This is a genomic window from Kocuria sp. UBA5001 (assembly GCF_002398425.1).
Lineage (GTDB): Bacteria > Actinomycetota > Actinomycetes > Actinomycetales > Micrococcaceae > Kocuria > Kocuria salsicia.
In genome coordinates this window covers 176,564-234,234 of the sequence record NZ_DGYR01000021.1, presented here as the reverse complement: position 1 = coordinate 234,234, position 57,671 = coordinate 176,564, and the positions used below count along the sequence as shown (strand labels likewise).

The window sequence follows — 57,671 nt, the reverse complement described above, 5'->3', positions numbered from 1 at the left end:
AACACGATCTCGTACTCCTGGATGTGGATGACCTGGGTGAGCACGATCAGCGCCCCGGGGATCAGCGCGAGCAGCGGCAGCACGCCCACGAGGACCGCGCCGAGGCTGTACATGAGGTAGGACAGTCCCTTGCCCCACGTCTTCAGCCCACCCGTGGACTCCGGGGAGCCTTCAGGCCAGGTCAGCCCGGCGGTGCCGAGGTAGCGCAGCGGGGAGCCGCCCCACAGCTCCCCGTCCGGGATGCTGTGGGTGACGTGCGAGCCGGGCAGCACCTCGGCGCCGTCGCCCACGCGGGTTCCGGGGTCCAGCAGGGTGCGGGTGCCCACACGGGCGTCGTTGCCGACCTCGATGGCCCCCACGTGGAAGACGTCCCCGTCCAGCCAGTAGCCGGAGAGGTCGGACTCGAACTCCACCGTGGAGTTCTCGCCCACGCTCACCAGCCCGGTGACGGGAGGAGTGTTGTACAGGTGGGCGCCCTTGCCGATTCGGTTGCCGAACAGCCGGTGCAGACCGCGCGCCATGGGCGTGCCGGTGAGAACGTCGTACTTGTTGTAGACCACCAGGCGCTCGGCGGCCCACACGCGCACGTGGTTCCAGCTGCCGCGCGGGTAGTGCCCGGGCTTGAGTCCGGCGGTGAGCAGGCGCACCGTGGCCGCGCCGATGAGCACGCGCCCCGGTAGGGAGAACATCACGAGCCACCCGATGATCAGCGGCCACAGGGGCGGCTTGGGCACCCAGCCTGCGTCCGCGACCACGGCGAGGATCCAGACCACGATGACTGAGCCGACCACGTAGCGGAAGCCATTGAGCACGTTGAGCAGCAGCAGGAACGCGCCCTGCAGCCATCCTGCGGAGGCGGGGATGGGCTCGGGGTCCCGCTTGTGGTCGTGGGACTCCCCCAGCGTCGCCAGGTAGCCGGCCATGGACTCGAGCGTGGGGTGCGAGTAGATCTTGGCGATCTCGGTGTCCGGGTGGGTCTTGCGCAGGGCGGAGACCAGGCGGGCGAGTGCCACCGAGCTGCCGCCCATGGCGAAGAAGTCGCTGTCCGCGGTGAAGGGCAGCGGGCCGAGCTGGTCTGCCCACAGTTCCGCGAGCCACGCGAGATCGCCCTGCAGCGGCGCGGAGCCGTCCTCGTTGGAGGCGGGCAGCGGCCAGGGCAGGGCCTTGCGGTCCACTTTGCCGGAGGTCTTCATGGGCAGCTCGTCCATGAGGCACAGGGCCGGGACCATCTGGCCCGGCAGCCGCTCCACGAGCCAGCGCCGCGCCTCGGAGAGGTTCACGGAACCCTCGAACTCGGGGACGAGGTAGCCGGCGATGACGCTTCCGCCACCCGGGGTGGAGTGCACAGCGCACGCGCCGAGCTTCACGCCGGGGACCTGGGTCATCTGGGTATCGATCTCCCCGAGCTCGATGCGCCGCCCGGAGACCTTGACCTGGTCGTCCGCGCGCCCGGCGAAGACGATGCCCTCCTGATCGGCGCGCACCACGTCCCCGGAACGGTAGGCGCGATCCCAGCCGAGTGACTCGAGCGGTGCGTACTTCTCGGCGTCCTTCTCCGGGTCCAGGTAGCGGCCCAGGCCCACGCCGCCGATGATCAGCTCGCCGGTCTCGCCCCAGGCCACGGGCTCGCCCTCGGCGTCGACGACGGCGAGCTCCCACCCGGGCACGGCCAAGCCGATGCGGATGGGCGCTTCACCGGTGAGCAGGGCACCCGTGGCGATGACGGTGGCCTCGGTGGGTCCGTACGTGTTCCAGACCTCACGTCCGGGGCGCACGAGGTGCTTGGTCAGTTCCAGGGGGCACGCCTCCCCGCCGAAGATCAGCAGGCGCACCCGGTCCAGCGCCTCGCTGGGCCACAGGGACGCGAGCGTGGGCACCGTCGAGACGGCAGTGATCTGCTTGTCCACGATCCACTGGCCCAGGTCCGGGCCGGAGCGCACGATCTTGCGGGGCGCGGGCACCAGGGTGGCGCCGTGACGCCACGCGAGCCACATCTCCTCGCACGAGGCGTCGAAGGCCACGGAGAGCCCGGCCATCACGCGGTCACCGGGGCTCAGCGGGCGGCGCTGCAGGTACATCTGGGACTCCGCGTCCACGAGGGCGGCCGCGGAGCGGTGGCTGATGGCCACACCCTTGGGCTTGCCGGTGGAGCCGGAGGTGAAGATGATCCAGGCGTCGTCGCGGGTGCGCGGGGTCTCCGTCTGCTCGCCCGGGGTGACCGCGGGGTTGCGGGTCAGCTCGAGGCCCTGGCCGAAGACGGCGGCGACGCCGGCCTCCTCCCACACCGTGTTGGCGCGCTCGTCCGGGTCGTCCCAGTCCACGGGCACGTAGGCCGCGCCGGCGAAGAGGGTCGCGAGGATGGCCACGTAGAGGTCCACCCCGCCGGACGGGACGCGCACGCCCACGCGGTCTCCGCGGCCGACGCCGAGATCCCACAGCCGCTGCACGTGGGTCTCGATACGGTCCTCGAGCTCGCCATAGGGCACGCTCTCGTTCTCGTCCTCGAGCGCGATCGCGTCCGGGTACTGCTCCACGGTGTCCAGGACGATGTCCACCAGGGTGCGCGGTTCCGGTGGCTGCTCCACCGGGTACACGGCCCGGTCCGGGCCGATGCCCGCACCTGCGGCGTGTGCCCCGCTTGTTGATTCTTGGCTGTCCACTGCGTGTACTCTCCCCCTCGCTAAGGACCGATGGCGCAGGAGGAGACACACGCGTTTCTCCGAACGAGACACATGTGTGTTGTGGATGCTTCTTTGACGTCCCCCAGGTCCCCCGACCTCGACGACAGCGCGGCATCCTTGAACGCGCCGCGGTTTCCAGCGTTGAAAAATCCCCCTGCTGGCCCAGATGGTGGTTCAAGAATACGGTATGTGCCCTGGCCGGGGCAATACTCAGGAGATTCGGGGCATTGTGTCAGAAAACACGCTGGATGTCTTCTCCGTCTGTGGTGTGTGACACCCATGTCGTGCCGTGCGCTCCGCTGGGTCTCCCGTCGAGCACCCAGCAGGGGTCCCGGCGGCCGCGCGGGCTCAGCCGGTCGGCGAGGCAGCCGGGTCCTCGGCCGAGAGCAGCTCGTCCAGGATCGCGGCGTCGGGCATGTCGAAGTGATTGTGCCCGGCGAGCAGCTCCAGCCGGGTCTGCTGGAATCCGCGATTCTCGTAGAAGCGCTGACCCCGGGTGGCGGCCTCCACGGCGTCGAAGTCCGAATTGGGGTCCGTGCCGTCGTCGTCCGCGCCGGTGAACCACCACATCTTCAGGTCCTTCTTCTGCTGCTCGTCCGCCGAGCTCATCAGCGATCCGGGGGACCCGCCACCGCCGACCATTGCCGCACCGCCGGTCACGAGATCCCGGGCGCCGCTGAGCACCCCGTAGCTGAGCATCTCGGCGCCACCGGAGTAGCCGAGCCAGCTCACGCGGTCCTTCTGCACGGGCAGGTCCGTGAGCAGCCGCTGGGTGACCAGGGCCCGCAGCCACCGCAGATTGGGGCGCAGGTCCCGCCACCACGTGCAGTCGCCGGTGCAGTCGGGTGTCAGGGGGACCACCAACAGTGCGTTGTGGGACGCCGCCACCGCGGCCAGGCACGTGGTGCGTCCACCGGGCTCGGTGAACTCCGCGCCCCCGTCCCCGTGCAGGTCCACCACCAGGCCCACGGGGCGGCTCGTGTCCACCCCGCCGTCCACCACGTGGTACCTGCTCGTGGTGCCGTTGGAGGTGAAGGACTGCTGCAGCGCACCCAGCGCACCGGCCTGCGTCTGGTCCTCGTCCGTCTGCTGGGTGGGCAGGGTCACGGTGTGGGGATGGGCCCGGGAGTCGTCGTCGGAGAGACCGTAGCGGGTGCAGTCGGTGGTGGGCGCTTGCGCAGAGGTGAACGGGTCCACGGCGACGAGCACGGCGGCGGCGATCAGGACCAGCAGGAGAACCAGTACCGCAACGATCCGCCACCGGGCTCGCTTCGTGCCCGTCCTCGAAGGACCGGTGGGCATGGCGAAGATCGTACCCCGCAGAGTCACAGCCCCGGCACAGCCGCGCACTCAACCCGGCACAGGGCCCGTTCCTAGCGTGGAGCACGTCAACCACCGATCGTCACGAACGGGAGCCCCGCCATGAAGATCCTCCCCAAGACCGCCGTCTGGTCCGCGACCCTCGCGCTGTCCTCCAGCCTCCTGCTCAGCGGCTGCTCGGCACCGGCCAACGCCGCGTCCTCATCCACCGTGGCCACGGCGAGCACCAAGACCAGCGTGCCGAGCACGGACGCGACCACCGAGGACGCGACGGCAGACGGCTCCACCACCGCGAGCACGATCTCCGAGACGGCCGAGTCCGCGCAGGCGTTCCTGGCCACGTTCTCGGACGAGCAGAAGTAACAGGTGGTCCACGACCGCGACGACGAGGCGGAGACGACCTCCAGGTCCAACGTCCCGGTCTCGTTCGTGGACCGTGCGGGGCTGCACCTCACGGACCTCAGCGACGAGGGGTACCAGATCGAGGCATCCCTGGACGACACGTACGTCAACTGATCCGGTGCCACGGAGTACGACATGGCCCACGGTGACGGCATGTACTTCCCGATCTCCGGCCCGAACCTCTACGTCGAGTTCCCGGACCAGGCCGGTTCCGCCGGCGCGGACAACGCCGCCGTTCCCCCGGGCCCTGCCGCGCCGCGCCCGCTTCGGCGGGCTGGTTACCACCCCGATTCCCCCACCCGGCGGTCGGCCCAGTCACTTCCTTTCAGGTCTCGGGTGAAACTCGAAACATCGCCCCGTGGCGATTTTCAGGTTTCGCTGGAGACTTGCAGTTTTTCGGCCCCGTCCCCCGGCCTCTGCGCCCCACGCAGCGGGACCAGCCGGGGGACGGCCCACACCAGGGCCACCATCACCGGCAGCTCCACGAGCGTCTGGGTGACCACCGCGAGGGGTGCGAGCCCCGAGCCGCCCGGCAGAGCCAGGGCGAGGGGAAGCACCACCAGCGAGTTGCGGGTCACCCCGGTGAAGAGCACCGCCCGGCGCTCGCGAGCCGGTCCCAGGGCGAGCCGCCCGACACCCCAGCCCACCGCCGTCATCACCAGTGCGAACGCGGCGTAGAGGGGAACCAGCGGGGCGAGCTCCGACACCCTTGCACCCACGCCGGCAATCTGCGAGGCCACCACGGTGGCGAGCACAAGCACCATGAGCGGCACCATGGCCGCGGCCACGAAACCCTCCCACGCGCAGGGCAGGCGGGCGGGCGCCGTTGCCCGCCGCGCCGTCGTCCATTGTGCCGTCACCCACTGCGTCGCGGCCGCGAGCGCCAGCGGCACGAGGATCAAGGTGAGCAGCGCCCAGGCGAAGGTGCCCCAGTGCAGAGAGGCGGCGGCTTCGGGCCCGAGAAAGAGCCACAGGAGCAGAGGAAGCACGGGGATCTGGAGCAGCATGAGCACCGGTGCGGCGGCGAGCAGCTTCTCGGCCGCACCACCGGCGAGGCCCGTGAAGACGATGACGTAGTCCACGCACGGCGCCAGCAGAACCAGCAAGGCCCCCGTGAGCAGCGGCCCCTCAATGCCGAACAGGTGCACCAGCCCCAGCACGACCACCGGCACCAGCACGAAGTCCAGGGCGAGCACGGTCCCCAGGAAACTCCAGTCACGCAGGGCCCGGCCCAGGTGGCGCAGCGGGATCCCGAGGAAGGTGGCGTACAGCAGCAGGGCCAGGAGGGGCGTCACGGCGGGGTTGGCCAGGGAGCCCGAGCCCGGCACGAACCACCCGGCCGCCGCGCCCACCAGGATGGCGAGCAGGTAGAGGAGCACCTGGTGGCGCTGCAGCCAGTCGTTCACGCGGTGATCCGCCTCCATCCGTCAGCACCCCGGGCCACAGGCGCTCTCCCGTCCCGCGGCGGCGTCGTCAACCCTGCGCGCCGTCCTTCTCTGACATGGCGGCGATCACCCGGTCCACAAGCGCCGCGATCTCGGCCGCCTGGGCGCCGACGGCGGCCTCCGCGTCGGTGAACGTGCCGTTCTCCCCGTAGTCGTCCCGCGACTGGAAGAGTTTCTCACCCTCGGGGTCCAGCTGCGGACCCACGAGGGAGAGCACCTGGGCGAACTGGTCATAGACCATGCCGCCACCGCGACCGCCGTAGCTGATGATAGCGCCGAGCCTGCCCTGCCACTCGTTGTAGAGCGAGTTGATCGCGGTCTTCGGGCCCGAGGGGTCGCCGTCGTTGTCCTGGGGCGTCACCACGACGACGGCGTCCGCGCCGCTGACCGTGGCGGCCCAGTTGCGGGTGTGCTCACGGGCGTACTGCCCGGTGGCGGGGACCTGGGGCTCGTTGAGCGGTGGCAGGTTCAGCTCGCTCAGATCCACAACCTTCGTGTCCACGCCGCGCTCGCTCCTGATCCGGTCCACGACCCCAGCGATCTGGTCCCCCACCCGGACGGGCCGCGTGCTGCCGATGATGACGATCGCCTTCATGGGAGGTGCTCCCCCGTTCCCGGGCGTCCGTTCCCTAAGAGAGGCGGTGTCCGGGTGGCCCTCGTACGCGCTCACGGGTATGGAGCTGGTGGACGCGCGGACGCTCGAAGGCGAGTGAGGAATGCACGTTATTGCCCACGAGAGTGCCAGCCTCCTCGAGGCAGTCGACGAGTCCGCCACCGCCGACCTCAGACAGAGCATGGGGCTGACGCTGACCTCCACCCTGGAGAGCTGCACGAACGGGGACAGCGCCGAGTGCCAGGGGCAGCGCCACCACCTGTGCCCCTGGTCCACGACAGCCGGGCGCGCGTCACCTCGACACCTGCGAGCCAGGGGCACCAGGGCACGCGAAAAACCCCCTCACCATCTCGGTGAGGGGGTTTCCCTGTTTCGTGGAGCTAAGGGGACTCGAACCCCTGACCCCCTGCATGCCATGCAGGTGCGCTACCAGCTGCGCCATAGCCCCGTGCGACTCGGAAAACTCTACCACGGCCTGCCCGTCCGCGTTCGCCCGGAAGAGTCTTCCGTGCACCCGCTGAGGGGCTTTGCGCTTCCAGTTCCCCGGAACAACTCGACCATCCTAAACAGTCAGGATGGACGGGCGCAAATTGTCGCGGTGGCCGCTCAGACGGCCGGCGAGGCGGCGTCGGCGGCGGCCTCGGGCGCTTCCGGCAGCTGCACGTCGATGGCTGGGGAGTCGCCCCAGAGCCGCTCCAGGGCGTAGAACGCGCGGTCCTCGTCGTGCAGCACGTGGATCACGGCGTCGCCGTAGTCGAGCAGCACCCAGCGGCCCTCGCCCTTGCCCTCGCGGCGCAGGGGGCGGCGGTCGAAGCGCTCAATCAATGTGTCCTCCACGGCGTCCACCACGGCGGCCACCTGGCGCTCGTTGGGCGCGGAGGCCACCAGAAAAGCCTCGGTGATGGCCAGGCTGTCGCTGACGTCGAACGCGATGACGTTCTCCGCCTTCTTCTGGTCCGCGGCCTGAGCGGCGGCGCGGACGAGGTCGATGGATTCGGTGGTTGCAGTCACGGAGGCGTGCTGTCCTTTCGCAAGGGTGTGTGTCTTACAGGATGAACATGATCAGGACCACGGCCAGCGCCGCGACCACCAGGAGCAGCAGCACCAGCAGCCACCGCATCCAGCCGCCGCGGCTCCTGTAGGCGCCAGGCTCCAAAAGCTCGAGCCCTTCGGCGTCCACGGCGCGGACGGGCCGGCCGGGTGGGGCGTGGTGCGAGTCCTCGGTTGACGACGCCGCGGCGTCACCCCCCGCACGCTCCCCCGGCCCGGCTTCGGGGCCGGCGGCCGGTTCAGCCGCGGCCGGCGCAGCAGTCGCCTCGGCCGGCGCAATGTAGATCGGGATCTGAGTGGTGGCCGGGCCCGGCCCGTAGTCCACGGGACTCGCGGGCCACGACGTCGCCGTAGCATCGGGGGCCTGAGCTCTCGGATCATGGGTGCCCGGAGCCGGGATGCCGGCAGTGGTGGTCCGAGGAACCCCGGCGCGCGGCGTGGCCGTCCCGGGAACCATGACACCGGCAGCCGCAGCCCCGGAAGCTTCCGGGGCGGCGGCGTCTCCGCTGCGCGCCAGCGCGCGCTGCGCATCGTGGCGGTCCCGTTCGTTCGCCGCCGCGGCCCGGACCGCGAGGTCCGCGAGCCGCTGCTGCTTGGCGAGCAGGGCGTCGTCGACCCCCGCGCCCCGGTTGGCGCGCTCCGCGTCCTGGATCTCCCGCGCATGCTCGGCCATCTCGCGCTGCAGGCGCGCAAGCCGACGCGGGCCCAGCGGCTTGACCGGCTCGGAGGACACGGGCGAGTCCAGCTCGATCATGGGGGCGGGCGGGGACAGCCGCTCGTGCTCGCCCGTGGCGGGGTGGGTGGCCCAGGGGCAGTTCTGAGGGGTGCCGGGGCCGTCGTTCTTCTCGGGGGGTGTGCTCACGCGGTGCTCCTGTGTGCCGAGTGGGGAGTCTCGGTGGTCTCCGTGGGGGCGGACGTCGGAGAGGAGGCGTCCTCCCCGACCGGGGCCTGCGCGGATCCGGCGGAGGACGCGCCCGCGTCCGCACGCCCGGAGCCCCGGTAGAGCCCGTACTTGTTGATGTACTGCACCACGCCGTCCGGGACGAGGTACCACACGGGCTTGCCGGCGGCCACGCGGGCCCGGCAGTCCGTGGAGGAGATGGCCATGGCGGGCACGTTGAGCAGGGACACGCTCTCCGAGCCCACGGGGGCCGAAAGAACGTGGCCCGGACGGGTGACGCCCACGAACCGCGCGAGACGCCACAGCTCCGCCGCGCCCTTCCAGGTGATGATCTCCGCCATCGCGTCCGCGCCGGTGATGAAGAACAGCTCCGCGTCAGGGCGCAGCCGGTGCAGGTCCCGCAGAGTGTCGACCGTGTAGGTGGGCCCATTGCGGTCGATGTCCACGCGGGACACCGTGAACCGCGGGTTCGACGCTGTGGCCACCACCGTCATGAGGTAGCGGTGCTCGGCGTCGGAGACGTCCTGGCCGGCCTTCTGCCACGGCTCGCCCGTGGGCACGAAGACCACCTCGTCGAGGTCGAAGACGGAGGCCACCTCGGACGCCGCCACCAGGTGACCGTGGTGGATCGGATCGAAGGTGCCTCCCATCACGCCCAGCCGGAGCCTGCCGGGTGTGCGCGGGGGGATCTTCAGGTCGTCAGGGGACGTCGCCGAGGGGCTCGGAGCGTTCACGCGGGCCGATCGGTCGATCAGTGGCGGACGGGTTCGCCGACGTCGGCCAGCATGGCACGCTCGTCCGCGGGAAGCTGGGACGGGTCCTCGTACTCCCCGATCTCCGGGGCGGTGCCGCGGGAGGAGAAGGACATGGCCGCGAGCAGCATGAGGAGGAAGAGCGCGAACGCGATGCCACCGAAGACCGGGGCCAGCTCGTGGAGGCTCTCGTTGACGGAGTGGCCCTCCTCGGCGGCGAGGACGGTGGCGGTGGACAACAGGTGCAGCGAGCTCATGCGTTTCCCTTCTCGTGCCGGCGGGGCCGGTCTGCAGTGGTGACGGACCTCCCGGGGGACGTCCCCTCCATGGTACGTCTCAGGAGCGCACGTGGCCGTCACCCTGGACGACCCACTTGGTGGTGGTCAGCTCCTCCAGGCCCATGGGCCCCCGAGCGTGCATCTTCTGGGTGGAGATCCCGATCTCCGCCCCGAGCCCCAGCTGCCCACCGTCCGTGAAGCGGGTGGACGCGTTGACCAGCGCGGCCGCGGAGTCCACCTCGGCGGTGAAGCACTCGGCATTCGCGAGGTCGTTGGTCACGATGGCCTCGGTGTGACCCGTGGAGTAGCGCCGGATGTGCTCGAGCGCCTCCCCCAGCCCGTCCACGACCTTCACGGCCATGTCCATGTCCAGGTACTCCGTGGCCCAGTCCTCCTCGGTGGCCTTCAGGTGGTCTGAGCCTGGGGGGAGCAGGGCCGCAGCACGGTCGTCCACGTGCAGCGTGACCCCGGCCTTGTCGAGCGCGGCCAGCACCTCGCGGGAAGCCTCCGGAGCACCGCTGTGCAGCAGCAGCGTCTCGGCGGAGTTGCACGTGGAGGTGCGGTGGGTCTTGGAGTTCACCACCACCTTCACGGCCATCTCCGCGGGGGCGGACTCGTCCACGAACACGTGCACGTTGCCCTCGCCCGTCTCGATCACCGGCACGGTGGCGTTGGTGACCACGGACTGGATCAGGCCCCGACCACCACGCGGGATCAGCACGTCCACCTTGCCGCGCGCGCCCATCAGGGCGTTGGCGCCCTCGCGGCCGTAGTCGTCCACGGTCTGCACGCAGTCCGCGGGCAGCTTGGCGTCCGCCAGCGCGTCCCGCAGCACGCCCACGAGCGCCCGGTTGGAGTCGAAGGCCGCGGAGCCGCCACGCAGCAGCACGGCGTTGCCGGACTTCACGGCGATCCCGGCGATGTCCACGGTCACGTTGGGCCGCGCCTCGTAGATCACGCCGACGACGCCCATGGGCACCCGGATCTGCCGCATCCGCAGCCCGTTGGCCAGCGTCTGCCCTCGCACCACCGATCCCACGGGATCCGGCAGTGCCGCGAGCTCGCGCAGGGCGTCCGCGAGCCCCGTGATCCGCTCGGGGTCCAGCTTCAGCCGGTCCAGCATCGCGGCGGATGTGCCGTCCTGGCGCCCGCGCTCCAGGTCGCGCGCGTTGGCCTCCAGAATGCTGTCCCGGCGGGACTCGATCCGGTCGGCCATCAGGTTAAGGGCGCGGTCCTTCCACGCGCGCGGGGCGCGGGCGAGGCTGCGGGCTGCAACGCGGGCGTCGTCGGCCATCAGGCCCACACCCTTCACGGGGTCGTCCCCGAAGGTCTCCTGCGCGGTCAGCACTGACATGTTCTCGGCCACTGTTCCTCCTGCTTGTCGAGGGCTTGCTGGGGAGCGGTACGACGTCGTGTCGCCAGCTCGTCGGGCGTGTCGAACGGGGGCGGTGGGCGCCGCGGCCTACTGCTTGAGCTTCGTGCGGGCGGAGCGGCGGCGCAGGTTCACGAGGTTGTCCACGTGGACGAGCTCGCGGGCGTAGTCCTCGCCGAACTCCTCCCCTAGCTCGTCGGTGCGCTTGCCGAGCATCCCGGGGATCTCGTCCGAACCATAGTTGACGAGCCCGTGGCCCACCTCGCTGCCCTCGGAGTCCACCATGGACACCGGGTCTCCCGCCGTGAACGTGCCGCTCACGGCCGTGACACCCGCCGCGAGCAGGGACCGGCGGCCGCGAATCGCGTCCACGGCGCCGTCGTCCAGGGTCAGGGTGCCCTTGATGTCCGCGAGGTGGGCAAGCCACAGCAACCGCACGTTGCGACGCCCGCCGGTCGTGGCGAACCACGTGCCCACGTCCTCCCCAGCGAGGGCGCGCTCGATGTTCGCCGCGGACGTCACGAGCGCCGGGATGCCCGACGCCGCCGCGATCCGCGCCGCCTCGACCTTGGTGACCATGCCGCCGGAGCCCACTCCGGCGCGGCCGATGGTCCCGATCTCCACGCCCTCGAGATCCGTGATCGGGTCCGTGACCGTTGCGATCCGCTCCCCACCGTCCTGCGGGGGCTTGGTGTAGAGCGCGTCCACGTCCGAGAGCAGCAGCAGGGCGTCCGCCTTGATCAGGTGCGCCACGAGCGCGGCGATCCTGTCGTTGTCGCCGAACTTGATCTCGTGGGTGGCCACGGCATCGTTCTCGTTGACGATCGGCAGGATCCCCAGGTCCAGCAGCCGCTCGATCTGGCGGTGCGCGTTCTTGTACTGCGAGTGGCGCATCAGGTCCTCTGCCGTGAGCAGCACCTGCCCCACGGTCACGTGGTAGCGCGCGAAGTACTCGGTGTAGCGCGAGATCAGCAGCCCCTGGCCCACCGAAGCCGCGGCCTGCTTGGTGGAGAGGTCCTTGGGCCGCCGGGAGAGCCCCAGCGGTTGCAGCCCGGCCGTGATGGCACCAGAGGACACGAAGACGATCTCCACGCCCTGTGCCTTGACCCGCCCGAGGGCGTCCACGATGCCGCGCAGCGCGTTCTCGTCGATCGAGTTCTCGATGGACGTCAGGGAGGACGAGCCCACCTTCACGACGACGCGGCGGGCCTCGGGCAGCTGCTCCCGGCTCGTGATCGCGGAGCGGCGGTTCTTCCCGCGGCTCTCCGTGCTGAGCTGGATCGCGGACTTCGAGGCCTGCTGCTCCACGGCGGACACGTCAATCGTCTCTGCGGGGGTCTTCTCACGGTGCGGCTGCTCACTCACTGTCGTCCGACTCCTTCGTCTCACCGGTGCCGCCCTCCCGGCGACGGGACCTCGCCTCGTCCACGGACTCGGTCCAGATCCCGGCCCGTCGCTCCTCCTCGAGCTCGGCGCGCGCCTCGGACTTGGCGTCCATGCGGTCGTAGAACTGCTCGCGCTTCTCGCGCCGGGTGGGCCGGGAGGTCTCCTCCATGCGCAGGTCCGAGCCGCGGGGCCCGCCCAGCAGCTCGGCGCCGCCCACCATGGTGGGCTCCCAGTCGAAGACCACGCCGTTCTCCTCGGGCCCGATCAGCACGGCGTTGCCCGGCTTGGCCCCGATCCGGAACAGCTCGTCCTCGATGCCGAGCTTGGCGAAGCGGTCCGCGAGGTAGCCCACGGCCTCGTCGTTGTTGAAGTCCGTCTGCAGCACCCACCGCTCGGGCTTCTCGCCCCGTACGTGGTACAGAGGCTCCTCCGCCCGGTCCTCGCGGGTGATCACGAACTCGCGGCGGTCCCGGCCACGACGACGCCGCGCGGGCTCCGGCTGCAGAACCGTCACCGTGCGCTGCTCCTCCGCTCGCCTCTCCTCCTGCTCCCGCGCCTCGGACACGAGCGCCGCCATGGCGAAGCCGAGCTCCCGCAGGCCCTCGTGGGAGGCGGTGGAGACCTCGAAGACGGGGTAGCCGCGCTGCTCGAGCTCCGGGCGGATGAAGTTGGCGAGCTCCCTGGCGTCCGGCACGTCCACCTTGTTCAAGACCACGAGCCGCGGGCGCTCGGTGAGCGGGACCGCGGTGGGGTCCTCGTCCCGCACGGCCTCCGCGTAGTGGGCGAGTTCCTCCTCCAGGGCATCCAGGTCCGTGAGGGGGTCGCGGCCGGGCTCCAGCGTGGCGCAGTCGATCACGTGCACGAGAGCGGCGCAGCGCTCCACGTGGCGCAGGAACTCCAGGCCCAGGCCCTTGCCCTCGGACGCGCCGGGGATTAGGCCGGGAACGTCAGCGACCGTGAAGCGGGTGTCCCCCGCCTGCACCACGCCCAGGTTGGGGACGAGCGTGGTGAAGGGGTAGTCCGCGATCTTGGGGCGGGCGGCGCTCATGGCCGCGATCAGGCTGGACTTGCCGGCGGAGGGGAAGCCCACGAGCGCGATGTCCGCGATGGACTTCAGTTCGAGCTCGACCTCCTGCTCCTCACCGGGGGTGCCGAGCAGTGCGAAGCCCGGTGCCTTGCGCTTGGGTGAGGCCAGCGCCGCGTTGCCCCGGCCGCCCATGCCGCCGGCGGCCAGCACGTACTCGCTGCCTTCTCCCAGCAGGTCCGCGAGCACATTGCCCTCGCGGTCCTTGACAACGGTGCCGTCCGGGACGGAGAGCACCAGGTCCTGGCCCTTGAAGCCGTGGCGCATGTCTCCCTTGCCCGGCTCGCCGTTCGGGGCCTTCTGGTGCGGGGCGTGGTGGAAGCCCAGCAGCGTGGTGGACTGCCCGTCCACGCGCAGGATCACCGACCCGCCGTCGCCCCCGTTGCCGCCGTCCGGTCCGCCCAGGGGCTTGAACTTCTCGCGCTTGACGGACACGCAGCCGTGGCCCCCGTTGCCGCCGGTGGCGTGCACGACGACTCGATCAACAAAACTGGCCACGTGGCTCCTCGGGATCTGGGTGGCCCGCCGTGCGCGGGACCCGTTGGTCTCTGGTGAAAAGAATAGAGGGTGAGCGCGTAGAGCGCCCACCCTCTAGTGGTCGTCACCGCACGAGTCGGCGACGGGTGGACCCTGGGGTCCGGAAGAACTGACTACTCGGCGGTCTGGATGTTGACCACGCGGCGGCCACGGCGGGTGCCGAACTCGACGACACCGGCGGCCAGGGCGAACAGTGTGTCGTCCTTGCCGCGACCCATGTTCAGGCCGGGGTGGAAGTGCGTTCCGCGCTGACGGACGATGATCTCGCCGGCGTTGACGGACTGGCCGCCGAAGCGCTTCACGCCCAGGTACTGGGCGTTGGAGTCACGGCCGTTGCGAGTGGAGCTCGCACCCTTCTTGTGTGCCATGGTGTGTGCCTACCTTCGTTGAAAATGTATCGGGGACCGGGAGGATCAGGCGTTGATGCCGGTGATCTTGACGGTGGTCAGCTCGGCGCGGAAGCCCTGACGCTTCTTGTAACCGGTCTTGTTCTTGTACTTCATGATCGAGATCTTGGGACCGCGCAGGTCCTCGATGATCTCGGCCGTGACCTTGACGTCGGCCAGGGTCTTGGAGTCGGAGGTGACCTTGTCCCCATCGACCAGCAGCAGCGCAGGAAGCTCTACGGTGCTGCCTGCCTCGCCGGCGACGCGGTCAAGGGTCACGAGGTCTCCTACGGAAACCTTCTCCTGGCGGCCGCCTGCGCGGACAATCGCGTACACCACTTGGGAACTCACTTCTCTCGACATCTATGGACTGCGTGTGTGGGTCGGGCGGACTCCTGGATGCTGCGAATGTCGAGTCAGCCCGCTGCGGTGGTCGAGGACCGACCGCGTACCACGTGGCTGTCGCATCAGAACAGGGTGTTCGCCCGAGTGTGCCGCTCCCGCGTGCGGATCATAGATATGACGCACAGCGATGCCCGGCACCGACAGCCCAGACTACCCCATGCGGGGAAGTCACGCCAATCACCCCTCCTTGCTGCTCCCCCGCGCGGTCTGGGCGAAGAATGCCAGTTCGAGTCGGCACGCCCGCAGGAACGCGCGCCGCATCTCGGAGCGGCTCGCCGGGTTGGCGACGGCAGCCGCGCGGTCCACGGCGCGGCGCACCGTATCGGTGGCCGCCTGGAACCCCGGATCGCTGTAGGTGGCCAGCCAGTCCGCGTACGGATGCTCTTCCCACCCCACCGCGCGGGCACGCTCCATGAGCTCGGTCCCCACATGGGCGTAGAGCCAGTAGCAGGGCAGGATGGCCGCCGCTCCCACGGCGAAGCCGTCCTGCCCGGTGCGGGCCAGCAGGAAATCCGCGTAGGCGCTCGTGGTCTCGGACGGCTCGTGGGGTGCCCGCCCGGCCAGGCGGGCCCGGTGCAGGGCGGTCTCCGCGGTGACCACCGATGCCGAGGCAGACGCGAAGTGCTCCCGGGTGTCCTCGTCCGGGGCGGCCGCGGCGAGCAGGGCCAGCGCGCGGGAGTAGTACTCGAGGTACTGCATGTCCTGGTCCAGGTACCACTCGAACGCCTCGGGTCCCAGGGTGCCGTTCCCCAGGCCCCGGATGAAGTCCAGCTGCGCGATCTGCTCCCGGATCTCGGCGCTGTCCACCCACAGCTCGTCGGTGAACCGATCGCCCGGGACCAGGTCGCCGGCGGATGGCTCCCTTGGCGAGACGTCCGAGGCCGCCGGGGCTCCCTGCGTGGCTGCGCCCGCGGGGGCGGCGCCGTCCGGGTCCGCTGCCTCGGTGGCGTCGGCGGCGCAGGCCTCGGCCAGGAACTGCGGGTCCGTGACCAGGGCCTGTACGTGGTGCATGTGGTGCACCGGGCCGTTGCCGTGGCCCACGTGCAGGGTGTCCGCGATGCGCAGTGCGGCCCGCAGCCACTCGCGGGCCGTACCGATGCCCCCGGCCCAGTCCCCCGTGCGAGCCACCACGGTGGCCACGGCGGAGGACAGTGAGCAGCCCGTGCCGTGGGTGTTGCGTGTGACCACGCGCGGTCCGGTGAACTCGGCCACCGGCTCGTGGACGCCCGGGACCACGAGGGCGTCCGGCGTGAGCTCGCCGCCCAGGTGCCCGCCCTTGACGAGCACGCGCGTGCCGAAGGCGTCGGAGACGGCGCGGCCCTGCGCGAGCGCCTCGTCCCACGTGGTGGCCACGGGGCGCTCCGCGAGCACCGCCAACTCGGGAAGGTTCGGGGTGATGAGGTCCGCCGCGGGCAGCAGTCCGCGCAGAGCCTCCTCCGCCTCGCGCTCCAGCAGCCGCCCGCCGGCGGTGGCGACCATCACGGGGTCGACAACGACCACGGGCGCGCGACCGGCCGCGAGCCACTCCCGGACCGTCTCGATGACGTCCACGGAACCGAGCATCCCCACCTTCACGGCGTCGAGCTCGACATCGTCCGAGACCGCGTCCAGCTGCGCGCGCAGAATGTCGACGGGAGGGGTGTGCACGCTGCGCACGCCCTGCGTGTTCTGGGCGACCACCGCGGTGACAACGCTGAGGCCGTAGCCGCCCATCGCGGCGATCGACTTCAGGTCCGCGGCGTGGCCAGCGCCGCCGGTGGGGTCCGTCCCGGCGATCGACAGGACGCGGGGCACGGTGAGGACGGGTGCGGTGTCCACGACATCCCTTCGCTAGTGCGAGCTAGATCAGGTTCGACGGGTGTGTTCTCAGCCGCGTGGCGCGGCACCCCGTGTGTGCTCCACCGATCATGCCACAGGGGCGCCCGGATCCCTCCGGACGCCCCTGCGGCATCGGTTCACCTCTCGCACCAGTGGGGTGCGGCGGCGTTCACTCTCCCTTGCGGGTCATCGTGATGTCCTGGGCCTTCACACCCACGCCCACCACGGTGGGCTGCCCGTCCATGGTCGCGGCCTTCTTCGGGCCGGTGGCCGCCGCGGTGAAGCGGCTGACGGTGGACTTCTGCGCCTCGTACTCCTGGGTGGTCACGCTCGCTGTGCCGGGGGCGGCAGCCGGCGCCACCGCACGGCGCGAGCCACGACGACGCCGCGCCGGTGCCGGCGTCTCGGCCGCTGGCTGGGCAGTGGTGGCGGGAACGCCGGAACGGCTGCCCGCGCCCCCGTTCTGCGCGGGCGCTGCGGTCTTTCCGGTGGATGTCGGGGCGTTCGACTCCGCGTCCTGACGGCCGCCCTGCTCGGCACCACCGTCGCGTCCTGCGCGGCGGCTGCCCTGGCGGGACCCGCCACGGCCGTTGGACGAACGGTTGCGGGAGCTGCCCCCGCGCGAGCCGGAATCAGCGGTCTCGGGGCCCTTGCCCTCGGAGCCGTCGAAGCTCTCGGACTCCGGCGCACCGGATCCGCCACGGTTCTTCCCCGACTGCGCGGAGTCACCGGAGGTCTCCTCTGTGAACGCCGCCGTCAGCGAGTCCAGCGAGAGCGACTCCCCGGGCCCTGCGACGTCACGCGCGCCGGAGCGGTCCTGGCCGGACTGTCCCTGCGGGAGTTCGATGACCTCGCCGTGGATCGTGACGCTGGAGGAGCTGTCCGCACCCTCGGAGGAGTCTCCCGCGTCCGCCGAGCCCTCCTGCTGGGTGCCATTCTCCTCGCCCTGCGGCCCACGGCCCCGGCTGCGCTTGCCGCGGCGCTTCTTGCGGCGGCGGCCGCCGTCGGACTCGCCGTCCGAGGTGCTGCGGTTGTCCAAGTCCCCGTGGGTGCCCGCGGAGCCGTGAGTCTCGGGAGTACCGTCCGTGTCCGAGCCCTGCCGGTTCTGGCCGCCACCCTGCGGGGTGGCCTCGGCACCGGAACCGTGCTGCGCGGCGTCGTCGTCCTCGTGCGTGGAGGCTGAGGCGATGTTCGCGAGCGCAGCGCGGGTGGCCTCGGCGCGGGCCTGGTTCTCCTGCTCCTCCGAGCCCGCGCCCCGGTTCTGGGACTTGGAGTGCCCCTGCTGCTGGTTGCTTTGGGGCTTGCCGGAGCGAGAGCGCTTGCGCTCGTTGCGGTTGCCACGGTGGTCCGTGGGCGCGGCGCTGGAGCGGCCCTGGAGCGGGTGGTCGTGGACGACGACGCCGCGTCCCGCGCACTCCTCGCAGGGCTCCGAGAAGACTTCGAGCAGTCCGGTGCCCATGCGCTTGCGCGTCATCTGCACGAGACCCAGCGAGGTCACCTCGGCCACCTGGTGCTTGGTGCGGTCCCGGCCCAGGCACTCCACGAGCCGGCGCAGCACGAGGTCGCGGTTGGACTCGAGCACCATGTCGATGAAGTCGACCACAATGATCCCGCCGATGTCCCGCAGCCGCAGCTGGCGCACGATCTCCTCGGCAGCCTCCAGGTTGTTCTTGGTGACGGTCTCCTCGAGGTTGCCGCCGGAGCCCGTGAACTTGCCCGTGTTGACGTCCACCACGGTCATGGCCTCGGTGCGGTCGATCACCAGGGAGCCACCGGAGGGCAGGAACACCTTGCGCTCCAGCGCCTTGTGGATCTGCTCCTCCACGCGCATGTGCTCGAAGAGGTCCTCGTCCTCGGTCCAGCGGTGCAGCCGGTCCAGCAGGTCCGGGGCCACGTAGGTCACGTAGGCCTCGATGTTGTCCCACGCCTGCTCGCCCTGGACCACCATGGCGGTGAAGTCCTCGTTGAAGACGTCGCGGACGGTCTTGATGGTCAGGTCCGGCTCCGCGTAGAGCATCTCCGGGGCGAGCGTCTTGGTGGACGCGGCCTTCTCCTGGATCTGCTCCCACTGGGACCGCAGCCGGTTGATGTCGTTGGTCAGCTCCGTCTCGGAGGCACCCTCCGCCGCGGTGCGCACGATCACGCCCGCGCCCTCGGGCAGGCGGTCCTTGAGGATCTTCTTCAGCCGCTGCCGCTCGACGTCCGGCAGCTTGCGGGAGATCCCCGTCATAGAGCCTCCTGGCACGTACACGAGGTAGCGGCCGGGCAGCGAGACCTGGCTCGTCAGGCGTGCACCCTTGTGGCCCACCGGATCCTTGGTGACCTGCACGAGGACGGCGTCCCCTGACTTCAGGGCGTTCTCGATCTTGCGGGGCTTCTTGCCGAGCTCGGCGGCGTCCCAGTCCACCTCACCGGCGTAGAGCACGGCGTTGCGGCCGCGCCCGATGTCCACGAACGCCGCCTCCATGGACGGCAGCACGTTCTGTACCTTGCCCACGTACACGTTGCCGATCAGGGAGTCCTGCTGCGTGTGGGAGACGAAGTGCTCCGCGAGGATTCCGTCCTCCAGCACGCCGATCTGGATCCGGTTCTCCTTCTGGCGCACGAGCATCGTGCGCTCCACGGACTCGCGGCGCGCGAGGAACTCGGCCTCGGTGATCACGTGGCGCTTGCGGCCGAACTGGCGGGACTCACGGCGCCGCTGTCGCTTCGCCTCCAGGCGCGTGGAGCCCTTGACGCCCACCACCTCGTCCGGGCCGGTGCCCTCGGAGCCGCCGCGGGGGGCGCGCACGCGGGTCACGGAGCCGTCGGAGTCGTCCACGAGCTCCATGTCCTCCTCGCCACGGCGCCGACGACGACGCCGCTTGCTGGAGGCGGTGCCCAACTCGTCCTCGTCCTCGTGGTCACCGCGGGCGCCACGCTCGGCCTCCCGCTGCGCCTCGCGCTCCTGGGCGGCCTCGCGGAGGCGAGCGGCCTGCGCCTCGGCGGCCTTGCGGATCTCGTCCGGGTCCGGCGCGTGGAACATCAGGGACGCGCCGGGGCCGAAGGCGCCGAAGTTCTCCTGCGTGGGGGGCTCGGTCTCCTCCTCGGTGACCTCCACGGTCACGTTCTCGACGGCCTCGGCCGTCTCGGCCGCCCCGCTCTGCTGCAGCCCGGACTCCGACGGCGTGACCTCGCCCTGACCCGCACCGGCGTCGGTGGGCTCCGCCGCGGACGGCTGCGCTGAGGCACCGAGTGCGGCGGCGGCCTTGGTGTCCCCCGCGGGGATCTCGCCGACCGTGGCCGAGGTGGTGCCCTCCTCGGCCGCGGCAACCGCAGCGGCGTCGTTCGCCACGGAGGCGGTGGCCGGCTCGGTACTAGCGGCGGCGTCCTGCACGACTGGGGTGGAGGCCGCGGCCTCCAGGGGGGACTGGGAGTTTTCCTGCTCAGGTTCCATGTGTGGTTGTGCTCCTGCTCGGGGCACCGCCCGCACCCGGGCCCGAGGTGTGCTCGGTCGGTCGAGCCGGTGTTCTCCACGCGGCCGCCGGAAGTCGATTTCGTACCCGCGGGCGTGGCGTGTGTCACGCGCGCCGTCCACGGGCCGACGGATGCCCGAGCCGCTGGGTCCTGGGGACCGCGGACTTGACCGGTGCGGACGCGCTCGATCCTCTGAGAGCCGCGGGTCCGCACCGATGCCGATCGGTGCTCCTGCCGGGTCGGGTCCTCATGTGCGGCTGAGGGCCGACCACCTGCAGTATCTCACAGTCGTCCCCCTGTCACCGCGCATTCCGCGTGGTGCAGCGCACACGGTCCTCCTGGAGGTGATCCCGGCGGCGGGCACTCCCCACCCGGGCCCGGCGGTGCACCGAGTGGACGCCCATACAGGTGGTCTACCATCGGGCGCGTGAGCTCAACATCCCCCGCACCAGCCGCACACCCCCACGATCCGGTCCGGGACCACTCTCCCGTTCCCGTTCCCCGGGCGGACCGCTCCTGGGCCTGGCTCGCCGTCGTGTGCTCCGTGGTGGGCTTTGCCGCCTCCGCCGTGCTCGTGGCCGAACGGCTCGCGATCTTCCAGGACGCGGGCCACCGCTCGAGCTGCGACTTCAACTCGTGGCTCTCCTGCGGCACCGTGATGCGCACCCCCCAGGCGGAGCTCTTCGGCTTCCCCAACCCGTTCATCGGCATCGTGGCCTACGCCGTGGTGCTCGCGGTGGCCGTGGGTGTGCTCGCCGGCGCCCGGTACGCGCGCTGGTACTGGGTGCTGCTGTGGCTGGGCACCGCGGCGGGTTCCGTGTTCACCCTGTGGCTGTGGTGGCAGACCACCTTCCACATCAACGCCCTGTGCCTCTACTGCATGATCGTGTGGTGCGCCCAGACCCTGCTGCTCGCGCACACCACCGCCCGGATGCGCCAGGCCGGGATCCTCAGCTCCTCCCCGCGCGGGATGGACTCCGGGCTCTCCGCGTGGGCGTGGTTCAGCGGCATCGCCGCCCTGGTGGTGGTCTTCGGCGTGATCGCCGTGCGCTTCGCCACGGTCATCTTCGGCTGAGTGCCCTCGTCACCTGAGCGCCCTCTCCACCCGGGCACCCTGACCACCTGAGCGCCCCCGCCGGACGCCCGACACCGTACGACGCCGGCGCGCCGCGGGCTCCCGGACCATGTCCAGGGGCCGCGACGCGCCGTCGTCGTCTCTGCGGACCGAGGTCCGCGTCCTGTCGGCGGGTGAGAGCCGGTCAGCCGAACCAGATGCCGATCTCGCGCTCGGCGGACTCGGGCGAGTCGGAGCCGTGCACGAGGTTCTTCTGGACCTTCTCGCCCCAGTCGCGCCCGAGGTCGCCGCGGATGGTGCCCGGGGCGGCCGTGGTGGGCTCGGTGGCGCCGGCGAGGCTGCGGAAGCCCTCGATCACGCGGTCGCCCTCGACGACCGCGGCCACCACGGGCCCGGACATCATGAACTCCACGAGCGGCTCGAAGAACGGCTTGCCCTGGTGCTCGGCGTAGTGCTGCTCCAGGACCTCGCGGGTGGCCGTCACGCGCTTGAGCTCGGCTAGGGTGTAGCCCTTGGCCTCGATGCGGGCCAGGATCTGACCGGTGAGTCCGCGCTGGACACCGTCCGGCTTCACGAGGACGAGGGTGCGCTGCGTCATGAGGATCTCCTTGCTGGTCACGGACTCACGGGGAGTCCACTGCGGTGCACCGCGCTCTGTGCCTCTCAGCTGCAGGGCGCTGCCGGTGCCGGGTTGTCGGGTGCTGTGGCGAGCCTATCCGCCCGGGCCGGGGGTCCGGGAACGCGGCCCGGGGCAGGGCCCGCCCCGGGCGGTTCAGGTCTGAGGGTGGGCTTCCTCCCAGCGGCGCTGCTCCTCCGCGCGCTGGGCGTTCTCCCGGTCCATGCTTCCGCCCTTGACCACGGCGTACCACCAGGCCAGGGCGCACATGGCACCGATCACGAACATGGCCGGGACCACGAACCCCGTGGCGATCAGCACGAGCTGCAGCACCCACCCCGCGGCGTAGCCCCACGGCCGGCGCAGCACGACGCACGCCATGACGAACACCGCCGCGAGCACCACGGCCCCGACCATCAGCCAGACCTTTGCGGGAGTGCTCCAGTCCCGTGCCACCAGTCCGAACGCGGCCAGCGCGGCGAAGAAGACGATGAAGGCCTCGATGCTCAGCACGCTGGACGCGAACATCGTCTTGACCGAACCCTTCTTCTTGGGCTGTCCGGGGCGCCACTCGCGCTGCGCCTTGCTCATGCGGGCCATGCGGTTCCTTCCGAGGGTCGGGGGTGGTGGGTTCTGGCGCGGGGGTCACAGCTCGAGCAGCGCACGCGCCTCACCCACCACGGTGATCGACCCGGTGATCAGCACGGCCCCGTCCGAGGCGTGCCGGTCCACGGCGTCCTGGACGGCGGCCGAGCACGCGTCCTCCAGTCGCGGTGCCACACGCACGGCGTCCTCGTCGAAGCCCATGTCCACGGCGATCTCCGCCAGCTCCTGCGGGTCCATGGCCCGCGGGGACTGCGAGCGCGTGCACCACAGGGTCACGTCGAACTCGCGGTACTCGTCCGCGAGCACGCGGAACATGGCCTCGGAGTCCTTGTCCTGGAGCACGCCCACCACGAGGTTCAGGGTGGTGAACGTGAACGCCTCGCGCAGGGCGGCCGCGGAGGCGAGCAGCCCGTGCGGGTTGTGGGCGGCGTCGAGCAGCACGGGCGGAGCGGTGCGCACGAGCTCGAGCCGGCCCGGCGAGGACGCGGCGCCGAGCCCAGCGGCCACGAGCTCCTGGTTCAGCGGCTTCTCGCCGCCCCCGAGCAGGGCCTCGACGGCGGCCACGGCCACCGCGGCGTTCTGCGCCTGGTGGGCGCCGAACAGCGGCAGCATGAGGTCCTCGTAGCGCGCGGCGAGGCCCTGCAGGGTGATCACCTGTCCGCCCACGGCGGTGGTGCGCTGCTCGACCCCGAACTCCACTGCCTCGAAGCGGAACGGGACGGAGAGCTCCGTGGCGCGTTCGAGCAGCACCTGGGCGGCGCCGGGCTGCTGCGCGGCGCTCACGAGGAACCCGCCGGGCTTCACGATCCCGGACTTCTCCCCGGCGATCTCCTCCACAGTTTCACCGAGCATCCCGGTGTGGTCGAGGTCGATGGGCGTCACCACGGACACCGCGGCGTCCGCCACGTTGGTGGCGTCCCACGAGCCGCCGATGCCCACCTCCAGGACCATCACGTCCACGGGCTCGTCCGCGAAGACCGCGAACGCGAGCACCGTGAGGGTCTCGAAGTAGGTCAGCCGGGGGGCGCCGTCCGCCTCCAGGTGGCGGTCCACGAGGTCCAGGTACGGGGCGATCTCGCCGTAGATCCGCACGAAGGTCTCGTCGGAGACGGGTTCGCCGTCGATGCTGATCCGCTCGGTCACGCGCTCCAGGTGCGGGCTCGTGTAGCGGCCCACGCGCAGGTCGTGGGCCAGCAGCAGGGACTCGACCAGCCGTGCGGTGGAGGTCTTGCCGTTGGTGCCGGTCACGTGCACCACGGGGGCGCTGCGGTGCGGGTCCCCGAGGGCCTCCACGGCCAGCTGCACCGCGTCCAGGCGCGGCGCCATGCGGTCCTCCGGCGCGCGGGAGAGCAGGTGCTGGTAGATGTCCTCCACGGACGCGAAGTTCTCGTGCTCGCTCGCCGCGCTCATGCGGACACCACCTCCACGCTCACGCTCAGGTCCGTTGCGGGGACCAGCTCCAGCTCCTCGGACAGGGTCTCCCCCGCCACGAGCTCGCGGTTGGCCTCCACGGCCGCCACGGTGGTGGCGTCCGCGGCCACGCGGGTGCGGATACGGTCGGAGACGTTCAGCGCGGCGTCCTTGCGGGCCTGCTGGATGGCACGCACGACGTCGCGCGCGACGCCCTCCGCGCGCAGCTCGTCCGTGAGCCCTGTGTCCAGCACCAGGAAACCGCCGCCCGGCAGCACGGTGACGGCGCGCGCGGAGCTCGCCGCAGCGTCGTCGACCACGGTGACGAGCTCGTACTCGCCCTCCTGGAGCTCGACCCCGCCGGCGACGACGCCGCCCTCCTCGCTCACGGACCAGTCACCCGTCTTCGTGGCCCTGATGACCTGCTGCACCTGCTTGCCCAGGCGTGGGCCCGCCGCGCGGGCGTTGACCTTCAGCTCCTGGGAGATGCCGTAATCGGCCGCAGAGACCTCATCCGCGTCCTCGAGGGTCACGGAGCGCAGGTTGAGCTCGTCCGCGACGATCTCCTGGAACGTGCCTTCCAGGGCATGGGCACCGGGAACCGCGACCGTCATGCCTGCGAGCGGCTGGCGCACGCGCAGGCTGTTGGCCTTGCGCAACCCGGAGCCCGCCGAGCTGATGGCGCGCGTGCGGTCCATGACCGTGACCAGGTCCTCGTCCCGCGGGAACAGGGACGCGTCCGGCCAGTCGGTCAGGTGCACGGAGCGCCCGCCCGTGAGACCGCGCCAGATCTCCTCGCTGATCAGCGGCAGCAGGGGCGCGCTCACGCGGCAGACCGTCTCCAGGCACGTGTACAGCACGTCGAACGCCTCCGTGTCCTCCTCGAAGAACCGCTCACGGGAACGGCGCACGTACCAGTTGGTGAGGGTGTCCATGTAGCTGCGCAGCCGCTCGGCGGCCGCCCAGATGTCGTACTCGTCGAACAGCCGCTTGGTGTCGGTGACCAGCGCACCGGTCTCGGCCAGGATGTAGCGGTCCATCACGTGCTCGGCGTCGTAACGCAGCTGGGCGTCGTAGCCCGCTCCCCCGTGCGCGGCGTTCGTGTAGAGACCGAAGAAGTGGTAGACGTTCCACAGGGGCAGCAGCATCTGTCGCACGCCGTCGCGGATGCCCTGCTCGGTCACCACCAGGTTGCCACCGCGCAGGATGGGCGAGGACATCAGGAACCAGCGCATGGCGTCCGAGCCGTCCCGGTCCAGGACCTCGTTGACGTCCGGGTAGTTGCGCAGGGACTTGGACATCTTCTGCCCGTCCGAGCCCAGCACGATGCCGTGGGAGATCACGTTGCGGAACGCCGGGCGGTCGAACAGCGCCGTGGCCAGGATGTGCAGCGTGTAGAACCAGCCGCGGGTCTGGCCGATGTACTCCACGATGAAGTCACCGGGGTTGTGCGTCTCGAACCACTCGCGGTTCTCCATGGGGTAGTGCACCTGGGCGTAGGGCATGGACCCGGAGTCGAACCACACGTCCAGCACCTCGGGCACCCGGCGCATCACGGACTGCCCCGTGGGGTCGTCCGGGTTGGGGCGCGTGAGGTCGTCGATCCACGGCCGGTGCAGGTCCACCTCGCCGGAGGCGTTGCGCGGCAGTCGGCCGAAGTCCCGCTCGATCTCCGCGAGCGAGCCGTAGACGTCCCGGCGCGGGTGGTTGGGGTCGCTGGACTCCCACACGGGGATGGGCGAGCCCCAGTAGCGGTTGCGCGAGATCGACCAGTCGCGGGCGTTCTCGAGCCACTTGCCGAACTGGCCGTCCTTGACGTTGCCCGGGATCCAGTTGATCTCCTGGTTCAGCTCGACCATGCGGTCCTTGAACGCGGTGACGCTCACGAACCACGAGGACACCGCCCGGTAGATCAACGGGTTCCGGCAGCGCCAGCAGTGCGGGTAGGAGTGCTCGTAGGAGGCCTCACGCACCAGCACGCCGCGCTCACGCAGGTCGCGCACCACGGTGCGGGTTACCTCCTTGTCGAACACGTTCAGCCCCGCGAGCGCGGCCAGCGGAGCGCCCTCGGCCAGCGAGTCGTCCGCGAAGAACGGGTAGAACCGGCCGCTCTCGTCCACGGTGAGCACCACCGGGATGTCGTGCTCGGCGCACGTCCACTGGTCGTCCTCGCCGTAGGCCGGGGCCTGGTGCACGATGCCCGTGCCGTCCGTCGTCGTCACGTAGTCCGCCACGAGGATCTGCCACGCATGCTCGGTGCCGAAGCGCTCAGCGTCGGTGAAGTAGTCCCACAGCGGGGCGTAGCGGATGCCCGCGAGCTGCTCACCCGTGTAGTGCGCCGTGACCGCGTCCCGCACGGCGGCGGCCGGGTCCTCGGCGTCGCCGTAGCCCAGGTCCTTCGCGTAGCCGGGTGCCAGCTCCGCGGCCACGAGGAAGCGGCGGCCCGCCAGCTCCCCCGCACCGGGCACCAGTGCGTAGTCGACTGCGGGCCCGACGGCGAGCGCCTCGTTGGTGGGCAGGGTCCAGGGGGTGGTGGTCCAGGCGATGGCCTCGGCGCCGGCGAGCTCCGCGGCCACGGCGGGCTCCGCGGCCCAGGAGGTGTCGGCCGAGAGCCGGAACGCCACGGTCAGGGAGGTGTCCTGGCGCATCTTGTAGACGTCGTCGTCCATGCGCAGCTCGTGGTTGGACAGCGGCGTCTCGTCCTTCCAGCAGTACGGCAGCACGCGGTAGCCGGAGTAGACGAGGCCCTTGTCGTCGAGGGCCTTGAACGCGCTGATCACGGACTCCATGTAGTCCGGGTTCAGCGTCTTGTAGTCGTTCTCGAAGTCCACCCAGCGGGCCTGGCGGGTCACGTAGTCCTGCCACTCGGTGGCGTAGGTGAGCACGGAGGAGCGGCAGGCGTCGTTGAACTTGTCGATGCCCATCGACTCGATCTCCTGCTTGTCGGTCATCCCCAGCTGCTTCATGGCCTCCAGCTCGGCGGGCAGACCGTGGGTGTCCCAGCCGAAGCGGCGCTCCACGCGGCGGCCCTGCTGGGTCTGGTAGCGGGCCACGAGGTCCTTGACGTAGCCGGTGAGCAGGTGGCCGTAGTGGGGCAGGCCGTTGGCGAAGGGAGGGCCGTCGTAGAAGACGAACTCGTTGGAGCCGTCCTCGCCGCGCTCACGCTGGTCGATGCTGGCCTGGAAGGTGTGATCCAGCTTCCAGTACTCGAGCACCCGCTCCTCGATGAGCGGAAGCCGCGGTGCGGGCGGCACACCCTGAGCGGCGGGGTCGGTGCTCGCCTTGGGATACACGAAAGAGTCGGACACGGTGCTCCATCCTGAGATGACAACGGTTTCAGGATGCGAGGACGCCCGGGCGCACGGGGCGCCGGTGGCGCGGTACCACCTCGCTTGTCCGCCGCCTCGCCGGCTGCTGCCGACGACGCCGCGGGCCGCTCGTTGAGGGCTGTCACGTGCCCGGGACGTCCGGTTCTACTGGGGCCGCTGGCGGCCGGTTCTTCCGGAGGGGCTCCCCGGTGATGGCCGGATCAGCGCCCGCGCGCACGAGGCGCGCCCGTCCATGATAGCGCGCCGGACGGCGTCGTCCTCCCCCGGCATCCGTGACGTACGGCGCTCGGGGCGTGACCGGCGCCCGGGGGCGCTGTCCCGGCTCGTGATGGCCCCGGGGCTCCCTGCGCCGTCGGCGTGGTCGACGCGCCCGGGATCTCACCCCGCGGGCTGGAACTGCACGCGGCCCTCCTGCACCCGCACGGGATACACGGGCAGCGTCCAGTCCCCGCCGGCCACGCACTGCCCGGTGGCGAGGTCGTAGGTCTCCTTGTAGAGCGGTGAGGCCACCGTGTGCTGCTCGCCGTGGCGGCCCACGATGCCGCGGGCGATCACGAGCGCACCGGAGCGCGGGTCCCGGTGGTCGGTGACGAACACGCGGTCGTCATTGGTGCGGAACACCGCGTACTCGTGCCCGGCCACGATCGCGGCCTCGCCCCAGTTGACCTCCAGGTCCTCGAACGCGCACACGTCCACCCAGCCTTCCGCGTCCGGGGCGGACGGCCGCCGCGCCCCCTCGCCGTGGGCGGCCGGAGACCCCTGCGTGGTGCCCTGCGACGTCGTGCTGTCCATGGAAAACCTCCCACCGCGCCGCGCGGGCGCCCAGATAATTCGCATTCTCGGCGCTAATCTAGCAGTGTCGCGTCCGTCACGGACGCGGGACGCCAGCCGGACCCCGGAAGGACACCCCATGACAACGCTCTCCGATCGACCCGCGGCCGAGAGGCCCCGGTCCGTCCTCGTCCTCGGTGGAGGCCCCGCCGCGTTCCGCCTGGTCCGCGCACTCACGGAACGGGCGGAGGAGCCGCTGAGCATCACCGTGCTCGCGGAGGAGCCCTACACGCCCTACGACCGCGTGGCGCTGGAGCAGCTCTTCGACGACCCGGAGCGGGACCTCACCCTGGGCGACGGCTCCCTGTGGTCCCGGCCGGAGGTTCACCTGCTCACGGAGACCCGCGCCGTGGCCCTGGACCGCGAGCGCCGGGTGGTCACCGACCAGCGGGGCGAGGAGCACCCCTACGACGACGTCGTGCTCGCCACCGGCTCGCGCGCGGCCGTGATCCCCATTCCCGGCTCGGACCACACCCACGTGTTCCGCGGGGTGGACGACGTCCGCGGCATGGTCGACGAGGTCGCGGAGCTCACCGCGCGGCTGGGGCGCAGGCCCCGGGCCGTCGTGGTGGGCGGCGGACTGCTCGGGCTGGAGGCCGCCCAGGGGCTGCAGCACGTGGGCGCGGACCCCACCATCCTGGATGTGGCCTCGTGGCTGCTGTCCATCGAACTGGACCAGGCCGGCGGGCACATGGTCAACGACCTCATCCGGGCCACGGGGATCGGCGTGCAGTGCGGCGCGTTCATCTCCTCCGTGAACCTGGACGCCTCCGGCTCCGTGGTCTCGGTGTCCCTGGCCGAGTCCCTCGGGGACGAGTCCCAGGTGCACACGATCGACGCGGACCTCGTGGTGATGGCCGCGGGCATCCGCCCCAACGACGACCTCGCGAAGAACGCGAACCTGCCCGTGGGCCCGCGCGGCGGCGTCGTGGTGGACGAGGGCTGCCGCACCGCGGACCCGCACGTGTGGTCCATCGGGGAGGTCGCCCACATCCTCGGGCGCACGTGGGGACTCGTGGCGCCGGCGAACGCCATGGCCGAGGCCACGGCCGTGAACCTGCTCGGCGGGGACAGCGCCGTCGCGGACTTCGACGTGGCCACCAAGCTGAAGTTCTCCGGCGTGGACGTCGCCGGCTTCGGCGACCGGCTGGGCAAGACCCCGGACTGCCTCGAGGTCGTCTACGCGGACCCGGCGCGCGGGATCTACCAGAAGATCGTGGTTGCCCAGGACGCCCGCACCCTGCTGGGCGGGGTGTTCGTGGGCGACACCGCACCCTTCGACTCGCTGCGCCCCCTGCTGGGCCGCGAGCTGCCCGCCGAACCGGGCGTGTACCTCTCCGCCGCCGGCGGGGACGGGCCCGGGGACATCGACCTGCCCGACGACGCCGTGCTGTGCTCGTGCAACAACGTGGACTTCGGCACGGTGCGCTCCGCGATCGACGCCGGCAACCGGGACGTCGCCTCGCTGAAGGCCTGCACGAGCGCCGGAACCCAGTGCGGCTCGTGCGTGCCCATGCTGGAGAAGACCCTCAAGCAGCGCATGAAGGCCCTCGGGCTCTCGGTCTCCAAGGCCCTGTGCGAGCACTTCGAGCTCTCCCGGCCCGAGCTCTACGAGGCCGTGCGCAGCACCGGGCTGGAGGACTTCGAGTCCGTGCTCGCCCGCTTCGGCACCGGCGAGGACGGCTGCGCGGTGTGCAAGCCCACCGTGGCCTCCATCCTCCACTCCCAGGTCCACGCGTACTCGCTGGACGGCGGGCGCGGCACCCTGCAGGACACCAACGACCGCAACATGGCCAACATGCAGAAGGACGGCACCTACTCGGTCATCCCCCGCATCCCCGGCGGGGAGATCACCCCGCGCAAGCTCGCCGTGCTCGCCGCCGTGGGCGAGAAGTACGGGCTCTACACCAAGATCACCGGAGCGCAGCGGATCGGACTCTACGGCGCCCGCCTGGAGCAGCTGCCCCGGATCTGGCAGGAGCTCGTGGACGCCGGCTTCGAGTCCGGCTCCGCCTACGGCAAGGCCCTGCGCAACGTGAAGTCCTGCATCGGCAACTCGTGGTGCCGCTTCGGCGTGCAGGACTCCGTGGCGCTCGCCGTGGACATGGAGAACCGCTACCGCGGGCTGCGCTCGCCCCACAAGTTCAAGTTCGGCGTGTCCGGGTGCAGCCGCGAGTGCGCGGAGGCCCAGGGCAAGGACGTGGGCGTGATCGCCACGACCCACGGCTGGAACCTGTTCCTGGGCGGCAACGGCGGCTCCAACCCCGCGCACGGGCGGCTGCTCGCCAAGGACCTCACGCGCGAGGAGGTCTTCCGCTACGTGGACCGCTACCTCATGTACTACATCCGCACCGCGGACCGGCTGCAGCGCACCGCCCGCTGGTTCGAGGAGCTGGACGAGACCTACGGGGACGGCACCCAGCACGTGCGCAGCGTGATCGTGGACGACTCGCTCGGCATCTGCGCGGACCTCGAGGCCGAGGTGGAGCGGCACCTGGAGGCGTACGAGGACGAGTGGGCCGCCACCCTCGCGGACCCGCAGCGCATGCGCCGCTTCCGGGCCTTCATCAACGAGCCCGAGGGCGATCCCGCGGACCTGGACGCGCGCATGTACGTGCTCGAACGCGACCAGATCCGCCCCGCCACCCCGCAGGAGGTGGACGAGTCCGAGGCCGGGAACGGGCACCGCGTGCTCGTCTCCGGGGCGAAGATCCCCGTGGGCCAGCCGTGAGCGGGCGTTCTCCGAGCAACTGCGCCTGAGGCTGCCCCTGACCCGCGGTCCTCTGAGCAGTCTCTCCTGAGCGGAAGGGCCCGGGGCCAGTTCGCTGGGAACATTACCTGGGGACGGCAGCCGGGAGCCCTCACGGGCTCCCGGCTGGGGTCCTCAGCGTTCCCCGACGGCGTCGTCCTCCCCCAGCGCGGCCACCCGGCCGACCAGGATGACGGCGGGCGCCCGCACCCCCCGCTGCTCCGCGGTGGCGGCAATGCTCGCCAGGTCCCCCACGGTGCACCGCTGCTCGGGGGTCCACCCCCGCTCGACCACCGCCACGGGGGTCTCCGGCGGGTAGCCTGCGGCCACGAGTGTCTCGCAGTGCCGGGCCAGGCCGCGCACGCCCATCATGAGGATGAGGGTGTGGCCGTCCCGGTAGGGCACGTGGTGCAGCTCCTCGTGCGCGGTGATGACCGTGAATCCGTGCGCGAGGTCCCGGTGCGTCACGGGGATCCCGGCCGCCGCGGGCACGGAGATGGCCGAGGTCACCCCGGGTACCACCTCGGTCCGGATGCTGTGGGCGTGGCAGTACTCGACCTCTTCGCCCCCGCGGCCGAACACGAACGGGTCCCCGCCCTTCAGCCGCACGACACGGTGCCCGAGCCGCGCCTCCGCAACGAGGGTCTCGTTGATCCGGTCCTGGGTGACCTTGTGGTACCCGGCGCGCTTGCCCACGTCCACGATCCGCGCGTGGTCGGAGAGCTCCGGAAGCAGAGACGTGGGCCCCAGCCGGTCTGCGACCACGACGTCCGCGCCGGCCAGCAGCCGACGGCCGCGCAGCGTGAGCAGGCCGGGGTCGCCGGGCCCGCCACCCACCAGGGCCACGGTGCCCGGGGCCTGCGCGCCCGGTTCGCGCTCCACGCCGTCCTCGGACGCGCGGTGCGCGCCCACGGGGATCTCACCGCTCTCCAGGCGCGCGGCCATCCACGCCGCAACCCGCTTGGCGCGCACCGGGTCGCCCGTGGCATTGACGGCCACCGTCACACCGTGGGCGCGCGCGGTGGCCGGAACCCAGGCAGCGGAGTGCGCGGCGTCGCCGCCCTTGACGCAGAAGACACGACGCCGCTCTGCCTCCCGCGCCACGAGGTCCTGGAGGTCCGGGGAGTCCGTGTGGGCGAGCACGAGCCACGCGCCGTCGAGGTCCTCCGGGGCGAAACCGCGCTCGTGCCAGGTCAGCTCCCCCGCGGTGGCCAGCTCACGCAGGTCACCCGTCACGCGCGGAGCCACGAGGTCGACGACGGCGCCCTCGGCCAGCAGGCCCGGCACCCGCCGCGCCGCGACGGGACCGCCGCCGACCACCAAGACACGGCGTCCGGACAGGTTCAGGCCCAGGGGGTAGGTCATGGCCGGCGGAGCTCCTCGGGCGGGCGGCCCGGGTGAGAGGCCGTCCTCGTGCGGTGGTCCGGGCCCGGGGGCGCGGCGATTGCAGCGAGTGGTCGCCACGGCGGAGCCGACACACCGGGGCACGGTGGGATCCCCGCCATGCTACGCACAGCACCGTCCGCGCCCGCCCGACCCGTCACATACGCGTCACGCGTGTCCCGTCACTCTGTGGCGGCGCCGAGGCGCCAGTACCCCATGAACGAGACGTCGCTGCGGGACACCCCCGCGCTCACGCACATCCGGCGCAGCGACTTCACGCCCGAGGATTCCGCAGCGAGGAACCAGTACGTGCCCCGGCCCTGCGTGCTCGCCGTGTTCCACACGAACTCCGGTTCCTCGGTCGTGGTCCCGGGTGCGCTCGCGGTCCCGGGCTCCGCGCGCCTCCAGCCCCGCCTCGAGCGTTCGCAGAGCCGGGCCCACAGCCACAGCTCCAGTGCCAGGTTGCGTGCCCGGTGCTCCCGGGGCAGCCACGTCCAGGACAGCTCGGTGCCGCCCGCGAGCCGCACACGCAGCGCACGGTCCCCCGGGGACGACTCCGCCCGCTCCAGTGCGCGCGGTCCGGCAGCCCGCGCGGCGTCACCGCCCGTGGGAACTTCCACGGCCACCTCCAGCCGTCGAGGCGGCGCGCAGCTCGTGCCGTCCGCCTGCACCCGCACCCCCCGGTCGAGGCCGTCCACGATCGCCGCCACGGCCGGCAGCGCCGTCTCGTCTCCGGCGAGCACGACGTCCTGCCCGGCGGCCCGGTGCTCGTCCCACGCGGCCCACCAGGCGGCGTCGCCCGCGGGAACCAGCAGCTGGACGTCCTCGCCCTCCCGCGCGGACTCGCCCCACGCGGCCCCGGGGCCCATGCCGTGCTCGGGGTCCCCGTGGAGCACCACGTCGATCGCGAGCTCGGGGACCTCCCGTCCGGCGATGTCCACGGTGGTGGCGTCTCGCACCGTGTAGGTGCGGATCCAGCCGCTCTGCTCGGGCGGCGCGGCCATGAACTCACGGCGCCAACGGGCCACGTCCGAGACGTCCACGTCCAGAAGCTGCCCGCGCCGCGGCGGGACCAGCACCTTGAGGTAGGCGTCGGCGCGTGGACCTGGGCCCTGCTCACCCCACGGCATCGTCCACAGCTGCTCACCCGCCACGCGCACCCGCACAAGGTGCTCGCTCAGCCGCTCGGTACCCGTGACCCGTGCGCTCACGCATGTCAGCTGCGTCACGACCGCGCCCCTTCCGCTGGGGCGTCCGCGCGCCCGGTGGACAGCGGGATCACCACACGGGCCCCGGTGACCTCGTCGTGCAGCACGCGCGCCCGCATGTCGAACACGGAGCTCACGGTCTCGTCCGTCATGACCTCGTGGGCGGGTCCGCGGGCGGCCACGCCGCCGTCCTTCACGGCCACGAGGACATCCGCGTACCGGGCGGCCAGCGAGAGCTCGTGCAGCACCATGACCAGTGTGATGCCGCGGGTCCGCTGCAGCTGGCCCAGAATGTCCAGAATCTCCACCTGGCGGGCGATGTCCAGGTAGGTGGTGGGCTCGTCGAGCAGCAGCACGTCCGTCTGCTGCGCGAGGGCCAGCGCGATCCACACGCGCTGGCGCTGCCCGCCGGACAGTGCGGTGACCTGCCGGTCCACCAGCCCGGCCAGCCCGGTGAGGTCGATGGCCTCGGCCACCGCGGCGTCGTCCTCGGCGCGCCAGCGCCCGAAGGCTCCGCGGTGGGGGTGGCGTCCGCGGGAGACCAGCTCCTGGACGGTCACGCCCTCGGGCGCCAGCGGGTCCTGCGGCAGGAACCCCACGGTGCGCGCGAAACGTCGGCGGTGCCACGCGCTCACGTCCTCCCCGCCCACGAGCACCTGTCCGGAGTCCGCGGTGAGCTGCCGGGCGCACGTGCGCAGCAGCGTGGACTTGCCGCAGCCGTTGGCGCCGACCAGCGCGCTCACGCGCCCCGCGGGGAACGAGACGCTCACGTCCCGCAGGATCGGCGCGCCGCCGTAGCCGACGCTCAGCCCACGCACCTCGAGCGACGACGCCACGCGCTGCCGGTCCCCGGTCGCGTCCACCTGTTCCTGGAGAGCACTCATGCCTCCCCCTTTCCTCGACCGATCAGCAGCCACAGCAGCACGGGCGCGCCCGCGGCGGCCGTGACGACACCCACGGGCAGTGCCAGGGTGGGGATGGCCTCGGCCGCCACGTAGTCCGAGACCACCATGAGCAGTGCACCCACCAGTGCGGCGTGGTGGGCCCTGCCCTCACCACCGCCGAGCCCGCGCGCGACGGGCGCGGCCATGAAGGACACGAACGCCACCGGGCCGACCGTGGCTGCGGCAACGGCCACCAGGGCCACGGCCAGGCCCAGCGCGGCGAGACGCACCCGCGGCACCCGAACGCCCAGCCCGGCCGCGAGCGCGTCGCCCGTTCCGAGGGCGTCCACGGCGGGGACCAGCAGTGCGCACAGGGGCAGCAGCACGAGCAGGGTGAGCACCATCCGGGCGATGTCCTGCCATGATGCGGCGGCAAGCGAGCCGGTGAGCCACTGCATGGCGTCCTGCGCTGCGTAGATGTCCGCGCGGGTGAGCACGGCGTTGATCGCCGCACTCGTGAGCGCGCCCCCCGTCACGCCCGTGAGCACGAGCCTGCCGATGTTCGCGCGCGTCCCCCCGGCGGCCAGGACGACGGCGGCCATGAGGCCGAAACCGCCGGCGAGCGCGCTGAGCGTGACCGCGGCGCCGGAGAGCCCGCCCACGGTGATGGCGAGGACGGCGCCGAGGCCGGCTCCGGAGGAGACGCCCATGATGTCCGGGGAGGCCAGGGGGTTGCGCAGCACCCGCTGGAAGAGGTGGCCCGCGAGGCCGAAGGCGATTCCCGTGAGGATGCCCAGCGCGGTGCGGGGAAGGGTGATCTGCCAGACGATGTAGTCCGCGGGCCCGGTGTAGTCGTGGGCCAGCACGGCGAGCAGGTCCGGCACCGCCACCACGTATTTGCCCAGGGCGATCCGCGCAAAGCTGGCGACCAGGAGGGCGGCGAGCAGTCCGGTGGTCACCCGGCGGGTGCGGCGTCGGGTGCGGGAACGGGAGGCGCGCACGGCGGTGACGGTCTCGGAGCGCTGCGGTGGGTGTGCGGTCAGGGTGCTCACCAGGTCACCGCCTTCCCGCGCAGCACGGCCACGAGGGCCGGGGCGCCGAGCACGACGAGGGCGATGCCCACCTGGATCTCGCGGTCCGGGACGAGCACGCGCGCCACGACGTCGGCGAGCAGCACGATGCTGGGCCCGGCGAGCAGGCACGCCGGAACCACGCGGCGGTAGGACACCCCGGTGAGGACGCGCACCGCGTGGGGCACCAGCAGCCCGCAGAACACGAGCGGTCCCACCAGTGCGGTGGACGTGCCGGCCAGCAGCACCACGGCCAGTCCGGCCAGCGTACGGGTGAGAGCCGGGTGCGTGCCCAGGCCGCGCCCGAGGGCGTCGCCCAGGGTCAGGGTGTCCAGCGAGCGCGCGACGGCCCACCCCAGCAGCAGGCCCACCAGGACCACCGGGGTGGCGAGCAGCAGGAACGAGCCGTCCGGGCGGGTGAGCTCCCCCACCTGCCAGCGGCGGAACGTGTCGAAGGTGGCCTGGTGGCTCAGCAGCACGGAGCTGGTGAGCGCGGTCAGTCCGGCGGAGACGGCGGCGCCCGTGAGGGCCAGGGTCACCGGGCGCGCCCCGCCCCGGGCCGCGGAGGCCAGGGCGTAGACGGCCGCCATGGCGACCGCGGATCCGAGGGCCGCGAGCCAGAGCTGGTCCACCGTGGCGGTGAGGCCCAGGAACGCACCGCCCGTGACCACGGCGAACGCCGCACCCGCGGTGAGGCCCAGGATCCCGGGGTCACCCAGCGGGTTGCGCGTAGCGCCCTGCAGCAGCGCGCCGGCCACGGACAGCGCGGCGCCCGTGAGCACACCGGCCGCCGTGCGCCACACGCGGGTCTGGACCACGGCGCCGTCGATGGCCGTGACTCCGGGAACGTTCTCCGGGTCCCCGAAGAGCACCTGCGGCACGGTGCGCCACGTGGCGTCCAGGGAGATGGGACGCGCGCCGCACGAGACGGAGAGCACCACCGCCGCGGCCAGCACGGCGAGCAGGACCAGCCACAGGACCGGCCCGCGCGCCGTCCTGCGTGCGCGGGTGGAGCCCCGGGCCTCGGGGCGGACGGCGGTGGCGCTCACGCTCACGGAGGTCAGGCCCCCAGGGCGTTCTTGATCGCCGGGACGTGTGCGTCCAGCGCGTGCGGCATGGACAGCGGCGAGGACGAGTAGCCCGAGAGCACATCCGGCTTGGAGGTCAGGAACAGCCCGTGGCCGTCCTTGATCGCCGGGATCGTCTTGAGCACGGAGTCGGTGCGGAACTTCTCCGCCTGGGCGTCATCCTCTGCGGCCGCCACGAAGAGGTCGCTCTGCAGCTCGTCCGCCCGCTCCTTGGGCCACTCGCGCCAGAACTCGTCACCGTCGATGTTCTCGGTGACCACCGGGGCCAGGCTCAGGCCCAGCGAGGTGAGGAAGCGGGGCCGCCCGTCCGTGGGGCCGTAGAAGCCCAGGCTCTGGGTGACGTCCCCGTAGATGAAGGTCTTGCCCTTGGCGTCCCCGAGGTCCTCCGAGCGCTTGCTGACGAGCTCCTCGGTCTGCGAGACGAGGTCGTCACCGGCCTGGGAGCGGCCCAGGGCCTTGGCGGTGAGCTTCTGCATGTCCTGCCACGAGTTCACCCACGGGCCCGTGGGGTAGGCCACCACGGGGGCGATCTCGGTGAGGCGCGTGTACTCGTCCTGGGTCACCCCGGAGTTCACGGCGATGATCAGGTCCGGGCTCAGCTGCGCGATCTCGGTGAAGTTCACGCCGTCCGACTCGTCGATGGTCGTGGGGCTCTGCCCGCCCAGCTCGGTCACCTTGGCGTCGAACCAGTCCGTGGAGCCCTTGTCGTTGCCGCCCCACGAGACCTTGGTCATCCCCACGGGGACCACGCCGAGGGCCGCCACGAAGTCCTGGGTGTTGCTCGCGCCCACGCACACGACGCGCTCGGGGGCCTTCTCCACGGTGGTGCTGCCGAGCTTGTGCTCGACCGTCACGGGGAACGCGTCGGTGGGCGTGGACGAGGCGGTCGCCCCCGGGGTCGCGGCGCCATCGCCTCCGCGGGATCCGGTGGAGCACGCGGCGAGGCCCACGATGGAGGCCAGGGCCAGGCCGGAGCCGAGGACGGCGCGGCGGCTGAGCTGGTGACGGGGCTGGGGCAGGTCGCGGGGCATGGGCTCTCCTGGAGCAAAGAATTTGATAAGGCTCGCCTAACCTAATTCCTCGTCCCGGCGCTGGCAAGCGGAGACCGCCCCGTGCTCCAGAGGTTCCCCGCCGCCACGCGGGGCCACGCTCAACTGGTGGTGCGGATCACCTTGTGCGGTGCCGCCTGGGCCACGGGCTTGAGGGTGAGGGTGTCGATGTCCACGTGGTGCGGCAGCTCCACCGCGAACGCGCAGACCTCAGCCACGTCCCGGCCCGTGAGCGGCTTCTCGACACCCTCGTAGACCTTGTCCGCACCCTCGGCGTCCCCGTCCAGGCGGCGCAGCGAGAACTCCGGGGTGTGCACCATCCCGGGCGCGATCTCGACCACGCGCACGTTGTGCTCCGCCTCCTCCAGCCGCAGCGCCTCGGTCATGGCGCGCTCCGCGTACTTCGCGGCGTTGTACCCGGAGCCGCCCTCGTAGGCGCGCATGGCGGCGAGCGAGGTCAGGTTCAGCACCGTGCCCTCCCCGTTGGCCCGCAGCGCGGGCAGGAACGCGCGGGTCACCCGCAGCGTGCCGAGCACGTTGACCTCGTACATCCACTGCCAGCGGTCCACGTCCGCGTCCGCCACGGAGTCCGTGCCGCGCGCCCCGCCCGAGATGTTGAGCAGGGCGTCCACCGTGCCGGCCTCGCCCAGCACACGGTCCCGCAGCGCGTCCACCTGCGCCTGGTCGGTGATGTCCGTGGGCACCGGTACCGCGCCGGTGCGCTCGGCCAGCTCCGCGAGCCGGTCCTCGCGGCGGGCCACGGCGTAGACGGTCCACCCGCTCGCGCGCAGCCGTTCCACGGTGGCCTCTCCGATTCCCGTGGAGGCCCCGGAGACCACGGCCACCTTGCCGTCGCCGAGCCGGGCGGGGGCGGGATACGTCGATTCCGTGCTGTTCGTCATGCCCCCGATTCTACCGACGACGCCGCCCGCACCCGGCCCCGTAGGACCGCAACCGTGCGCCGCGCACCGGCGCGGGCGGCGTCGTCGCCCCCTCTGGACGGGCCCGGGCCCCGGGCTCCCGTGAGAGACTGGGAGGCATGGCACAAGAGACGACGGGTACAGACACGCCCACGCACACCGAGAGCACAACCCCCGCCGCAGTGGCGGTCCCGGAGAAGCCAGCCCTGGAGGGCCTGGAGGACAAGTACGCCACGCAGTGGCGCGAGAACGGGACGTACGCGTTCCGCGAGCACACCGACCGTGCGTCCGTGTACTCGATCGACACCCCCCCGCCCACGGCCTCGGGCTCCCTGCACGTGGGGCACATGTTCTCCTACACGCAGACGGACGTCATTGCCCGCTACCAGCGCATGAGCGGCAAGAACGTGTTCTACCCCCTGGGCTGGGACGACAACGGCCTGCCCACCGAGCGCCGCGTGCAGAACTACTACGGGGTGCGCTGCGAGCCCGGCCGACCCTACGTCGAGGGCTACCGGCCCCCGGAGAAGCCCGCCAAGAACCAGCGCGACTGGGACGTCGTGTCCCGGCAGAACTTCATCGAGCTGTGCGAAGAGCTCGCCGTTGAGGACGAGAAGGTCTTCGAGCACCTCTTCTCCACCCTCGGGCTGTCCGTGGACTGGAACCGCACCTACCGCACGATCGACGCCCACTCCCGCAGGGTCTCCCAGCTCGCGTTCCTCAAGGATCTCGAGGCCGGCAACGCCTACATGGCCGAGGCCCCCACCATGTGGGACGTCACCTTCCGCACCGCGGTGGCCCAGGCCGAGCTCGAGGACCGCGAGCGCGAGGGCGCCTACCACCGGATCTCGTTCCACCAGCACGACGGCGGGAAGGTCTTCATCGAGACCACGCGCCCCGAGCTGCTGCCCGCGTGCGTGGCCCTGGTGGCCCACCCGGACGACGAACGCTACCAGCACCTCTTCGGCACCACGGTGCGCTCGCCGCTGTTCGACGTGGAGGTCGAGGTCCGAGCCCACCCGCTCGCGAAGCCGGACAAGGGCTCGGGCATCGCCATGATCTGCACCTTCGGCGACCTCACGGACGTCACCTGGTGGCGTGAGCTGAACCTGCCCACGCGCGCCCTGATCGGCCGTGACGGCCGCTTCACCGCCGAGCAGCCCGAGTGGATCGCGGACGGCGCCCCGGCCGAGCACTACGCGGAGGTGGCCGGCAAGACCGTGTTCTCCGCGCAGAAGGCCGTGGTGGAGATGCTCACCGCCTCCGGCGACCTCGAGGGCGAGCCGAAGAAGATCATGCACCCGGTGAACTTCTACGAGAAGGGCGACAAGCCCCTCGAGGTGGTCACCTCCCGCCAGTGGTACATCCGCAACGGCGGGCGGGACCCCGAGCGGCGCGAGGACCTGATCCAGCGCGGCCGCGAGATGGCCTGGCACCCCTCGTTCATGCGCTCCCGCTATGAGAACTGGATCGAGGGTCTGAACGGGGACTGGCTGATCTCCCGCCAGCGCTTCTTCGGCGTGCCCTTCCCCGTCTGGTACCCGCTGGACGCCTCCGGTGAGCCGGACTACGAGCACCCCGTGCTGCCGTCCCACGAGCAGCTGCCGGTGGATCCCGCGACGGACACCGCTCCCGGCTACACCGAGGAGCAGCGCGACCAGCCGGGCGGGTTCATGGCGGACCCTGACGTGCTGGACACCTGGGCCACCTCCTCCCTGACCCCGCAGATCGCCACAGGATGGGGCGTGGACGAGGAGCTGCACGCCAAGACGTTCCCCATGGACCTGCGCCCCCAGGGCCACGACATCATCCGCACCTGGCTGTTCTCCACCGTGGTGCGCGCGGAGACGCTGGCCGGGACCGTGCCGTGGACCAACACGGCGCTGTCCGGGTGGATCCTGGACCCGGACCGCAAGAAGATGTCCAAGTCCAAGGGCAACGTGGTGGTCCCCAACGACGTCCTCGAGAAGTACGGAGCGGACGCCGTTCGCTACTGGGCCGCCTCGGCCCGCCTGGGCGCGGACACCGCGTACGACGAGGGGCAGATGAAGATTGGGCGCCGCCTGGCCATCAAGCTGCTCAACGCCTCCAAGTTCGTGCTCGCGCAGGGTGTCACCGAGGCCTCCGTGCTGGGCTCGGGGACGGACGCCTCGGTGGTCGGCAACGACCTGGACCGTGCCCTGCTCGCGCAGCTGGCCGACGTCGTGGAGCGTTCGACCACCGCGTTCCGCGAGTACGAGTACGCCCGCGCGCTGCAGCTGATTGAGTCCTTCTTCTGGACGTTCACGGACGACTACGTGGAGCTCGTGAAGGACCGGGCGTACGGCTCCCGCGGTGCCGAGGCCCAGGCCTCGGTGCACGCCGCGCTGGCCACCACCCTGGACACGCTGCTGCGGCTGTTCGCACCGTTCATCCCGTTCGCCACCGAAGAGGTCTGGTCCTGGTGGCGCGCGGGCTCCGTGCACCGCGCCTCGTGGCCCGTCACGGACGGCTACGCGGGGCTCGCGCGCGACGGCGATCCCGAGGTCCTCACGGTGGTGGGCGAGGCCCTGTCCGGGCTGCGCAAGTCCAAGTCCGAGGCCAAGGTCAAGCAGCGCACCGCCGTGGAGTCAGCCACCATCTCCGCCCCGGCGGACGTCCTGGCCCGCCTGCGCGGCGGCCTGGACGACCTCGAGGCGGCCGGCAACGCCGCGGACGTCACCCTCACGGAGGCGGACGGCGAGCTGGCCGTGAGCGACGTCGTGCTGGAGCAGACCGAGCAGGCCTGATCCGCCGACGAGCGGAGTCCGTCTCGACGGACGACGCGTCGGAGAGCGCCCCGGTGACCTCGACAGGTCACCGGGGCGCTCTCAGCATGAACCACCGGCTCGTCCCCGCGCGGAGCGGGCCACCCTCCCACACCAGAAAGCTCGATCCCATGAAGAAGTCCCTCTCCCTCGCCGCCCTGGCCCTCCTCGCGCTCACCGGTTGCTCTGCCGGTCAGAACGGGACCGGCTCCTCGCAGGAGGCCTCCGACCACGGCACGTTCGAGGGCGTGACGAACTGGGAGGGCTCCGGAGACGACGGCGTGGCGTTTAGGGCCACAGCAGACGTGGCAGCCCCGGCCGGGGTCGAGGAAGCACGCACGCTCATGAAGAAGTCGGAGACGCCCCTGCACTTCCTCGCCGTGACAGTGGACAACATCCACGGCACACAACCGGTCAGTGCCAGCAGCGCCTCCTTCACCACTCCCGAGGGCGAGCTCGTCGAATACACGATGGTCGGCGACTACCTCAACGACTACGAGGCCGCCGAGAGCGAGAGCGGTGACGCCGAGAACCGGGTCATCGACGTGCACAACGCGTTCTCCAGCGACGAGTACGAGGTGGTCGCGGGACAGAAGAAGACGGTGGTGCTCGCCTCGGAGAACGACTACCCGCACGACGTCACGCACGCCACCGTCAACGGAACGACGTCGCTCGCGCCGTCCGAGACCTCTGCCGAGACCGACAAGGCCACGGGAGCCCCCGAGCCCAGCGAGGCCGTGGGCAGCAACGACAAACTGGCCGACCTCAACGGGACCACGTTGAAGGGCAATGACATCAACTTCCGGATCTTCAGCCCCAACGCGCAGAAGGACCTCAACGCCGCAATGCCTACGCAGCTGAAGGGTGCCTGGGGCGCGCTGTGCTCCGACGCCGCCACCGAGGAGCAGCTGAAGGAGACGGGAGCCACCGCGAACGGGCACCACTGGCGACCGTTCCAGTACGCGGTGTCGGAGAGTGGCGTGGGAGCCCTCAGCGGCAACGCCGACTACAAGGAGTACGAAGCCGCCTCTCTGGCAGGGATGTCCCACGGCGGGGTCTGCGCCGTGATCCAGTCACCCGACGAGTCCGCCGCCACGGAAACCCACTTGGCGACCGTCGGCCACTACCTGGGCAACTCGACGCTGGAGAGCACTGTCGAGGTGAAGTGATTCCCGCACCACGGGACGTGGAAGAACTGCCGGTGCTCAGCAGGGCCAAGCAGCGCCGCCGCAGTACGTGTTCCAGCCCCCGTGGGTGATGATGAACGGGTGACTCTGCCCTCAGCGCCTCCCCCGTCCGGCGACTGCCGGATCCTGCGACGGACCGGCCGCATCCTGCGCCGCGCGGTGCTGGCCGGCGTCGTCGGTCTCGTGCTGCTCACGGTTGCCAGCGTGGTGGGCAACGCCGTAACCACCCCGCCCGACACCCTCGAACCCGAGGCGGGCGCGTACGCGGACGTAAGCGGCGTGGCCGTCCACTACGAGCACTGGGCCGCGACCGGGAAGCACACCTCCGCCGACCCCGCGCCCGTGGTCCTGCTCCCCGGCTTCGCGGAGTCCACGGTCGCCTTCCGTGCCACCGCACCCCTGATCGCCGCGCAGGGCCGGGACGTCTACGCGTTCGACCTCCCCGGATTCGGCTACACCCGCGGCGCGGACACCGAGGACGTGCGGTTGCAGGCGGACCTCGTCGCGGGCTCGATCCGGGCGCCGGGAATTCCCCGGCCCGTCGTCGTTGGCCACTCCCTCGGCGCGGCCGTGGCCGGGGGAACCGCGCTGTGGCATCCGGAGGACGTGGGCGGTGTGATCTTCGCGGACGGCGACGCCCAGGACCTGAACTTCGGTGACGGCACCTGGCGGGCCCGCATCGCCCGCCTGCCGTACACCACGAGCGCGTACCGAATCTTTACCCGCTTCACGTGGCTCAACCGCGCGGCCTTGGCCGGCTCGTGCGGCTCCGCGTGCACGGCGTTCCACGGTGACGACGGCGCCCGCCTCGCCCAGCAGTGGATGCGCCCGCTCATGCAGGGGGACGTGGAGCACTCCCTGCTGGGCAGCGCCGGGCGCAGCGGCATCCTGCACCTGCAGGAGGACCAGACGCGCGCGGTCACCGTTCCCCGCGCCATCATCTGGGGTGCGGAGGACACCCGATCCGGGGGCTCGCTCCAGGACACCCGGGACCGGCTCGGACACCCGGAGGAGCGGATTGTCGACGGTGCCGCGCACGACGTCATGAACGCCCAGCCCCGGGCCTTTGCCGACGCCGTCGGGGCCCTCGCGGGCGGCATGGACCGGCACTGATCCCGCCTGGTTTCGACCGGAGGCGGTAACGGCACGCGTCTCCCCCCGGGCGCCCGAACGGCGGGACGGGTTCACCTGGAGCGGCTCGCGGGGCCGACCCGAGGACGACGCACCCCCGCCCCGGTGACCTTCTCAGGCCACCGGGGCGGGGTCTGCCACTCGCTGTGCGGGAGCGGACTCAGCTGAAGTCCGGGCCCTTCTCGCGCCCGCGCTTGAGCTCGTAGAAGCCGGGGTAGGACGCCAGCGCCAGGGCGCCGTCCCAGACCTTGCCGGCCTCCTCGCCCTTGGGCGCCGGGGTGAACACGGGACCGAAGAAGCCCACGCCGTTCACGGCGATGCACGGGGTGCCGATGTCCTGACCCGCCACGGCACGGGCCTCGTCCGTGGACGCCCGGATGGCGTCGTCGTACTCGGTGGAGTTCTTGGCCGCGGCGAGGTCTGCCGGCAGACCGACCTCTGCGAGGGACTCGGTGATGATCGCCTCGAGGTCCTGCATGCCACCGGGGTGACGACGGGAGCCCATGGCGTCGTAGAGCTTCTTGTAGTACTCGCCGCCGTGCTGCTCGGCCGCGGCCTGGATCACGCGCACGAGCCACATGGACTCGTCGTGGCCGTGGTGGTGGTTCTCGGGGTTGTCCTCGTTGAGGATGCCCAGGGAGATGATCTTCCAGTCCACGTCCACGTCCCGGATGCGCACGACCTCCTCCATCCAGCGGGAGGTCATCCACGCCCACGGGCACAGGGGGTCGAACCAGAAATCGACGTGCTGCTTCTCAGACATACTGAATCCTTTCGTGCGTTCTGCGCGGTCTCACGCGGACTTGTGACGTCGCCGCTCGGCCTCGATCATCTCGTGCGTGAAGATCTCGGGGTCCGCGATCTTCGCCACGGCGTCTTCGGTCACGAGCACAGCGGCGATGTCGTCGCGGCCCGGGAGGTCGAACATGACGGGCATGAGGATGTCCTCGAGGATCGCGCGCAGGCCGCGCGCTCCCGTGCCGCGCTCGATCGCCAACTCTGCAATGGCCTCCAGCGCCTGGGGGTCGAAGGTGAGCTCCACCCCGTCGAGCTGGAAGAGCTTGCGGTACTGCTTGACCAGGGCGTTGCGCGGCTCCGTGAGGATCCGCACCATGTCCGGCACCGAGAGCTTGGAGAGGGTGGTCACCACGGGCAGCCGCCCGATGAACTCCGGGATCAGTCCGAACTTCAGCAGGTCCTCCGGCTGCACCTGGCCCGTGAGGTCCACCTCGGAGGTGTCCTTGATGGGCGCCCCGAAGCCGATGCCCTTCTTTCCCGTGCGCTGCTGGACGATCTCCTCCAGCCCCGCGAACGCCCCGGCGACGATGAAGAGCACGTTGGTGGTGTCCAGGTGCAGGAACTCCTGCTGCGGGTGCTTGCGCCCACCCTGCGGAGGAACCGAGGCGACGGTGCCCTCGAGGATCTTCAGGAGCGCCTGCTGGACCCCTTCGCCCGATACGTCGCGCGTGATCGAGGGGTTCTCCGATTTACGCGAAATCTTGTCGATCTCGTCAATGTAAATAATCCCCTGCTCCGCCTTCTTGATATCGAAATCAGCGGCCTGGATGAGTTTGAGAAGAATGTTCTCAACGTCTTCACCGACGTAACCTGCTTCCGTGAGGCTCGTGGCGTCCGCCACGGCGAACGGCACGTCCAGCTTCTTGGCGAGCGACTGCGCTAGGTATGTCTTGCCGGAGCCCGTGGGGCCCACCAGGAGGATGTTGGACTTGGCGACCTCGATGGCCTCCTCGTCCCCCTCGGAACCGGCGATCGACAGCGTGTGCCCGGAGACACCGGCCCGGATGCGCTTGTAGTGGTTGTAGACGGCCACTGCCAGGGCGCGCTTGGCGGGCTCCTGCCCGATCACGTACTCCTGCAGGTGGTCGTAGATCTGCTGCGGGCGGGGAAGCTCCGCCTGGTCCGTCTCCGTGACCTCGGTGAGTTCTTCCTCGATGATCTCGTTGCACAGCTCGATGCACTCGTCACAGATGTACACGCGCGGGCCGGCGATGAGTTTGCGCACCTGCTTCTGGCTCTTGCCGCAGAAGGAGCACTTGAGCAGGTCGACGCTCTCTCCGATGCGCGCCATGTATCAGCCTCACACTTCGTCTCGACGGATGCTGGAACCACTCTAGGCGAGCCGTTCCGGCCGCGCCCAATCCCCCACGGACGCATGACGGTCACGACGCCCCGTGACGGGTGCGCCTTGACCGTGCGGTGCGTCCTGGCCCTGGGCCTCTCAGGCCTGGGTGACCGTGGAGGGCTTGTTGATCTTGCGGGAGCCGAGCACCTGGTCGATGATCCCGTACTCCTGGGCCTCCCTGGCCGTGAGGATCTTGTCGCGCTCGATGTCGCGGTTGATCTCCTGCACGTCCTTGTTCGTGTGCAGCGCCATGGTCTCCTCGAGCCACGTGCGCATGCGCATGATCTCGTTGGCCTGGATCTCGATGTCCGAGGCCTGGCCGCCGCCCTGGCCCTCCATGGCAGGCTGGTGGATCAGCACGCGGGCGTTGGGCAGCGCGAGGCGCTTGCCCGGGGTGCCGCCGGCAAGCAGCACGGAGGCCGCGGACGCCGCCTGGCCCAGGCACACGGTCTGGATCTCCGGGCGGATGTACTGCATGGTGTCGTAGATGGCCGTCATGGCCGTGAACGAGCCGCCCGGGGAGTTGATGTACATGGTGATGTCCCGGTCCGGGTCCTGGGACTCGAGCACGAGCAGCTGCGCCATGATGTCGTCCGCGGAGGTGTCGTCCACCTGAACGCCCAGGAAGATGATGCGGTCTTCGAACAGCTTGGTGTACGGGTTCTGACGGCGGTAGCCGTACGGGGTGCGTTCCTCGAAGTCGGGGATCACGTAGCGGCTGCTGGGCAGCTGCGGTGCGGTGGCGTGTGGCAGGTTCATTGGTCCGTCCTGAAAAGTCTGTGGATGGTTCGTGGCAGCGCGGGAGCGGGCTACTGCGAGTCCTTCATGGTCCCGCCGCCGCCGGTCACGTTGCCGGCGGACTGCGCGATCTGGTCGAAGAAGCCGTACTCCAGGGCGCGCGGGGCGTCGAACCAGTTGTCGCGGTCGTTGTCGCGCAGGATGGTCTCGAGGCTCTGGCCGGTCTGCTCGGCGGTGAGCTCCGCGAGGCGCTGCTTCATGGACAGGATCAGCTCCGCCTGCACGCGAATGTCCGACGCGGTGCCGCCCATGCCGCCCGAGGGCTGGTGCATGAGGATCCGGGCGTTGGGCGTGGCGTAGCGCTTGCCCTTGGTCCCGGAGGAGAGCAGGAACTGACCCATGGATGCGGCGAGGCCGGTGGCCACGGTGACGACGTCGTTCGGGATCAGCTGCATGGTGTCGTAGATGGCCATGCCCGCGGTCACCGAGCCGCCCGGGGAGTTGATGTAGAGGTAGATGTCCGCCTCCGGGTCCTCCGCCGAGAGCAGGAGCATCTGGGAGCAGATCAGGTTCGCGTTGGTGTCGCGCACCTCGGAGCCCAGCCAGATGATGCGCTCCTTGAGGAGCCGGTTGTAGACGTAGTCGTCCTGACCGCCCGGTGCCATGTCCTCCATGCGCGGAGTGGCCGGTGCGGCACCGTACGGCTGAATGGGAGTGGAGGTCATGAATGCCCTCTTTCTTCTGGACGGGTCCGAGCTGCCCGAACGGCACGCCCGGACCCACGATCACTTGCTGTCTCAGAAGCGTAGTAGCCGCCCCGCGGCCTGTGGCCCGGTGGTCCGGGCTGTTCGCTGGTGGCGCATGGTGGCACGCGGACAGCGAAACGCCACGGCCACCCCGCGTGCGTGCGGGGTGCCGTGGCGTCTCGTGGGCCGCCGCACCAGGTCTCCCTGGCACCACGGCGGGTGGGATCACTCGGCCTCGGTGGCCTCGGTGTTCTCAGCGTCGTCGGCGGTGCCCACGAAAGAGGACAGGTCCACGGTCTCGCCGTTGGAGTCCTTCACAGTGGCGGTCTCCAGAACCTTTCCCAGGGCCTTGCGGCGGCGAACCTCGCCCACCATCATCCCGGCCTGGCCGGAACCGTCGAGCATCTGCGCGAACTGGTTCGGGTCCATGCCGTACTGCTGGGACATGTTGATGATGTAGTCGATCAGCTCGGACTGCTCCACGCCGACCTCTTCGGCCTCGGCCACGGCGTCCAGGATGATCTCGTTGCGGAACGCGGTCTCGGCGTTCTTGCGGACCTCCGCGCGGTGCTCCTCGGTGTCGTGACCGGGCTCCGCGGAGGCCTGGGCCTGCTCGGAGTCGAAGTGCTGGGCGACCTGGTCCTCGACGACCTTCTCGGGCACGGGGACCTCGATGAGCTCCACGAGCTTGTCGAGGACCTTGTCGCGGGCCTCGATGCCCTGCTCGACCACGGCGGACTCGGCGGCCTGCTTCTTCAGGTCCTCCTTGAGCTCCTCGATGGTGTCGAACTCGGAGGCCAGCTGGGCGAACTCGTCGTCGGCCTCGGGCAACTCGCGCTCCTTGACGGCGGTGACCTTGACCTTCACGGTCGCCTGCTCGCCGGAGTGCTCGCCACCGGCCAGGGTGGTCTCGAAGGTGGCGTCCTCGCCGGCCGAGAGACCCGTGACGGCCTCGTCCATGCCCTCGAGCATGGTGCCGGAGCCCACCTCGTAGGAGAGGTCGTTCGCGGCGTCGACCTCGTCGCCATCCACGAGCGCCTGCAGGTCGAGGGTCACGTGGTCACCCTCGGCGGCGGGGCGGTCCACGGACTTCAGGGTGCCGAAACGGGCACGCAGCTCGTCGAGAGCCTTCTGCTCGTCCTCGGCGGTGGCCTCACGCGCCTCGACCTCGATCTCGAGGCCCTTGTAGTCGGGCAGCTCGATGTCGGGGCGGATGGCCACGGAGATCTCGACCTTGGTGTCGGCCTCGCGATCGTCCTGCTCCGGCTTGGAGAGGACCTCGACCTGCGGCTGCGACAGCGGGGTGAGCTCGTTCTCGGCCAGCGCCTGCTGGTAGAAGGAGTTGAGGCCCTCGTTCAGGGCGTTCTCCACGACGAAGTCGAAGCCCACGCGCTGGTCGATGAGCTTGGAGGGCACCTTGCCCTTGCGGAAACCGGGGATCTGGATCTGGTTGCCCAGCTCCTTGTAGGTCTCCTGGAGGAAAGGCTTCAGATCCTCGTAGGCGATCTCCATGGTGATCTTCGCCTCGGTGGGATTGAGTTTTTCGACGGCGCTCTTCACTTCCGCTGTACTCCTGGGATCGTAGGGTGACTGCCTGCAACGGACCGGGGTCGGTCCGGTGGGTCCACGGGCTGCACGGCACGGGCCGTTGCGCCCAGACGTCGGGGTGACAGGACTCGAACCTGCGATCTCCTGCTCCCAAAGCAGGCGCGCTAGCCACTGCGCTACACCCCGTGGCCGCGTGCGGGGCACGCGAATTCCTCCCGCGCGCACCACTGCTGGAGGCGCGCGGACCGGGCGTCGGCGCGCCCGTGGGCGGCCGACAACACGACAGTCTATCGTGCCGAACGCCCGAGCCCGTAAATCCGGCCCCGGACCGGGCGCCGCGGGTGGCACGGCCCACGGTGCTCGTGTACTGTCTTCAACGTTCCCGGGGGCGTAGCTCAATGGTAGAGCCCCAGTCTTCCAAACTGGCTACGCGGGTTCGATTCCCGTCGCCCCCTCGTCATTGCGAATGAAACCCCGCAGCCACCGGTTGCGGGGTTTTTCGCGTGTCGGCCAAGAACGCGTCACCACCGGGACGAGAGCACGCCGACGACGCCGCCCTGCTGGCTTCTGCGGACCTCAGGCCTGGCACACGGGGCACCAGTACAGGCCCCGGCCGTTGAGGTCCCGCTTGAGCACGGTCGCCCCGCAGTGCAGGCAGTCCTGGCCGTGGCGGTGGTAGACGTAGTTTGCGTGCTCGGGCCACGCCTCGGACTCGGGCACACCCGGGCGGTCCGCGAGGTCCGTGGTGATGATCCGCCCCACCCGCGCGCCCACGGCCATGAGCGCCACGTTCTCCTCCCACAGCCCCAGCAGCTCATCGCGCGTCAGGGAGCTGCCGGGTCGCAGGGGATCCACCCCGCGGCGGAAGAGAGACTCGGCGCGGAAGATGTTGCCGATCCCGGAGACCACGTTCTGCTCCATGAGCAGCACGCCAACTGCCCGCCTGCTGCGACCGGCAGCCGCGAGGAACGGCTCGGGGTCCGCCTGAGGATCCAGCGGATCGGGTCCGAGCTTCGCCTCGGCGGCCCGGGCCTCCTCCGGCGTCTCCACTGTGCACAGCGCGGGACCGCGCAGGTCCGCCCAGCCGTGCTCTCCCACGAGCCGGGCCCGCACGGCACCCACCGGGGCCTCGGGAACGACCCGTCCGGCGTCGTCGTAGGTCACGGCGTCCGCCTCCGCGCTGCCGGTCTCCCGCTCCCCCACGCGGCGCGGCGCGCCGATCGACGACGCCGCCGCGAACGTCTCGTCCCCCGCGAAGCTCCACGCCCCGTAGATCCCGAGGTGCGAGCGCAGCACGAGCACGTCCGACGGCTCCTCCGGCGCGGTGAAGTCCAGGTACAAGTGCTTGCCGTGGGCGCGGGCGCTCGTGAGCACGCGGCCGTCGACCAGCGCGGCACCGGCGGCGAAACGCCCCTGCGGGCTGCTCACGCGCAGCTGCTGGCCTTCGAAGAGGTCCCCGAGCTGGCGGGCGAGCCGGTGGATCGAGTGTCCCTCGGGCACGCGGGAGCCCTCAGCCGCGGGTGAACGGGCGGGGCGTGATCGCGGACAGCCTGCCTGCGATGTCCCCGGTGCGCTCGTACTCGGCGAGCTGCTCGATCCTGCGCACGTGGCGCTCTTCGTCCGAGAACGGCTCCTCCAAAAACGCGACGACGAGCTGCAGCGCCTCCTCCTTCTCGTGCTGGCGACCGCCCAGGGAGACCACCTGCGCGTTGTTGTGCTCCCGGGCCAGACGTGCGGTGTCCAGGTTCCAGGCCAGGGCGGCGCGGATCCCGGCCACCTTGTTGGCGGCCATCTGCTCGCCGTTGCCGGAGCCGCCGAGCACGATGCCCAGGGAGTCGAGACCGTTCTCGCGGTCCTCGCGCACACCGAGTGCCGCGCTGATGCAGAACGCCGGGTAGTCGTCTGCGGCGTCGTACTCCTCGGGGCCGTGGTCGATCAGCTCGTAGCCCCGCTCCGTGAGCTGCTCCATGAGGTAGTGGGACAGCTCGAGGCCGGCGTGGTCGGTGGCGATGTGCACGCGCATGGGTCTTCTGCAACTCCTAGGTGGTTTCCCGCAGACGTCCCCCGCCGCGCCGGACGGGACGCGGACCGGGAAACAGGACGTGCCCAGCCTATCGCCGCGGCCGGACCCTGCGCCGTCGCCCCTCGGCCGCGGCGCCACCGGGCCACCGGGCTGCACGACCGCTGTGGGCCTCGGGTCTTGCGACGACTGTCATAATGGCCCAATGCCCCGCGTGGGCATGGAAGTGTCGTCGAGGAGAGGAACGCCGTCGTGCCCGGAACCAATCTGACCCGAGCGGAGGCCGCCCAACGCGCGCGGACCATCTCGGTGGAGTCCTACCGCGTGGCCCTGGACCTCACCCGGGGGGCGGAGACCTTCCCGGCGCGCACCACCGTGGTGTTCACGGCCGAGCCCGGGTCCGAGACGTTCATCGACGCGGTCACGGCCTCCGTGGAGTCGGTGACCCTCAACGGCGAGTCCCTGGGCCCCGCGGAGGTCAGCGACGGCGAGCGCATCCAGCTCCCCGGCCTCGCGGAGCACAACGAACTGGTGGTCGAGTCCACCATGTTCTACATGAACACCGGCGAGGGCCTGCACCGCTTCGTGGACCCCGCGGACGGCGAGGTCTACCTCTACTCGCAGTTCGAGGTCGCGGACACGCGGCGCATGTTCCCCGTGTTCGAGCAGCCGGACCTCAAGGCCGCGTTCGAGTTCTCCGTGACCGCACCGGAGACCTGGCAGGTGGTCTCCAACCAGCCCACCCCCGAGCCCGTGGCCGTCTCCGGCGGGGTGGCCCGCTGGGACTTCTCCCCCACGCCGGTGATGTCCTGCTACGTGACCGCGCTGATCGCCGGACCGTACCTGAAGACCACCGACAGCCTGGTCTCTGCGGACGGCCGCACCGTGGACCTCGGCCTGTTCGCCCGCCGCTCCCTGTTCGAGCACATGGACGCGGACGAGATGTTCGAGATCACCAAGCAGGGCTTCGAGTTCTACGAGTCGCAGTTCGGCGTGCCCTACCCGTTCGAGAAGTACGACCAGCTCTTCGTGCCCCAGTTCAACGCCGGCGCCATGGAGAACGCGGGCGCCGTGACCTTCGTGGAGTCCTACATCTTCCGCTCCAAGCCGGCCCAGGCCCTCGTGGAGCGCCGCGCGATCACCGTTCTGCACGAGCTGGCCCACATGTGGTTCGGGGACCTCGTGACGATGCGCTGGTGGAACGACCTGTGGCTCAACGAGTCATTCGCGGAGTACATGTCCACCCTCGCGTGCGCGCAGAACACCAGGTACACGAACGCGTGGACCACGTTCGCCGCCGGTGAGAAGTCCTGGGGCTACGCGCAGGACCAGCTGCCCACCACGCACCCCATCAAGGCAGAGATCCCGGACCTCGAGGCCGTCCTGGTGAACTTCGACGGGATCACCTACGCCAAGGGCGCGTCCGTGCTCAAGCAGCTCGTCGCGTGGGTGGGCCAGAAGGAGTTCATGGCGGGGCTCAACCGCTACTTCGGCAAGCACGCGTGGTCCAACACCGAGCTCTCCGACCTCATGGTGGAGCTGGAGGCGGCGAGCGGTCGCGACCTCAAGCGGTGGTCCGAGCGCTGGCTCGAGACCGCCGGGGTGAACACCCTGATCCCCCGAATGACCGCGGACGCGGACGGGGTCATCACGTCCTTCGCGATCGAGCAGATCGGCCAGGAGGGCCACCCTACGCTGCGCCCGCACCGCGTGGCTGTGGGCTTCTACGACCACCGCGAGGACACCGGCCGGCTGAGCCGCACACTGCGCGTGGAACTGGACGTGGACGGCGAGCTCACGCAGGTCCCCGACCTCGTGGGCCGAGAGCGCCCGGACCTCGTGCTTCTCAACGACGACGATCTCGCCTACGCCAAGATCCGCCTGGACGAGTGCTCCCTGGCCACCGCGATGAACCACCTGGGCGACTTCGACGAGTCCCTGCCGCGCTCCCTCGTGTGGGCCGCGGCCTGGGACTCCGTGCACGACGGAGTGAGCCCCGCGAGCGACTACGTGCGCCTGGTGCTCGCCAACGTGGGCCACGAGACGGACTCCACGACCGTGCAGGTGCAGCTGCGCCAGCTGGACACCGCCCTGGACCACTACCTCGCCCCCGAGCACGCGCAGCAGGTCCGGGAGGACGCCGCGGAGAGCCTGTGGCGCCTGGTCGAGGAGTCCGAGGCGGGTTCCGACCACCAGTGGCAGTTCTTCCGCGCGTTCCTGCGCCGGGCGTGCACGGACGCCCAGATCGAGCGTGTGGCGGGCTTCTCCCGCGGCGAGGGCGTCCCCGAGGGCCTGGAGCTGGACACCGACACCCGCTGGGCCGTGCTGATCGCCCTCGTGGCGGCCGGCCGCAAGGGCGCCGACGACATTGCGGCGGCCCTGCGCGAGGACAACACCGAGACGGGTGCCATCGCGGCTGCGACCGCGTCCGCAGCGATCCCCACGCCGGAGGCCAAGGCGAACACCTGGCGCCTCGTGGTGGAGCAGGGCGCCCTGCCCAACTCCCAGCAGCAGGCGGCGATCGCGGGCTTCTTCCGCGGGCACGACGACGCCCTGGTGGCCCCCTACGCGGACCGGTACTTCCAGGAGGTCACCGGGGTGTGGCGCGAACGCACGCACGAGATCGCCCAGCAGATCGCGGTGGGGCTGTTCCCCCGCGCCTACTCCCAGGAGGTCGTGGACGGGGCCCAGCGCTTCCTGGACGCCCTCGACCCCGAGCTGAGCGGGCTGCGGCGGATAGTGCTCGAACGCCAGGACTCGGCACGCCGCGCGGTCCGCGCGCAGCGGATCGACGCCGCGGCCCTGAGCGAGTCCTCCTCCGATGGTGAGGGAGCCGCCCGGTGAGCGACGCCGCCAATCCGGAACACCTGTCCGCCGAGGCCGCTGCCCCCGCTGGGCGCCGCACGTTCACCCTCGGGGCCGTGGGCTCCCGCTCGGCGGGCGGGTCCGTGGCGCAGCCCCCGCAGCAGGTGGGGGACGCGCGGGAGGCCGCCGAGGCGGCGTCGTCGGACTCGTTCTACGCGCAGGTGGGCGGGCACGAGACGTTCGTGAAGCTCACGCACGAGTTCTACGCGCGCGTGGCAGAGGACCCGGACTTCAAGGCGCTGTACCCGGAGGAGGACCTGGGTCCGGCTGAGGAGCGGCTGCGGTTGTTCCTGGAGCAGTACTGGGGCGGGCCCACCACGTACTCCGAGCAGCGCGGGCACCCCCGGCTGCGGATGCGCCACGCGCCGTTCCCCGTGGACACCTGGGCGCGCGAGACGTGGCTGGCGCACATGCGCGCGGCCATGGACGCCGTGCAGCTCTCCCCGCTGCACGACGGCATCATGTGGGACTACTTCGAGCGGGCCGCCCACGCGATGGTGAACCGGCCGGGCTGAGCCCCGTAGATGCGGGCGCGGCTCCCGGCGGTGCGGGTGGTTCCGACGGCCGCAACACCGCTGGAGCTCCCGGTTCTGCCGACGGCGCACGGGTGAGCCCCGCGCCGTCGGACGCGGTGGTGGGGCCGAGCCGCATCAGCGCGGCAGCTTGACCAGCACGTGGCCCGCGGCGGTGCTCAGGCGCAGCCACTGCCCGGTCTGCTCCGCGGCCACGTGGACGTCTGAGTCCGGGGACGGGATGAAGCCGAGGACGTCCAGGGCGAACGCGGCGCCGTCCGGGATCTCCGGGCCGTCGAGTGGACCCCACCCGGAGGAGGCACCCCACACCCGCGAGCGGACCTTCTGCACGATCGCGGCACCCGAGTCCGCGGGGACGGCGTCCGAGACGGCCTGCACGCCACGGCGGGCAACGTCCCGCACGTGGTGCGCGGCCACCGTCCCCAGTGCGCTCCAACCCGTGCGCGGTGCGACGATCCCGGCCCACGGCGCGTTGACCTGCTGCGGTGGGGCACTGAGCCACACGGCGTCGTCGCCCGCGGGAACCGCCTGCGTGCTCACGCGCGCAAGGCGGTCGGTGATGGCCGAGGCAGCAACCGTGGTGTCCAGGCCCGAGGACTCCGCGAGGGCCATGGTGCGCAGCCCGAGGACCACCGGGGCGGTGTCGAGCAGGCCCGCGGGGTGGATCACGGAGACCCACACGGCGAGCACGCGGTCCATGCCCTGCAGCCGCACGGCGGCCTGGGGATCCACGGAACGGGCCCGGCTAACGTACGTGGCGAGGTCCGCGGCGTCGCGCTGGTCCAGCAGCGCGAAGCCCTCGGCGGGGTTCTCGTGGGGGGTGCTCATCGTGCGTGGTCGAGTTCGACGTCGTCCTCGAGCGAGGCGAGCAGCGCTTTGTGGTCCTCCGAGAGCTTGACGCTCTTGCCCGTCTCCGGGTCCATGACCACGATCACGGACTCGCCCTGTGCGTAGACGTGCGAACCGTCCTCCTCCTGCAGGCTGTAGGAGATGGTGAAGGACGAGCCGCCGATGCGGGAGATCCACGTGCGCACGCACACAGGATCCATGCGGAAGAACAGCTGCTCCTTGTAGTCCACGCTCTGATGGGCGACGACGGTGCGCAGCTCCCCCACGGCCCCCCGGAACGTGGTGTCCTCGGGGATGCCGTGGTCCGGGTCCTTGCCGATGGGCGAGGCGGTCAGTCGCACGCGGGCGTCCTCGAAGTAGCGCAGCATGGTCACGTTGTTGATGTGGCCGTACTGGTCCTGGTCGAAGAAGCGCATCTGGATGGGGATGTTGAGCGAGGTCATGGTTCTATCAGACCACATTCGTCAGCCAGTTTAGAGTGGGGCCATGACTGTCGATCCCACCCAGGAACCCGTGGCCGCGCTGATCCGGATGCTCGACCTCGCAGACGGCGGTGGCGCCCGGACCACGGAGGACATCTTCGTGGGCCACACGATCACCACCCCCCGGGCACGGGTGTACGGCGGGCAGGTGCTCGCCCAGGCCGCGATGGCCGCCATGCGCACCGTGGACCCGGGCCGGGCCGTCCACTCCCTGCACGCGTACTTCCTGCGGGGCGGGGACATCGAGGTGCCCATCACCTTCGGGGTGGAGCGGGTGCGGGACGGCCGCTCCTTCTCCGCCCGCCGGATCCACGCCTACCAGGAGGGCAAGACCATCCTCTCGGTGATCGCGTCCTTCCAGGAGCCCGCCGAGGGCCTGGAGCACCAGGACGAGATGCCCGAGGGCGTCCCGGACCCGGAGTCGCTGCCGGCCCTGCGTGAGACCCTCGGGGCGCTGGACATCCCTGAGGCCCGCGCCCAGGCCTTCGAGCGCCCCTTCGACATGCGCTACATCACGCAGCCGCTCTTCCTCCCGTGGCAGGGTGCCCAGGACTCGTACAACGCCGTGTGGATCAAGGCGCTCTCCCCCCTGCCGGACGATCCCGCGATCCACCGCGCGGCGCTGGCCTACGTGTCCGACTACACGATGATGGAACCCATCCTGCGCCGCCACGGCCGGTCCTGGGGAGACCGGGGCATGAACGTCGCCTCCCTGGACCACGCCATGTGGTGGCACCGCTTCGCACGGGCCGACGAGTGGATCCTCTACACGCAGACCTCCCCCAGCGCGTCGTCGGCGCGAGGGCTGTCCATCGGCAAGATGTTCACGCGCAACGGCACCATGATCGCCACCACGGTGCAGGAGGGCATGATGCGCCTTCCCGAGTTCCGCTGACGGGGCACTGTCCCCAGGACGCTGTTACTGCTTGGAACGGCCCAGCGCCGCCGCCGTCAGCACGAATCCGCCCGTGAGGGCCCAGCGCCCCCGCACTGTCATCATCTGTTCACCTCCGACGCTCAGCGGGCGCGGCAGCGCCACGGCGAACGTGCCGTCCGGGTGCACCACGGTGTCCACCTCCTCGAAGCCGAGCCACTCGTGGCGCAACGGGTACCAGAGCTTGTAGACGGCCTCCTTGAGGCTGAAGACCACGCGCGTCCACGCCACGTCCGGGGCCGTGCGGTGAAGCTCCACCAGCCGATGCCGCTCGGGCCGTGTCAGCGTGAGGTCCACGACGTCCTCGGGCAGCGGGAGGTGGGGTTCGGCGTCGATCCCCAGGCCGGCGACGTCGCCCGCCCGGGCCACCGCGGCCGCCCGCAGCCCCTCGCAGTGGGTGATGCTGCCCACCACACCGGCCGGCCACAGGGGCTCGCCGCGCCCGCCCCGTCCGATCGTCGCGGTGGGCACGCCCAGCAGATCCAGTGCCTGGTGCGCGCACGACCGCCCCGTGGCGAACTCCGCGATCCGCGACGGCACGGCCCGGGCGAGCGACTCCCCCTCGCCGGGGCGCAGGTCCCCCGCGACGTCCTCGGTGGCCGCCACCACCACCGCGCCGTCGGGCAGCAGAGCCGCGAGCGCCCGGGCCACCGCAGACTGCCCGGACGGGACGGGCACGCCACCCCCGGAGGCGCTGTCGGTGCCAGTGGTCGTGGCTGCCGTGGGTCTCATGGGGCACCTCCGGGGTGGTCTGCGGGGCCCGGGCTGCTCCCGGGTGGTGACGTGGCCGGTTCCCACCATGCCAGGACCGGGGCACGCCCCACCACGAGAGCACGGAACGGCCAGGTCCTGGCCTGAACGTGCCGGGCCCCGGGGAGGAGTCAGCATGCCCCGGTATCGTCCGTGTGCGAGGCGGACCACAGCTCGGCGCAGCGACCGCCGCGGCACGGTAGCGGGAGACCGCCTCGGGGCCCGCTCCCAGCCCCGTGATGACCCGCAGACCGGTGAGGTGGTCCACGGCGGCGTCGGCCGTGGCACCCGCGGTCTCCTGGGCCCGGTGCTGGCGCGCGGCGAGCGGGGCGGTCAGGCGGTCCGTGACGAACGCCGTGACGGCCGCACCGGCCACGGTCATCAGGTCCCGGGGGTGCGACGGCGCCCGCCCAGGCCCTCTGGTCGGGTGAGGGTGTCCGTCACGCGCATGCGCAGCTCGTGCTCCACATAGCTCGTGGCGGCGTGACCCATGCGGGCCCCGATGCGGTACGAGAAGCTGAGCAGCACGAAGACGAGCGCGAGCAGCACCACGACCAGCACGGTGCCGCGCAGGTCGCCGCTGGCCAGGGGCCCGTCGAGCGCGCGGCCCACGACCACGGGCACGAGCACCTCACCGAGCTGGTGGGTGACCGCGAGGACCGCGGCCCCCAGGGTCAGCCCGGGACGCGAGCGCAGCACCTGCCCGATCAGCCCCGCCGGGGTGGTCGAGGGCATCACGGCCAGGTAGGTCCGGCGGTCCTCGTCAACGGGTGGTTCGAGCAGCGTGCGCACCCGGGCTCACACCCGTCCGGTGAGGGGTCGCAGCTCCACGGCCCACACGCCCCAGCCCACGGG

General features: G+C 71.1%; 48 protein-coding genes, 3 tRNA genes and 1 riboswitch (1 of these 52 cut by a window edge). Of the genes, 11 read left to right on the top strand and 40 right to left on the bottom strand.

Going from position 1 to position 57,671, the window contains the following annotated elements:
- Positions 1 to 2,660, bottom strand: partial view of a Pls/PosA family non-ribosomal peptide synthetase gene (locus B3G12_RS12310; protein WP_290500604.1) — the 5' portion only. 1,543 nt of this gene lie to the left of the window's left edge; 2,660 of the gene's 4,203 nt are visible here — the first part of the coding sequence; it begins with the start codon at positions 2,658 to 2,660; its stop codon lies beyond the left edge, outside the window.
- Between the two features lie 369 nt (positions 2,661 to 3,029).
- Complete coding sequence (locus B3G12_RS12305; protein WP_244944665.1) at positions 3,030 to 3,983, bottom strand: hypothetical protein; 954 nt, start codon at positions 3,981 to 3,983, stop codon at positions 3,030 to 3,032.
- A 120-nt stretch (positions 3,984 to 4,103) separates the two neighbouring features.
- Here B3G12_RS12305 and B3G12_RS12300 point away from each other — a divergent pair, with 120 nt between their 5' ends.
- Together B3G12_RS12300 and B3G12_RS12295 are read left to right on the top strand one after the other, a co-directional pair.
- Positions 4,104 to 4,364, top strand: coding sequence for a hypothetical protein (locus B3G12_RS12300; protein ID WP_144942605.1), 261 nt, complete (start codon positions 4,104 to 4,106; stop codon positions 4,362 to 4,364).
- Between the two features lie 3 nt (positions 4,365 to 4,367).
- A complete protein-coding gene (locus tag B3G12_RS12295; RefSeq protein ID WP_186366653.1) occupies positions 4,368 to 4,517 on the top strand; it encodes a hypothetical protein in 150 nt (49 codons plus the stop codon).
- Positions 4,518 to 4,771: 254 nt separating this feature from the next.
- Here B3G12_RS12295 and B3G12_RS12290 read toward each other — a convergent pair whose 3' ends face one another.
- The 14 genes from B3G12_RS12290 to B3G12_RS12225 all read right to left on the bottom strand — a co-directional run bounded on the left by B3G12_RS12290 (position 4,772) and on the right by B3G12_RS12225 (position 19,866).
- Positions 4,772 to 5,809 carry an arsenic resistance protein gene (locus tag B3G12_RS12290; protein WP_244944666.1) on the bottom strand — a complete coding sequence of 346 codons (1,038 nt, stop codon included), beginning with the start codon at positions 5,807 to 5,809 and terminating at the stop codon, positions 4,772 to 4,774.
- Between the two features lie 67 nt (positions 5,810 to 5,876).
- Positions 5,877 to 6,443, bottom strand: coding sequence for an NADPH-dependent FMN reductase (locus tag B3G12_RS12285; protein ID WP_290500600.1), 567 nt, complete (start codon positions 6,441 to 6,443; stop codon positions 5,877 to 5,879).
- A 393-nt stretch (positions 6,444 to 6,836) separates the two neighbouring features.
- Positions 6,837 to 6,909: transfer RNA gene (locus B3G12_RS12280), tRNA-Ala, on the bottom strand.
- A 158-nt stretch (positions 6,910 to 7,067) separates the two neighbouring features.
- A complete protein-coding gene (gene rsfS / locus B3G12_RS12275) occupies positions 7,068 to 7,472 on the bottom strand; it encodes a ribosome silencing factor (RefSeq protein ID WP_290500597.1) in 405 nt (134 codons plus the stop codon).
- A gap of 34 nt (positions 7,473 to 7,506) precedes the next feature.
- A complete protein-coding gene (locus B3G12_RS12270; RefSeq protein ID WP_144942601.1) occupies positions 7,507 to 8,373 on the bottom strand; it encodes a hypothetical protein in 867 nt (288 codons plus the stop codon).
- A complete protein-coding gene (gene nadD, locus B3G12_RS12265; RefSeq protein WP_260983366.1) occupies positions 8,370 to 9,107 on the bottom strand; it encodes a nicotinate-nucleotide adenylyltransferase in 738 nt (245 codons plus the stop codon). Before nadD ends, B3G12_RS12270 begins: the two co-directional genes overlap by 4 nt.
- A 56-nt stretch (positions 9,108 to 9,163) precedes the next feature.
- Complete coding sequence (locus B3G12_RS12260) at positions 9,164 to 9,421, bottom strand: hypothetical protein (protein ID WP_144942599.1); 258 nt, start codon at positions 9,419 to 9,421, stop codon at positions 9,164 to 9,166.
- A 79-nt stretch (positions 9,422 to 9,500) separates the two neighbouring features.
- Positions 9,501 to 10,808, bottom strand: coding sequence for a glutamate-5-semialdehyde dehydrogenase (locus tag B3G12_RS12255; RefSeq protein ID WP_145009245.1), 1,308 nt, complete (start codon positions 10,806 to 10,808; stop codon positions 9,501 to 9,503).
- Positions 10,809 to 10,904: 96 nt separating this feature from the next.
- The gene (proB, locus tag B3G12_RS12250) at positions 10,905 to 12,179 is read right to left on the bottom strand and encodes a glutamate 5-kinase (protein WP_244944668.1); all 1,275 of its coding nucleotides are present in this window, start codon (positions 12,177 to 12,179) and stop codon (positions 10,905 to 10,907) included.
- Positions 12,172 to 13,782, bottom strand: a complete 1,611-nt coding sequence (gene obgE / locus B3G12_RS12245) for a GTPase ObgE (protein WP_145009247.1) — start codon at positions 13,780 to 13,782, stop codon at positions 12,172 to 12,174. Before obgE ends, proB begins: the two co-directional genes overlap by 8 nt.
- A 152-nt stretch (positions 13,783 to 13,934) precedes the next feature.
- Positions 13,935 to 14,189 carry a 50S ribosomal protein L27 gene (gene rpmA, locus B3G12_RS12240; protein WP_012398199.1) on the bottom strand — a complete coding sequence of 85 codons (255 nt, stop codon included), beginning with the start codon at positions 14,187 to 14,189 and terminating at the stop codon, positions 13,935 to 13,937.
- Positions 14,190 to 14,234: 45 nt separating this feature from the next.
- Positions 14,235 to 14,546: a 50S ribosomal protein L21 gene (gene rplU / locus B3G12_RS12235; protein WP_055083891.1), complete on the bottom strand. Its 312-nt coding sequence runs from the start codon at positions 14,544 to 14,546 to the stop codon at positions 14,235 to 14,237.
- A gap of 243 nt (positions 14,547 to 14,789) precedes the next feature.
- Positions 14,790 to 16,430, bottom strand: a complete 1,641-nt coding sequence (locus tag B3G12_RS12230; protein ID WP_290500589.1) for a bifunctional hydroxymethylpyrimidine kinase/phosphomethylpyrimidine kinase — start codon at positions 16,428 to 16,430, stop codon at positions 14,790 to 14,792.
- A riboswitch (TPP riboswitch) is annotated at positions 16,418 to 16,512 on the bottom strand. (Overlaps the previous gene by 13 nt.)
- Before the next feature lie 87 nt (positions 16,513 to 16,599).
- A complete protein-coding gene (locus B3G12_RS12225; protein ID WP_290500587.1) occupies positions 16,600 to 19,866 on the bottom strand; it encodes an Rne/Rng family ribonuclease in 3,267 nt (1,088 codons plus the stop codon).
- A gap of 447 nt (positions 19,867 to 20,313) precedes the next feature.
- Between B3G12_RS12225 and B3G12_RS12220 the strand changes: the two genes are divergently transcribed.
- Positions 20,314 to 20,961: a vitamin K epoxide reductase family protein gene (locus B3G12_RS12220; protein ID WP_144942595.1), complete on the top strand. Its 648-nt coding sequence runs from the start codon at positions 20,314 to 20,316 to the stop codon at positions 20,959 to 20,961.
- 184 nt (positions 20,962 to 21,145) lie between these two features.
- On the opposite strand, the gene ndk is transcribed toward B3G12_RS12220, so the two are convergent.
- The 5 genes from ndk to nirD all read right to left on the bottom strand — a co-directional run bounded on the left by ndk (position 21,146) and on the right by nirD (position 27,714).
- Positions 21,146 to 21,559, bottom strand: a complete 414-nt coding sequence (gene ndk, locus B3G12_RS12215; protein WP_055083885.1) for a nucleoside-diphosphate kinase — start codon at positions 21,557 to 21,559, stop codon at positions 21,146 to 21,148.
- Between the two features lie 174 nt (positions 21,560 to 21,733).
- Complete coding sequence (locus B3G12_RS12210; RefSeq protein WP_144942593.1) at positions 21,734 to 22,177, bottom strand: DUF4233 domain-containing protein; 444 nt, start codon at positions 22,175 to 22,177, stop codon at positions 21,734 to 21,736.
- A gap of 45 nt (positions 22,178 to 22,222) precedes the next feature.
- Positions 22,223 to 23,593 carry a bifunctional folylpolyglutamate synthase/dihydrofolate synthase gene (locus B3G12_RS12205; RefSeq protein WP_145009256.1) on the bottom strand — a complete coding sequence of 457 codons (1,371 nt, stop codon included), beginning with the start codon at positions 23,591 to 23,593 and terminating at the stop codon, positions 22,223 to 22,225.
- Complete coding sequence (gene ileS, locus B3G12_RS12200; RefSeq protein ID WP_144942591.1) at positions 23,590 to 26,901, bottom strand: isoleucine--tRNA ligase; 3,312 nt, start codon at positions 26,899 to 26,901, stop codon at positions 23,590 to 23,592. Before ileS ends, B3G12_RS12205 begins: the two co-directional genes overlap by 4 nt.
- A 399-nt stretch (positions 26,902 to 27,300) precedes the next feature.
- Positions 27,301 to 27,714, bottom strand: coding sequence for a nitrite reductase small subunit NirD (gene nirD, locus B3G12_RS12195; protein WP_144942590.1), 414 nt, complete (start codon positions 27,712 to 27,714; stop codon positions 27,301 to 27,303).
- Positions 27,715 to 27,832: 118 nt separating this feature from the next.
- On the opposite strand from nirD, the gene nirB reads away from it, so the two are divergent.
- Entirely contained in the window at positions 27,833 to 30,484 is a 2,652-nt protein-coding gene (gene nirB / locus B3G12_RS12190) for a nitrite reductase large subunit NirB (RefSeq protein ID WP_145009263.1), read from the top strand.
- A 153-nt stretch (positions 30,485 to 30,637) separates the two neighbouring features.
- Here nirB and cobA read toward each other — a convergent pair whose 3' ends face one another.
- The 7 genes from cobA to B3G12_RS12155 form a co-directional block, all read right to left on the bottom strand.
- A complete protein-coding gene (gene cobA / locus B3G12_RS12185; RefSeq protein WP_144942588.1) occupies positions 30,638 to 31,867 on the bottom strand; it encodes a uroporphyrinogen-III C-methyltransferase in 1,230 nt (409 codons plus the stop codon).
- Between the two features lie 200 nt (positions 31,868 to 32,067).
- Positions 32,068 to 33,114 carry a siderophore-interacting protein gene (locus B3G12_RS12180; protein ID WP_144942587.1) on the bottom strand — a complete coding sequence of 349 codons (1,047 nt, stop codon included), beginning with the start codon at positions 33,112 to 33,114 and terminating at the stop codon, positions 32,068 to 32,070.
- Positions 33,111 to 33,977 carry an ABC transporter ATP-binding protein gene (locus B3G12_RS12175; protein ID WP_145009271.1) on the bottom strand — a complete coding sequence of 289 codons (867 nt, stop codon included), beginning with the start codon at positions 33,975 to 33,977 and terminating at the stop codon, positions 33,111 to 33,113. The genes B3G12_RS12180 and B3G12_RS12175 overlap by 4 nt, the downstream gene beginning before the upstream one ends.
- Positions 33,974 to 35,029 (bottom strand): FecCD family ABC transporter permease, encoded by a 1,056-nt coding sequence (locus B3G12_RS12170; protein ID WP_244944670.1) that lies wholly within the window; start codon positions 35,027 to 35,029, stop codon positions 33,974 to 33,976. Before B3G12_RS12170 ends, B3G12_RS12175 begins: the two co-directional genes overlap by 4 nt.
- On the bottom strand, positions 35,026 to 36,096 hold the full coding sequence (locus tag B3G12_RS12165) for a FecCD family ABC transporter permease (RefSeq protein WP_290500578.1): 1,071 nt from the start codon (positions 36,094 to 36,096) through the stop codon (positions 35,026 to 35,028). The genes B3G12_RS12170 and B3G12_RS12165 overlap by 4 nt, the downstream gene beginning before the upstream one ends.
- A gap of 11 nt (positions 36,097 to 36,107) precedes the next feature.
- On the bottom strand, positions 36,108 to 37,166 hold the full coding sequence (locus B3G12_RS12160) for an ABC transporter substrate-binding protein (protein ID WP_145009277.1): 1,059 nt from the start codon (positions 37,164 to 37,166) through the stop codon (positions 36,108 to 36,110).
- Positions 37,167 to 37,285: 119 nt separating this feature from the next.
- Positions 37,286 to 38,086: an SDR family oxidoreductase gene (locus tag B3G12_RS12155; protein ID WP_145009280.1), complete on the bottom strand. Its 801-nt coding sequence runs from the start codon at positions 38,084 to 38,086 to the stop codon at positions 37,286 to 37,288.
- A 137-nt stretch (positions 38,087 to 38,223) separates the two neighbouring features.
- Here B3G12_RS12155 and valS point away from each other — a divergent pair, with 137 nt between their 5' ends.
- From valS to B3G12_RS12140, 3 genes are all read left to right on the top strand, one after another.
- Positions 38,224 to 40,872 (top strand): valine--tRNA ligase, encoded by a 2,649-nt coding sequence (gene valS, locus B3G12_RS12150; protein WP_145009283.1) that lies wholly within the window; start codon positions 38,224 to 38,226, stop codon positions 40,870 to 40,872.
- Between the two features lie 149 nt (positions 40,873 to 41,021).
- Positions 41,022 to 42,059 carry a hypothetical protein gene (locus B3G12_RS12145; RefSeq protein WP_145009286.1) on the top strand — a complete coding sequence of 346 codons (1,038 nt, stop codon included), beginning with the start codon at positions 41,022 to 41,024 and terminating at the stop codon, positions 42,057 to 42,059.
- Positions 42,060 to 42,158: 99 nt separating this feature from the next.
- Positions 42,159 to 43,190, top strand: a complete 1,032-nt coding sequence (locus B3G12_RS12140) for an alpha/beta fold hydrolase (protein WP_290500573.1) — start codon at positions 42,159 to 42,161, stop codon at positions 43,188 to 43,190.
- A 178-nt stretch (positions 43,191 to 43,368) separates the two neighbouring features.
- Here the strand turns inward: B3G12_RS12140 and B3G12_RS12135 are convergent, their stop codons facing one another.
- The 6 genes from B3G12_RS12135 to B3G12_RS12110 all read right to left on the bottom strand — a co-directional run bounded on the left by B3G12_RS12135 (position 43,369) and on the right by B3G12_RS12110 (position 48,569).
- Positions 43,369 to 43,971, bottom strand: a complete 603-nt coding sequence (locus B3G12_RS12135; RefSeq protein WP_144942579.1) for a DsbA family protein — start codon at positions 43,969 to 43,971, stop codon at positions 43,369 to 43,371.
- A 30-nt stretch (positions 43,972 to 44,001) separates the two neighbouring features.
- Positions 44,002 to 45,297, bottom strand: a complete 1,296-nt coding sequence (gene clpX / locus B3G12_RS12130; protein WP_144942578.1) for an ATP-dependent Clp protease ATP-binding subunit ClpX — start codon at positions 45,295 to 45,297, stop codon at positions 44,002 to 44,004.
- A gap of 150 nt (positions 45,298 to 45,447) precedes the next feature.
- On the bottom strand, positions 45,448 to 46,110 hold the full coding sequence (locus B3G12_RS12125; RefSeq protein ID WP_290500571.1) for an ATP-dependent Clp protease proteolytic subunit: 663 nt from the start codon (positions 46,108 to 46,110) through the stop codon (positions 45,448 to 45,450).
- Between the two features lie 50 nt (positions 46,111 to 46,160).
- On the bottom strand, positions 46,161 to 46,763 hold the full coding sequence (locus B3G12_RS12120) for an ATP-dependent Clp protease proteolytic subunit (RefSeq protein ID WP_186366686.1): 603 nt from the start codon (positions 46,761 to 46,763) through the stop codon (positions 46,161 to 46,163).
- Between the two features lie 297 nt (positions 46,764 to 47,060).
- Entirely contained in the window at positions 47,061 to 48,395 is a 1,335-nt protein-coding gene (gene tig / locus B3G12_RS12115; protein ID WP_186366656.1) for a trigger factor, read from the bottom strand.
- Between the two features lie 101 nt (positions 48,396 to 48,496).
- Positions 48,497 to 48,569: transfer RNA gene (locus tag B3G12_RS12110), tRNA-Pro, on the bottom strand.
- Between the two features lie 198 nt (positions 48,570 to 48,767).
- On the opposite strand from B3G12_RS12110, the gene B3G12_RS12105 reads away from it, so the two are divergent.
- Positions 48,768 to 48,838, top strand: a tRNA-Gly gene (locus tag B3G12_RS12105).
- Between the two features lie 121 nt (positions 48,839 to 48,959).
- On the opposite strand, the gene B3G12_RS12100 is transcribed toward B3G12_RS12105, so the two are convergent.
- Both B3G12_RS12100 and B3G12_RS12095 read right to left on the bottom strand, forming a co-directional pair.
- Positions 48,960 to 49,883, bottom strand: coding sequence for an Fpg/Nei family DNA glycosylase (locus B3G12_RS12100; RefSeq protein ID WP_290500568.1), 924 nt, complete (start codon positions 49,881 to 49,883; stop codon positions 48,960 to 48,962).
- A 10-nt stretch (positions 49,884 to 49,893) separates the two neighbouring features.
- Complete coding sequence (locus B3G12_RS12095; RefSeq protein WP_144942574.1) at positions 49,894 to 50,406, bottom strand: ribose-5-phosphate isomerase; 513 nt, start codon at positions 50,404 to 50,406, stop codon at positions 49,894 to 49,896.
- Between the two features lie 249 nt (positions 50,407 to 50,655).
- Between B3G12_RS12095 and pepN the strand changes: the two genes are divergently transcribed.
- Both pepN and B3G12_RS12085 read left to right on the top strand, forming a co-directional pair.
- Entirely contained in the window at positions 50,656 to 53,247 is a 2,592-nt protein-coding gene (gene pepN, locus B3G12_RS12090; RefSeq protein ID WP_144942573.1) for an aminopeptidase N, read from the top strand.
- Positions 53,248 to 53,372: 125 nt separating this feature from the next.
- Positions 53,373 to 53,783, top strand: coding sequence for a globin (locus B3G12_RS12085; RefSeq protein ID WP_144942695.1), 411 nt, complete (start codon positions 53,373 to 53,375; stop codon positions 53,781 to 53,783).
- A 135-nt stretch (positions 53,784 to 53,918) separates the two neighbouring features.
- Here B3G12_RS12085 and B3G12_RS12080 read toward each other — a convergent pair whose 3' ends face one another.
- Complete coding sequence (locus B3G12_RS12080) at positions 53,919 to 54,629, bottom strand: hypothetical protein (protein WP_144942572.1); 711 nt, start codon at positions 54,627 to 54,629, stop codon at positions 53,919 to 53,921.
- Positions 54,626 to 55,093 (bottom strand): acyl-CoA thioesterase, encoded by a 468-nt coding sequence (locus B3G12_RS12075; RefSeq protein WP_144942571.1) that lies wholly within the window; start codon positions 55,091 to 55,093, stop codon positions 54,626 to 54,628. Before B3G12_RS12075 ends, B3G12_RS12080 begins: the two co-directional genes overlap by 4 nt.
- A gap of 43 nt (positions 55,094 to 55,136) precedes the next feature.
- Between B3G12_RS12075 and B3G12_RS12070 the strand changes: the two genes are divergently transcribed.
- Positions 55,137 to 56,027, top strand: a complete 891-nt coding sequence (locus B3G12_RS12070; protein ID WP_144942570.1) for an acyl-CoA thioesterase — start codon at positions 55,137 to 55,139, stop codon at positions 56,025 to 56,027.
- A gap of 24 nt (positions 56,028 to 56,051) precedes the next feature.
- On the opposite strand, the gene B3G12_RS12065 is transcribed toward B3G12_RS12070, so the two are convergent.
- Together B3G12_RS12065 and B3G12_RS12060 are read right to left on the bottom strand one after the other, a co-directional pair.
- A complete protein-coding gene (locus tag B3G12_RS12065) occupies positions 56,052 to 56,798 on the bottom strand; it encodes a 4'-phosphopantetheinyl transferase family protein (RefSeq protein ID WP_144942569.1) in 747 nt (248 codons plus the stop codon).
- A 399-nt stretch (positions 56,799 to 57,197) separates the two neighbouring features.
- Entirely contained in the window at positions 57,198 to 57,608 is a 411-nt protein-coding gene (locus B3G12_RS12060) for a hypothetical protein (RefSeq protein ID WP_290500564.1), read from the bottom strand.
- Positions 57,609 to 57,671 lie beyond the last annotated feature (63 nt).

Excerpts from the sequence above, each read along its gene's own strand:
- B3G12_RS12305 (WP_244944665.1), bottom strand. The coding sequence starts at position 3,983 with ATGCCCACCGGTCCTTCGAGGACGGGCACGAAGCGAGCCCGGTGGCGG.
- B3G12_RS12300 (WP_144942605.1), top strand. The coding sequence starts at position 4,104 with ATGAAGATCCTCCCCAAGACCGCCGTCTGGTCCGCGACCCTCGCGCTG.
- B3G12_RS12285 (WP_290500600.1), bottom strand. The coding sequence starts at position 6,443 with ATGAAGGCGATCGTCATCATCGGCAGCACGCGGCCCGTCCGGGTGGGG.
- B3G12_RS12260 (WP_144942599.1), bottom strand. The coding sequence starts at position 9,421 with ATGAGCTCGCTGCACCTGTTGTCCACCGCCACCGTCCTCGCCGCCGAG.
- rpmA (WP_012398199.1), bottom strand. The coding sequence starts at position 14,189 with ATGGCACACAAGAAGGGTGCGAGCTCCACTCGCAACGGCCGTGACTCC.
- B3G12_RS12225 (WP_290500587.1), bottom strand. The coding sequence starts at position 19,866 with ATGGAACCTGAGCAGGAAAACTCCCAGTCCCCCCTGGAGGCCGCGGCC.
- ndk (WP_055083885.1), bottom strand. The coding sequence starts at position 21,559 with ATGACGCAGCGCACCCTCGTCCTCGTGAAGCCGGACGGTGTCCAGCGC.
- B3G12_RS12210 (WP_144942593.1), bottom strand. The coding sequence starts at position 22,177 with ATGGCCCGCATGAGCAAGGCGCAGCGCGAGTGGCGCCCCGGACAGCCC.
- B3G12_RS12205 (WP_145009256.1), bottom strand. The coding sequence starts at position 23,593 with ATGAGCGCGGCGAGCGAGCACGAGAACTTCGCGTCCGTGGAGGACATC.
- nirD (WP_144942590.1), bottom strand. The coding sequence starts at position 27,714 with ATGGACAGCACGACGTCGCAGGGCACCACGCAGGGGTCTCCGGCCGCC.
- nirB (WP_145009263.1), top strand. The coding sequence starts at position 27,833 with ATGACAACGCTCTCCGATCGACCCGCGGCCGAGAGGCCCCGGTCCGTC.
- cobA (WP_144942588.1), bottom strand. The coding sequence starts at position 31,867 with ATGACCTACCCCCTGGGCCTGAACCTGTCCGGACGCCGTGTCTTGGTG.
- B3G12_RS12175 (WP_145009271.1), bottom strand. The coding sequence starts at position 33,977 with ATGAGTGCTCTCCAGGAACAGGTGGACGCGACCGGGGACCGGCAGCGC.
- B3G12_RS12160 (WP_145009277.1), bottom strand. The coding sequence starts at position 37,166 with ATGCCCCGCGACCTGCCCCAGCCCCGTCACCAGCTCAGCCGCCGCGCC.
- B3G12_RS12155 (WP_145009280.1), bottom strand. The coding sequence starts at position 38,086 with ATGACGAACAGCACGGAATCGACGTATCCCGCCCCCGCCCGGCTCGGC.
- valS (WP_145009283.1), top strand. The coding sequence starts at position 38,224 with ATGGCACAAGAGACGACGGGTACAGACACGCCCACGCACACCGAGAGC.
- B3G12_RS12145 (WP_145009286.1), top strand. The coding sequence starts at position 41,022 with ATGAAGAAGTCCCTCTCCCTCGCCGCCCTGGCCCTCCTCGCGCTCACC.
- B3G12_RS12135 (WP_144942579.1), bottom strand. The coding sequence starts at position 43,971 with ATGTCTGAGAAGCAGCACGTCGATTTCTGGTTCGACCCCCTGTGCCCG.
- clpX (WP_144942578.1), bottom strand. The coding sequence starts at position 45,297 with ATGGCGCGCATCGGAGAGAGCGTCGACCTGCTCAAGTGCTCCTTCTGC.
- B3G12_RS12125 (WP_290500571.1), bottom strand. The coding sequence starts at position 46,110 with ATGAACCTGCCACACGCCACCGCACCGCAGCTGCCCAGCAGCCGCTAC.
- B3G12_RS12120 (WP_186366686.1), bottom strand. The coding sequence starts at position 46,763 with ATGGAGGACATGGCACCGGGCGGTCAGGACGACTACGTCTACAACCGG.
- B3G12_RS12095 (WP_144942574.1), bottom strand. The coding sequence starts at position 50,406 with ATGCGCGTGCACATCGCCACCGACCACGCCGGCCTCGAGCTGTCCCAC.
- B3G12_RS12080 (WP_144942572.1), bottom strand. The coding sequence starts at position 54,629 with ATGAGCACCCCCCACGAGAACCCCGCCGAGGGCTTCGCGCTGCTGGAC.
- B3G12_RS12075 (WP_144942571.1), bottom strand. The coding sequence starts at position 55,093 with ATGACCTCGCTCAACATCCCCATCCAGATGCGCTTCTTCGACCAGGAC.
- B3G12_RS12070 (WP_144942570.1), top strand. The coding sequence starts at position 55,137 with ATGACTGTCGATCCCACCCAGGAACCCGTGGCCGCGCTGATCCGGATG.
- B3G12_RS12065 (WP_144942569.1), bottom strand. The coding sequence starts at position 56,798 with ATGAGACCCACGGCAGCCACGACCACTGGCACCGACAGCGCCTCCGGG.